Origin of the sequence: Pseudogracilibacillus sp. SE30717A, assembly GCF_037071985.1 — a bacterium.
Classification (GTDB): Bacteria; Bacillota; Bacilli; order Bacillales; family Amphibacillaceae; genus Pseudogracilibacillus.
In genome coordinates, this window is the sequence record NZ_JAXHDF010000007.1 from 115344 (window position 1) to 173014 (window position 57671).

At 35.3% G+C, this 57671-nt stretch carries 52 protein-coding genes and 1 pseudogene (2 of these 53 cut by a window edge); 30 read left to right on the forward strand and 23 right to left on the reverse strand.

Annotated features, from left to right (window positions below):
• Both SPD48_RS12535 and SPD48_RS12540 read right to left on the reverse strand, forming a co-directional pair.
• Window positions 1-1191, reverse strand: the 5' portion of a protein-coding gene (locus tag SPD48_RS12535) for an ABC transporter substrate-binding protein (protein ID WP_336258465.1). It extends 147 nt beyond the left edge of the window; 1191 of the gene's 1338 nt are visible here — the first part of the coding sequence; it begins with the start codon at window positions 1189-1191; the stop codon falls past the left edge of the window.
• 451 nt (window positions 1192-1642) lie between these two features.
• Window positions 1643-3292: an alpha amylase family protein gene (locus tag SPD48_RS12540; RefSeq protein ID WP_336258466.1), complete on the reverse strand. Its 1650-nt coding sequence runs from the start codon at window positions 3290-3292 to the stop codon at window positions 1643-1645.
• A 450-nt stretch (window positions 3293-3742) separates the two neighbouring features.
• On the opposite strand from SPD48_RS12540, the gene SPD48_RS12545 reads away from it, so the two are divergent.
• A complete protein-coding gene (locus SPD48_RS12545; RefSeq protein WP_336258588.1) occupies window positions 3743-5320 on the forward strand; it encodes a ribulokinase in 1578 nt (525 codons plus the stop codon).
• Window positions 5321-5586: 266 nt separating this feature from the next.
• Here the strand turns inward: SPD48_RS12545 and SPD48_RS12550 are convergent, their stop codons facing one another.
• The 6 genes from SPD48_RS12550 to SPD48_RS12575 all read right to left on the reverse strand — a co-directional run bounded on the left by SPD48_RS12550 (window position 5587) and on the right by SPD48_RS12575 (window position 11562).
• The gene (locus tag SPD48_RS12550) at window positions 5587-6465 is read right to left on the reverse strand and encodes an acetamidase/formamidase family protein (RefSeq protein WP_336258467.1); all 879 of its coding nucleotides are present in this window, start codon (window positions 6463-6465) and stop codon (window positions 5587-5589) included.
• Window positions 6452-7738, reverse strand: a complete 1287-nt coding sequence (locus SPD48_RS12555) for a M20 family metallo-hydrolase (protein ID WP_336258468.1) — start codon at window positions 7736-7738, stop codon at window positions 6452-6454. The genes SPD48_RS12550 and SPD48_RS12555 overlap by 14 nt, the downstream gene beginning before the upstream one ends.
• 29 nt (window positions 7739-7767) lie before the next feature.
• A complete protein-coding gene (locus tag SPD48_RS12560; RefSeq protein ID WP_336258469.1) occupies window positions 7768-9063 on the reverse strand; it encodes a TRAP transporter large permease in 1296 nt (431 codons plus the stop codon).
• A gap of 33 nt (window positions 9064-9096) precedes the next feature.
• Entirely contained in the window at window positions 9097-9621 is a 525-nt protein-coding gene (locus tag SPD48_RS12565; RefSeq protein WP_336258470.1) for a TRAP transporter small permease, read from the reverse strand.
• A 74-nt stretch (window positions 9622-9695) separates the two neighbouring features.
• Window positions 9696-10790, reverse strand: a complete 1095-nt coding sequence (locus SPD48_RS12570; RefSeq protein WP_336258471.1) for a TRAP transporter substrate-binding protein — start codon at window positions 10788-10790, stop codon at window positions 9696-9698.
• Window positions 10791-10812: 22 nt separating this feature from the next.
• Window positions 10813-11562: an IclR family transcriptional regulator gene (locus SPD48_RS12575; RefSeq protein ID WP_336258472.1), complete on the reverse strand. Its 750-nt coding sequence runs from the start codon at window positions 11560-11562 to the stop codon at window positions 10813-10815.
• Window positions 11563-12685: 1123 nt separating this feature from the next.
• On the opposite strand from SPD48_RS12575, the gene SPD48_RS12580 reads away from it, so the two are divergent.
• The 8 genes from SPD48_RS12580 to SPD48_RS12615 all read left to right on the forward strand — a co-directional run bounded on the left by SPD48_RS12580 (window position 12686) and on the right by SPD48_RS12615 (window position 23076).
• On the forward strand, window positions 12686-13393 hold the full coding sequence (locus SPD48_RS12580) for a GntR family transcriptional regulator (RefSeq protein ID WP_336258473.1): 708 nt from the start codon (window positions 12686-12688) through the stop codon (window positions 13391-13393).
• A 165-nt stretch (window positions 13394-13558) separates the two neighbouring features.
• Window positions 13559-14569, forward strand: a complete 1011-nt coding sequence (locus SPD48_RS12585) for an ADP-ribosylglycohydrolase family protein (protein WP_336258474.1) — start codon at window positions 13559-13561, stop codon at window positions 14567-14569.
• On the forward strand, window positions 14559-15899 hold the full coding sequence (locus SPD48_RS12590; RefSeq protein WP_336258475.1) for a purine-cytosine permease family protein: 1341 nt from the start codon (window positions 14559-14561) through the stop codon (window positions 15897-15899). The genes SPD48_RS12585 and SPD48_RS12590 overlap by 11 nt, the downstream gene beginning before the upstream one ends.
• Entirely contained in the window at window positions 15896-16825 is a 930-nt protein-coding gene (locus SPD48_RS12595) for a PfkB family carbohydrate kinase (RefSeq protein WP_336258476.1), read from the forward strand. Before SPD48_RS12590 ends, SPD48_RS12595 begins: the two co-directional genes overlap by 4 nt.
• Before the next feature lie 569 nt (window positions 16826-17394).
• Entirely contained in the window at window positions 17395-17940 is a 546-nt protein-coding gene (locus SPD48_RS12600) for a cupin domain-containing protein (protein ID WP_336258477.1), read from the forward strand.
• A gap of 20 nt (window positions 17941-17960) precedes the next feature.
• Window positions 17961-20012: a hydantoinase/oxoprolinase family protein gene (locus SPD48_RS12605; protein WP_336258478.1), complete on the forward strand. Its 2052-nt coding sequence runs from the start codon at window positions 17961-17963 to the stop codon at window positions 20010-20012.
• Window positions 20013-20015: 3 nt separating this feature from the next.
• Window positions 20016-21776 (forward strand): hydantoinase B/oxoprolinase family protein, encoded by a 1761-nt coding sequence (locus SPD48_RS12610; protein WP_336258479.1) that lies wholly within the window; start codon window positions 20016-20018, stop codon window positions 21774-21776.
• The gene (locus SPD48_RS12615; RefSeq protein WP_336258480.1) at window positions 21766-23076 is read left to right on the forward strand and encodes a purine-cytosine permease family protein; all 1311 of its coding nucleotides are present in this window, start codon (window positions 21766-21768) and stop codon (window positions 23074-23076) included. Before SPD48_RS12610 ends, SPD48_RS12615 begins: the two co-directional genes overlap by 11 nt.
• Window positions 23077-23389: 313 nt before the next feature.
• Here the strand turns inward: SPD48_RS12615 and SPD48_RS12620 are convergent, their stop codons facing one another.
• The 11 genes from SPD48_RS12620 to SPD48_RS12670 form a co-directional block, all read right to left on the reverse strand.
• Window positions 23390-24586: an ornithine--oxo-acid transaminase gene (locus SPD48_RS12620; RefSeq protein ID WP_336258481.1), complete on the reverse strand. Its 1197-nt coding sequence runs from the start codon at window positions 24584-24586 to the stop codon at window positions 23390-23392.
• A gap of 33 nt (window positions 24587-24619) precedes the next feature.
• Window positions 24620-25954, reverse strand: a complete 1335-nt coding sequence (locus SPD48_RS12625) for an aspartate aminotransferase family protein (protein WP_336258482.1) — start codon at window positions 25952-25954, stop codon at window positions 24620-24622.
• A 50-nt stretch (window positions 25955-26004) separates the two neighbouring features.
• The gene (locus tag SPD48_RS12630) at window positions 26005-27342 is read right to left on the reverse strand and encodes a glutamine synthetase family protein (protein WP_336258483.1); all 1338 of its coding nucleotides are present in this window, start codon (window positions 27340-27342) and stop codon (window positions 26005-26007) included.
• Entirely contained in the window at window positions 27342-28556 is a 1215-nt protein-coding gene (locus tag SPD48_RS12635) for a M20 metallopeptidase family protein (RefSeq protein ID WP_336258484.1), read from the reverse strand. The genes SPD48_RS12630 and SPD48_RS12635 overlap by 1 nt, the downstream gene beginning before the upstream one ends.
• A 26-nt stretch (window positions 28557-28582) precedes the next feature.
• Window positions 28583-29944: an APC family permease gene (locus tag SPD48_RS12640; RefSeq protein ID WP_336258485.1), complete on the reverse strand. Its 1362-nt coding sequence runs from the start codon at window positions 29942-29944 to the stop codon at window positions 28583-28585.
• Window positions 29945-30260: 316 nt separating this feature from the next.
• Window positions 30261-31730: a sodium:solute symporter family transporter gene (locus SPD48_RS12645; protein WP_336258486.1), complete on the reverse strand. Its 1470-nt coding sequence runs from the start codon at window positions 31728-31730 to the stop codon at window positions 30261-30263.
• Window positions 31731-31800: 70 nt separating this feature from the next.
• Window positions 31801-32142, reverse strand: a complete 342-nt coding sequence (locus tag SPD48_RS12650; protein WP_336258487.1) for a YhdT family protein — start codon at window positions 32140-32142, stop codon at window positions 31801-31803.
• 104 nt (window positions 32143-32246) lie between these two features.
• Entirely contained in the window at window positions 32247-33572 is a 1326-nt protein-coding gene (locus SPD48_RS12655; RefSeq protein WP_336258488.1) for an ArgE/DapE family deacylase, read from the reverse strand.
• A 2-nt stretch (window positions 33573-33574) separates the two neighbouring features.
• Window positions 33575-34318, reverse strand: a complete 744-nt coding sequence (locus SPD48_RS12660) for a type 1 glutamine amidotransferase (RefSeq protein ID WP_336258489.1) — start codon at window positions 34316-34318, stop codon at window positions 33575-33577.
• Window positions 34319-34357: 39 nt separating this feature from the next.
• Window positions 34358-35719: a glutamine synthetase family protein gene (locus SPD48_RS12665; RefSeq protein WP_336258490.1), complete on the reverse strand. Its 1362-nt coding sequence runs from the start codon at window positions 35717-35719 to the stop codon at window positions 34358-34360.
• 24 nt (window positions 35720-35743) lie between these two features.
• The gene (locus tag SPD48_RS12670; RefSeq protein WP_336258491.1) at window positions 35744-36907 is read right to left on the reverse strand and encodes an amidohydrolase family protein; all 1164 of its coding nucleotides are present in this window, start codon (window positions 36905-36907) and stop codon (window positions 35744-35746) included.
• 249 nt (window positions 36908-37156) lie between these two features.
• On the opposite strand from SPD48_RS12670, the gene SPD48_RS12675 reads away from it, so the two are divergent.
• The gene (locus SPD48_RS12675) at window positions 37157-38911 is read left to right on the forward strand and encodes a sigma 54-interacting transcriptional regulator (RefSeq protein ID WP_336258492.1); all 1755 of its coding nucleotides are present in this window, start codon (window positions 37157-37159) and stop codon (window positions 38909-38911) included.
• A 313-nt stretch (window positions 38912-39224) separates the two neighbouring features.
• Window positions 39225-39652 (forward strand): annotated as a pseudogene (locus tag SPD48_RS12680) (transposase); the annotation flags it as partial.
• 76 nt (window positions 39653-39728) lie between these two features.
• Here the strand turns inward: SPD48_RS12680 and SPD48_RS12685 are convergent.
• Window positions 39729-40754 (reverse strand): serine hydrolase domain-containing protein, encoded by a 1026-nt coding sequence (locus SPD48_RS12685; RefSeq protein WP_336258493.1) that lies wholly within the window; start codon window positions 40752-40754, stop codon window positions 39729-39731.
• Between the two features lie 363 nt (window positions 40755-41117).
• On the opposite strand from SPD48_RS12685, the gene SPD48_RS12690 reads away from it, so the two are divergent.
• From SPD48_RS12690 to SPD48_RS12780, 19 genes are all read left to right on the forward strand, one after another.
• The gene (locus SPD48_RS12690; RefSeq protein ID WP_336258494.1) at window positions 41118-41639 is read left to right on the forward strand and encodes a GNAT family N-acetyltransferase; all 522 of its coding nucleotides are present in this window, start codon (window positions 41118-41120) and stop codon (window positions 41637-41639) included.
• 132 nt (window positions 41640-41771) lie between these two features.
• Window positions 41772-42536, forward strand: coding sequence for a hypothetical protein (locus SPD48_RS12695; protein WP_336258495.1), 765 nt, complete (start codon window positions 41772-41774; stop codon window positions 42534-42536).
• A gap of 227 nt (window positions 42537-42763) precedes the next feature.
• On the forward strand, window positions 42764-44062 hold the full coding sequence (locus tag SPD48_RS12700) for a helix-turn-helix domain-containing protein (RefSeq protein ID WP_336258496.1): 1299 nt from the start codon (window positions 42764-42766) through the stop codon (window positions 44060-44062).
• Between the two features lie 193 nt (window positions 44063-44255).
• Window positions 44256-44594, forward strand: coding sequence for a DnaJ family domain-containing protein (locus SPD48_RS12705; protein WP_336258497.1), 339 nt, complete (start codon window positions 44256-44258; stop codon window positions 44592-44594).
• A gap of 1211 nt (window positions 44595-45805) precedes the next feature.
• Window positions 45806-45997, forward strand: coding sequence for a hypothetical protein (locus tag SPD48_RS12710; protein ID WP_336258498.1), 192 nt, complete (start codon window positions 45806-45808; stop codon window positions 45995-45997).
• Window positions 45998-46118: 121 nt separating this feature from the next.
• Window positions 46119-46262, forward strand: a complete 144-nt coding sequence (locus SPD48_RS12715) for a hypothetical protein (protein ID WP_336258499.1) — start codon at window positions 46119-46121, stop codon at window positions 46260-46262.
• Between the two features lie 148 nt (window positions 46263-46410).
• On the forward strand, window positions 46411-46968 hold the full coding sequence (locus tag SPD48_RS12720) for a putative glycolipid-binding domain-containing protein (RefSeq protein ID WP_336258500.1): 558 nt from the start codon (window positions 46411-46413) through the stop codon (window positions 46966-46968).
• A 147-nt stretch (window positions 46969-47115) separates the two neighbouring features.
• Complete coding sequence (gene cutA / locus SPD48_RS12725) at window positions 47116-47436, forward strand: divalent cation tolerance protein CutA (RefSeq protein WP_336258501.1); 321 nt, start codon at window positions 47116-47118, stop codon at window positions 47434-47436.
• Window positions 47437-47579: 143 nt separating this feature from the next.
• Complete coding sequence (locus SPD48_RS12730) at window positions 47580-48188, forward strand: hypothetical protein (protein ID WP_336258502.1); 609 nt, start codon at window positions 47580-47582, stop codon at window positions 48186-48188.
• Between the two features lie 351 nt (window positions 48189-48539).
• The gene (locus tag SPD48_RS12735) at window positions 48540-48836 is read left to right on the forward strand and encodes a hypothetical protein (protein ID WP_336258503.1); all 297 of its coding nucleotides are present in this window, start codon (window positions 48540-48542) and stop codon (window positions 48834-48836) included.
• Between the two features lie 152 nt (window positions 48837-48988).
• Window positions 48989-49666, forward strand: coding sequence for a response regulator transcription factor (locus SPD48_RS12740; protein WP_336258504.1), 678 nt, complete (start codon window positions 48989-48991; stop codon window positions 49664-49666).
• Entirely contained in the window at window positions 49663-50673 is a 1011-nt protein-coding gene (locus SPD48_RS12745; protein WP_336258505.1) for a sensor histidine kinase, read from the forward strand. The genes SPD48_RS12740 and SPD48_RS12745 overlap by 4 nt, the downstream gene beginning before the upstream one ends.
• An 83-nt stretch (window positions 50674-50756) precedes the next feature.
• Entirely contained in the window at window positions 50757-51479 is a 723-nt protein-coding gene (locus SPD48_RS12750) for an ABC transporter ATP-binding protein (protein WP_442962153.1), read from the forward strand.
• Entirely contained in the window at window positions 51476-52219 is a 744-nt protein-coding gene (locus SPD48_RS12755; RefSeq protein WP_336258507.1) for an ABC transporter permease, read from the forward strand. The genes SPD48_RS12750 and SPD48_RS12755 overlap by 4 nt, the downstream gene beginning before the upstream one ends.
• Window positions 52216-52971, forward strand: coding sequence for an ABC transporter permease (locus SPD48_RS12760; RefSeq protein ID WP_336258508.1), 756 nt, complete (start codon window positions 52216-52218; stop codon window positions 52969-52971). The genes SPD48_RS12755 and SPD48_RS12760 overlap by 4 nt, the downstream gene beginning before the upstream one ends.
• Window positions 52972-53225: 254 nt before the next feature.
• On the forward strand, window positions 53226-53606 hold the full coding sequence (locus tag SPD48_RS12765) for an ACT domain-containing protein (protein ID WP_336258509.1): 381 nt from the start codon (window positions 53226-53228) through the stop codon (window positions 53604-53606).
• A gap of 299 nt (window positions 53607-53905) precedes the next feature.
• A complete protein-coding gene (locus SPD48_RS12770) occupies window positions 53906-54355 on the forward strand; it encodes a DinB family protein (RefSeq protein WP_336258510.1) in 450 nt (149 codons plus the stop codon).
• Window positions 54356-54909: 554 nt separating this feature from the next.
• Window positions 54910-55599, forward strand: a complete 690-nt coding sequence (locus tag SPD48_RS12775; protein WP_336258511.1) for a hypothetical protein — start codon at window positions 54910-54912, stop codon at window positions 55597-55599.
• Window positions 55600-55797: 198 nt separating this feature from the next.
• Window positions 55798-55959, forward strand: coding sequence for a hypothetical protein (locus SPD48_RS12780; RefSeq protein ID WP_336258512.1), 162 nt, complete (start codon window positions 55798-55800; stop codon window positions 55957-55959).
• Between the two features lie 300 nt (window positions 55960-56259).
• On the opposite strand, the gene SPD48_RS12785 is transcribed toward SPD48_RS12780, so the two are convergent.
• From SPD48_RS12785 to SPD48_RS12795, 3 genes are all read right to left on the reverse strand, one after another.
• On the reverse strand, window positions 56260-56532 hold the full coding sequence (locus tag SPD48_RS12785) for an oligopeptide/dipeptide ABC transporter ATP-binding protein (protein ID WP_336258513.1): 273 nt from the start codon (window positions 56530-56532) through the stop codon (window positions 56260-56262).
• 64 nt (window positions 56533-56596) lie between these two features.
• Window positions 56597-57454 (reverse strand): D-amino-acid transaminase, encoded by an 858-nt coding sequence (gene dat / locus SPD48_RS12790; protein WP_336258514.1) that lies wholly within the window; start codon window positions 57452-57454, stop codon window positions 56597-56599.
• 104 nt (window positions 57455-57558) lie between these two features.
• Window positions 57559-57671, reverse strand: the 3' portion of a protein-coding gene (locus SPD48_RS12795) for an N-acyl-D-amino-acid deacylase family protein (protein ID WP_336258515.1). The gene runs 1459 nt beyond the window's last position; the window shows 113 of its 1572 coding nt (coding positions 1460-1572); its start codon lies off the right edge, out of view; its stop codon occupies window positions 57559-57561.

Below are 57671 nucleotides of genomic sequence, written 5' to 3' on the forward strand. Positions count from 1 at the left end.
AATTGGTGGAATGAGTGATTCAGCACGCTCTAAGGACTTAGCTGCTTCAAGCATTCCTAATGCTTTCGGAGAGTCTCCTGGATCTGTAAAATACGCATCTTCCAATGAAGCTTTTGTTGATGGTAAAACTGTACCAGCAATCTTAGCAAATTCAAGCTGATTTTCTGCATTTGTGACAAATTCAGCTAACGCTATTGCTGCATTTTGATTGTCTGATTTTGCCGGAATTGAAAAATTCATGACAGCAACATTCATCCTTGCATCCAGGTCATTCAATGGTTGACCAGCTTTAGAAACTTCATAAATGTCGGGTGCTCCAGATTCAATCGGTCCTAAAAACGTTACACCCGATTCCGTTAATGAAAGATTGCCAGCCATAAATAATTCTTGAGCAGTAGAGAAAGTACCTTCTGCATTTTCCTGAGGCATAATTCCTTCTTGATACATTTTTTGCGTTAATGAAAAGAATTCAACTATATCTTCATTATCTTGTAGAACCGTTTTCCCATCTTTAACAATTGGTTCTCCATCTGCAAGGGTTAGCATCTTTTCCATTACAGTATCCCCTTCGTTAATAATCTGGTAAAAAGAAGGTTTTCCTGTTTTTTCTGTTATCGATTTTGCAGTTTCATAGATTTCTTGAGTGTTTGATGGTACTTCTGTAATACCGGCTTGTTCAAAATGATCGTTGTTATACCAGCTAACAGTTGTTGTCAAATACCAAGGTAAAGCATAAAGACCGTCTTCGAAATACCCTGCATCAAAAGGTCCTTCTAAGTATGAATCTTTTGCTTCGTCAGTAACTAAATCCGACAACTCCAATAATCCGCCCTGGGAAGCAATGTTTACCATGTAACGTGGAGCCAAGTTAACTACATCTGGTACATCATCCCCAGTTAAGGAAGTTAATACTTTCTGTTCTATATCGTTTTGCGGAATGTCTTCTATAATGACGTCCACATTTGGATGAAGATTTTCAAACTCTTTCTTAATATCTTCAAAATAACTATCAAACGGTTCTCCCGCTAAAGAAGCTGTCCACATTACGACCTCACCGGAAAGTTCATCGGATGAATCCGCTTCTTGAGTATTATCATTACTCGTTTCTTTTTTACCGCCACAACCTATCAATCCAATCGCTAGGATCCCAATTAGTAAACTAAGTAATGTTATTTTTCCCCTTTTCCCCATCTAATCCTTCCTCCTTGTTTTAAAAAAAATTTCTATTTTTATATTAGAAAGCGTTTTCCTTAATTTATTTTACTTAAAACTTTATTACTTTTCAAGTGTTTTTAAAAATTATTTTTATTTATATTTTAATTTTAAAAATTATTTCCTACAAAAACCAAAAGAAATCCTACCTTCAACTAAGTAACAGAAGGTTTTTATCGATGTGACGTAAGTGAAAGCAATAGTGTTGTGATAATTAAGTTTTTTATATTCTATTTAATGTAAAAACAGCTTAATGATAACAACATTCTCCACAGTCACTAAAATCACTCTTACTTGATTAACAAGGGCTACTGAACAACTAAAATGTGTTTTATCTTACCGTTTATTCCGCGAAATGTGATATGCATTCCGCGGGCACGGCTTCTTACCTTACAATTGTTTAGTATCCCCTAACTAATATCTAGAATGATCAGTTTAATCCTGGAATCGTATGAGGTGCAACTGTTTCTTTGGTGAATACTTCTTCTAATAAAGGCCACCAATCGTACATTTCAATATAAACCAAGTCAAACAGCATGACTCCATGTGTTTTACTTTCGGTCATCCGAATAGCTTCTTTAAATGATTCTGGTCGATCCTGATAATCAAGTAAATATAAACTTCCATAAGTAAATGTTTCATAGTTCGTTACTTCCATGCTGAGATCAGCTGCCCCTTCCACACTATACCAATATGGTAATCCTTTAGCATCTGATTCCTCGATTGTCACATCACCATAATAAAGACCAGTCATCAAAAAGTCCAAATGATCTGCATAACCTGTTTCGTGATAGTCTGGAGTAGCCCACTCATAATCTGGTTGATAATTCTTACTTCCCCAGTTGACACCTTCACTATAATACAAGGGATGCCATGATCCTACATAAGTATTGAACAAAACATCCGAATTCTGTGATTTAACCAATTTACTAGTTTCTTCGAAGTATTTTTCAATATTAGCTGCACGCCACTTAATCCATTCCTTGTAATGTTTTCCGGGAACAGTCACTTTCTTATTATCTTCAAATTTTACTGTAAAAATATCTTCTGGCCAGTTAGTAACCTTTTGACCTATTTCTTTTTCAAATTCCGTACGACTTAAATCACTAAAATCTGTATAAATATTGTTATACCGTGCACGATCCAATGTTATTCCATCTATATCATAATTGGTTACAAGCTCACTGATAATATTCCATGTAAACTGTTGTACCTCTGGATTAATCGGATTCATAAAGGTTTCTGTTGCATTTGTCTCTGAAGTTGGACGTAGATCTGATTGAACTTGTGAAATATCTATTTCTTCATTTATTTGAATATTATCCAGTACCCACTGACGAGCTTTTCCATGAGCAGATATCAAGTATCCATTTTTAGGAACAGTCACTTCTTGCTCTCCAATTGTATTACGGTCAATAATTTCCGTAACAATTCCATTTTCAACTTTTACCTCAATCCCCCAACGATTAGCGGGTGAAATCGTATTATTTTCAGGAGTGTAAATAATTAGTTGATCACTATTTCGTGTAATATCGAAACCAGCTATAGAATATTTATTTTCTTCACTATCGGTAACTACACGCGTAACATCGTAAACTACTGTCTGCCATTCTGGGTTTTCAATAGCTGGACCTTCAGCGTACTGATTACTACCTGCAGCAAATGTATTGATGTTAAGATGAACTTCTAAGTCATATTTCTTTGCTTCGCGCACTACATTTTCAATTAAATCAAAATCAGCTGGATAACCTTGATATTTAGGATTCTTAGATGTACTCAAATGTGGTGAATATTCACTTGGATAAGGCACAAAGCCAGTTGAACTTTTGACATCTAATACAATCGTGTTAAAATTTGCATCTGCAGTTTTAGAGATAATATTAGCAACCTTCTCTGGAGTGTTCAGGTTTTCAAGGTTTGCACTTAAATCATACCAGAGAATACGCGCTTTCATATTTTTGTTTTTAATCAAGTTTCGTTTTGCATTATCGTTAGCTTTTGCTTCTATGGATGAAATGCCACCTAATGAAGTAAACAATATAACTGTTGAAAGAAAAAATATTAATATTCTTTTTAACAATGGTTAACACTCCTAATTTTTATGATTATAGTCTTCCCCTAATTACCGCAGCCTCTCCTTTGCGTACGGCGAATTACTAGATTAATGGATTTTCCAAGGCATTATTTGTTTTTGCTTTTGTACTTTTTTCATAAGAATAATATGAGCTAGTAAATACCTCCCTTTGTAAGTGGGAGGATGCCTAGAAAATCTTTTAAAATCAAGTTAAGTTACTTCCAAACAAGATATCTTTCGAATAGTTTTAATTACTTGAAACATTATCGATATAAGCATGTTTTCAATTTATAATAAAACCTCCCCCATATATTCAAATTTATCTAGGAAAACGCTTTCTTAAAATGATTTTACAAAATTAGTTGTAATATATCAATTAATTTTGAAAATTTTTTTTATTTTTATTAATAGAATAGAAATTATTTTCGTAGATTTTTTTTGAATTGTTTTCAAAAAATGATTCACTACATCTGTAATAGGGGATTCTTTTCTTGTCTATTTTTAAAGTTACCTATTAATGAGGACGTAATTCTTCCGAAAGATTTTGCTTTGCAACATCCAAATAACTATTTAGATGTTTTATATCAAGGTATTCCAAAAGCCCTTGATGAAGCAAATATAACAAGTGAAGATATTACTGGTATTGGAATAACATTTACCTCTTCAACCATGATGGCTGTAGATAACCAATTAAATCCCTTATGTTTATATAAGGAACATGAAAATAATCCTCATGCTTGGGTTAAGTTATGGAAACACCACGGAGCACAAAAAGAAGCAGAAGAAATTTACAGCCTTGCAAATGGTCGTGAAGAGAAATGGCTTCAATCATATGGTAATCATGTGTCTGCTGAATGGTTTTTACCTAAGTGCTTGGAAACATTCTACAAAGCTCCAGAGTTATATGACGAAGTGAATTTATTTATTGAAGCAGGTGATTGGATTGTTTCAATCTTAACTGGCGAGGTTATTCGTAGTAATTGCTCACTTGGCTTTAAAGCATTTTGGAATGAAGTAGATGGATTTCCAGAAGATTTTCTATCAAATCTTGATTATAATTTCAGTAAAACAATCAAATCTAAATTATCTGGGAACATTATGAATGTGGGTAATAAGGCAGGTAATTTAACAGAACAAATGGCGAAGAAAATTGGTCTCTCTGCGGGCATTCCAGTTGCAGTATCAATTATTGATGCTCATTCTTCACTTCTAGGAATTGGTGCTTTCGAGGATAAGCAATTAACTATGGTAATGGGGACATCTACCTGTCATTTAATGTTAAATGAAAAGAAAAAGTATGTTACTGGTATTTCGGGGGTAGTTAAAGATGCAATTATTCCCGGATTGTATGCATATGAAGCGGGACAATCTGCAGTTGGCGATCTATTCTGGTGGTACAGCCAGCAAATTCCTGAAGCCTATACACAAGAAGCAATTGATAAAAACATCACTACTTTTCAGTTGTTAGAAGAAAAAGCAAAAACACTCCAACCTGGTGAAAATAGTTTAATTGCTTTGGATTGGTTTAATGGAAACCGTTCTATTCTCTCAAACTTCGATTTAAGCGGAATGATTTTAGGAATGTCCTTGGATACGACTCCTGAAGAAATTTATCGCTCACTTTTGGAAGCTTCCGCTTTTGGTGCAAAAGTCATTATTGAAACATATGAAAAAGCAGGTTTAGCCGTTGAAGAAGTGTTTGCCTGTGGTGGTTTGCCACAAAAAAATGATCTTTTAATGCAAATTTATGCTGATGTGCTTAATAAAAAAATTAATGTTTCCGCTACAGACCATGCTTCCGGTATTGGAGCAGCCATATTGGGCGCGGTGGCTGGAGGTTCTTTTCTTAGTCTTAATGAAGCAGTACAAAAAATGAAGCAACCTTTTAATAAAATTTATGTACCTATAGAAGACAATGTTAAAAAATATAGTAAATTATTTGAAGTTTACAAGCAGATCCATGATCTATTTGGAGTAAAACATCCCTATATAATGGAAGAAATTAAAAAACATTCCTTAAAGAATCCATCGTAGCACTAACTTTATAAAAATCGTGATTAATTATAGTTCTGTTAAGCCTAACTACTCCTCATTCTCCTTGTTTTATTAGCCAGAACAGCATAATATCATAGTTTTAAGAAGACTATCCCTTAACCAAAAATCTCTCTTTTGAATAAGGGATAGTTATTGATCAATTCATTGGAACATGAAAGTCACCCGTTCAGCTTTGCTAACATATTCGGAACTCCATACTTACTTTGCAAAGAGGAAGTTATCTATGAAAACTAAATAATTTCTTTTTAAAAGTTTAGCACTTTCTTAGGCAGAGAAATTCTGATTGTTACTTTTGGATTGACTAGCTGAGAAACTTTTATATCCCCACTTATGCTAAGCAATCTATATGCATCGTTAAATGATATTTTATGCCTCTCCATTAAAAGCGTAATCACATACTTCATACATTCGCGCACAGCTGTATAAAAATCTTGATCACTATAAATTATTTTAATACGATCTTCCGTTTCGACAATCGGAGTGATCGTATCTACCTCATTTACTTTTCTTACTCTTAATAATACTCTTCCTCCTATTTCTATCCCTGAACCGTTTAATTCCCCATCCCCCATTGCTGCATGCAAGTCTCCTAAGGCGAGCAAGCCTCCATCATGAAAAATTGGTAGATAAAGTGTATTCCCTACTGTAATATCCTTCGTATCTAGGTTTCCTCCATGAAAACCAGGTTCAACGCAACTGATTGAACCTTTTTTAGGGGCTACACCAATCACACCGATCATTTTATTTAAAGGAACATGGATTTTATTTGCCAATATCGCGTGATCTTTTTTGATCGGTAATAGTTTAGTTTCATATCCTGTTATTTCATTTCCTAACAATCCACCATTAGGTCGCGTCACCATTACTCCTTGTTCGTCTAAATCAATCTGCAGAATATCTAATGCAATGGTATCTCCTTTTTTTACATTATTAATATAAATCGGTCCGGTTGATCCATTGGTTTGAAGGTCAGGAAAGTCGGATCTCAAATCTTTCTCTGTTTTCAAATTTCCTCCATAACAATCTAGTGTTTCCACCATAAACACTTCATTTAAATCTACATGAGCAATAGACTCATGGGCACTATCAAAAGCGTAAATATAATTGTCTTTAATAATCTTCAATACCTTTTCTCCTTTCAAGTAACTTCTCAATGTTGTCATCAAAATAAAATACAGAATTGAGCAATGCCCGGATACCAAGAGCAACTTGCTCATAATCTGTCCACTCCTCCGGACAGTGGCTCTTTCCGTCTTTACTCGGCACAAAAATCATTCCTACAGGAGCTATCTTTGATATTTGTACGCCATCATGACCTGCTCCACTGCTTAAACGCAATGTGTTTCCAACTTTACAAGCACTCATTTCCAGTCCTTCAATGATTGCATCATCTATCTTAATAGGTTTAACAGCTGATATATTCTCAAGGCTGATTTCTATACCTCTTTTCTTTTTTACTTCAGCACTTTTTTGATTTATTTTGTGAGAAATTCTATCCAAAGTCTTATCATGAATCGATCTTATTTCGACATCAAAACATACACTTCCTGGGACGATGTTAGGCCCATTCGGTTCGACGTTTAACCTACCAACAGTCCCGACAACGGAAGCATCGTAATCTTGATTACAGATTTCTTCTATTGCAAGTACGATTTCCGATGCAGCAGTTAAAGCATCCTTTCTGTGACTCATTGGAGTTGTACCAGCATGGTTTGGTTGGCCGATCACTTCTATCCTATACCGTCGAATTCCTACAAATCCCGTTACTATACCAAAGTCTTTTTTACTTTTTTCCAACAAGGGACCTTGCTCAATATGTAATTCCAAAAATAAAGAAATATCTCCCTCTTTAAGAGCCTGCTCTTTAATCTTTTCGGGATTGCCACCAATTGACTTCATTCCTTCTTTCAAACTTTTTCCATCAGGACCCTTTCTATTTAATTCGTTCTTTGTTAAATTCCCGACCATTCCTCTACTACCAATTGTAGATATTCCAAATTCACTTGCTTCTTCTGCCGTAAAGTCTACTATTTTTAAGCTATGTAGCAAGCTGAAATTATTTTGTTTAAGATATGAAACTATTTCTAAACCTGCGATAACTCCTATTTGGCCGTCAAACATGCCTCCTCCAACAACTGAATCGGTATGAGATCCAATCATTATTGGTGGTAAATTACTATCTATTCCTTTTAAAGTACCTATAATATTGGAAGAAGCATCAATTTCCACCTCTAAATTAAGGCTCTTCATTTCATTTATTAACCAATCTCTACACTCCATATTCCATTTCGTAAAAGGCCTTCTTGTATAACCAACTTTACTGTCATCAATAAACTCTGATAAGATTTTCAGTTTCCTCTTAACATCTAAGTGATTTATTTTGTATCTGTTCTCCATTGTTATCACCTGTTTTATACTATTTTTATTTATCTAGAAAACATCATACCTGGTAACCATGTAGATAATACAGGAAATAAAATAAGTATAATCAACAATATTAAATCCATGATTACAAATCGAGTGACTCCTTTAAATGTTTCACTGGTACTTACTCCAGCAGCTCCTGATGCTACAAAGACATTCAATCCTACAGGAGGCGTAACCAATCCGATTTCAGAAGTCTTAGTCACTATGATTCCAAACCAAATCGGGTCAAACCCTAAAGACATCATTAAAGGAAAAGTAAGTGGTAATGTTAAAATTAAAATTGCTGCTTGATCCATAAAAACTCCCAAAACTAAATATAAAACAATGATCAGAGCTAAAACTGTCCACTTGGAAACTCCCGATGCATCAACATAATTAATTAAATTTTGAGTTACTTGGGTAGCAGTTAAAAAGTATCCGAAAATCATTGCACAAAAGATGATGGTCATAATCATAGCAGTTGACCTTAATGCACGTTTAAAGGCATTCTGTGTATTTTTAACCTTCAGTCTTCTCATTAACAATGCTACAACTAAAGTGGCAAACGCCCCTAATGCCCCGGCCTCCGTCGCCGTAACGAAACCAGAATAAATACCCCCAATTACAACAATTATTAAAACAAGCATTGGCCATATATTTTGTAAACTATGCATCCTCTCACGTAAAGGGGGTTTTGATGGGGTTTTGGGTGCAACATCCGGTTTTGTTTTCACCCAATGCAAAATAGTAACAATATATCCCAAAGCTGTAATGATACCTGGAATAATTCCTGCTATTAGAAGTGAACCGATTCCTGTATCTGTCAATATTCCAAAAAGAATCAAGGTAATACTTGGAGGAATCATTATTGCCAATGTGCCCGAAATGCTTGTAACTCCCATTGCAAATCTAGTTTTATAACCAAATTTTTTCATTTCAGGAACTGCAGATGATGCTAAAGTAGCAGCTGAAGCTGTACTAGATCCACTCACTGCACCTAAACCAGCTCCGGCAAGAACCGTAGCAATTCCTAAACCACCCGGAAGATGTCCGAACCATTTATTGGAAGCATAAAAAATGTCCTTTGTAATCCGACTTGCCGTCATCAACTCAGCCATTAGAATAAACATTGGGATAGTGGTAAATAAAAATACAGAGACCGAATCATATGGAGTATTTTGTAAAATTCCTAATAATAATTCCGAACCACCAATTAAAAATAATCCAATTGCCCCAGTAATCCCTAAAGCAAAAGCAACTGGCATTCCTGTTATCAAAAATAATAGTAAAATAAAAATGGTGATAATAACAATCATGGAAACACCCCTTTTTTGGTAAATAATTCAATGTCAAGTATTATCAGGCTCACTGATATCAATCACTTCTTGCTTAATTCCCAATGCTGAATTAATCGAATGGATTAATAATCTTAGACAGAATAAGTAGGAACCAATAGGTACCCAAACCCAAGAAAGCCATGTAGGCCACGGAATAAGCCCAGAAGAAGTATATTGATTTATGAATGCCTCATACGTAACACCCATCGATTTATAACCAATTAAAAACATCAATACCGCCGCCAATAAGGAATAGATCACTTCAAAGAATCGCTGAAGCTTTTCTGGCATCTTTTCAGTTAATAAATCTATTTTGATATGACCATTTAACCGCATAACATAACTAATACTAAAAAATACGATAATGACCATTAAATACTTTTCTGAAAAGTGATAAGCACCCGTAAGCGGGCTATTAAAAACATATCTTAGGAAAGCGTCGAGAGCAGTAATGAGCATCATGATAAACATAGCAACTTGAGCTATAAAAAAAATAGCGCTATCAATCTTATCGACTATCATGTTTATTTTTCGCATATGAATGTACCTCCTATCAATCTAAATAACCGAATAAAGTAGGTTACTGATCCCTCAGTAACCTTTGATAACATTCACTCTTTAAATTCATTATTATACTGAATAAATTTATCCAAGATTTCGGAAGCAGGCAATCCACGCTGATCTAAATTCTTAGCCCATTCTTCATTTAAAGGACCTAATGAATCATTCCATTTTTTCAGTTCTTCTTCAGGAATATCATAAAATTCAACTCCCAACTCAGCATATTCCTGCATCAACTCTTTCTCTGCATCCATATAACCTGTTGATAACATCTCAATCGCCTCTTCACTTGCTTGGCTAACTGCTTCTTGTACATCTTCCGGCCAACTGTTCCATACTTCTTCATTCACTACATACATGATTCCAAAGGATGATAAAGCAGCATTCGTAGTTGAATATTTAACTAATTCTTCCAACTGATACCCCGACCAACTTATAATCGATAACAAAGCCCCATCAATCGTACCCCTTTCCCAGGCGGTATATATTTCAGGAGCAGTTGTAGAAACAGGCGATGCCTCCCAATATTGAACAAGGTTTTCTTGCAAGCCCCCAGAAGTACGGATCTTTAATCCTTTAAAATCATCAATCGTTTCAATAGGGTGTGTGGAGTTAATGATTTGATATGGATTAGTTGTAACTGCCCATAATGGCTTAACCCCATTTGGCTTTAACTCCAATTCATATAAGTCCTCTTGTACCAACTTATTGAATGCTTTTGAACCACTTATAGCATCTTGTACAATTCCAGGATTACCAGCAATAGCAGTTAAGGGTAGTTCATCTGTCATATATTGGGCTCCTACATAAGTAATATCAGCAATTTTGTTTTTAGCTGCATCAAGTAAACTAGCTTCTTTGCTTAGTTGTTCTGCAGGATAGTATTCAACTTCAATTTTACCTTCACCTAATTCTTCTATGCGCTCTATCCAAGGTTGTATCCCTAGTACAGATGTTTGATGATTTGTAGGAAACGAATCAGCAATTTTAATAACAACCTTCTCTTCACTAGCATCCTTATTTGCTTCACCGTTTTCTGCGCTTTTTGCCACTTCTTGTTTAGTTCCATTATTGCAAGCAAATAATACCAGAACCGTAGCTACTAACAATCCCATGAACAAAAACTTTTTTCTTTGCTTTAACATAACCTCATCTCCTTACTATCACTTAATTTTTATGCCCTAACTTTTCAGAAATAGATTTACTACAATTTATAATTAGTTGTGATATTTTTTTAATATCTTCACTGGAAAACGTTTGCTTGATACCCGCTATCGCAATTCCTCCAATCACCCCCTCATAGTTGAATAATGGCGCCCCAAGAGCATAAACTCCTTTATCAACTTCCTCATCACTTACTGAATAATTATTAGAACGGATAGTATCGATTTCATTTAAAAATCTATTAATATCATCTTTTTGCTCATCATGACTTTTTTCGATGTACTCCTGTAATATCTTTTTCTCTTCAAATGCAAAACATGCTTTTGCTGCGGCCCCTATATAAAATGGTATTGACTCACCCACTCCTATTTTATTATAAAAGTTAGCGCTTTCATTTCCATTGATACTTTCTATGAAAAAAAGTTTATCTTTTTGCTTAATACCCAATGTAACAGTTTTACCGGTATCCTTTGCTAGGTCTGTTATGTATGGTCGACTGATTTCATAAATATTTAAATCAGAATATACCTTTTGTGAGAGATGTATTAACCCAACCCCCAATCGATATTTCCTAGTATTCGGATTTTGTGTAATTAAATTTCTCTCAAGTAGAGAGGGTAATATTTTATAAACTGTACCTTTATTAATTCCCGTAAATCTACTTAGTTCATTTAATCCTAATTCTTCTTGTGAAGTCTCCCGCAATGCATAAATAATTGTTAAAACATTTTCAACAGATCTTAACTTACCCATTAGTCCTTCACCCCCTTGGTTGCTATACATAACCATCGGTTACCTTTTTTGTTTGTTTTATTAAACTATAAAATTAAATTATTGTCAAGGCAATTTTGAAACTTCTGATTACTTATTGAAAAGTCCTAGAACTTGAACTTTCTAAACAAATGAAAGATTGTGATACGTTACAGTGTGTCACTGTAGTAATTGAATGCTAGACCACTTTTGATAAAAAATAATTTTAAAGACAACTGTTTTCAGCAGTCTGTAATTACTAGTGTTGAAAATAGTGCGGCAGATAAATCCGCATACTCGAAGCTTAGTAAAAACTATATAGCGAATGTCGCACATTTCCCCCATTAAAAAATTTAAGACCAGTCCTCCTATGAGCTGGTCTTTTTATAAGGAAAAATCCTTATTATATTTAATCACTGACTTTCTTTCACGTGTATAAGGGTGAGCTGCTTGTTTATAAGTCTTTTGTAGCTGCTAATTCAACAATTTTTACTTTACAATAATAAACTAGTTAATTTAGCTAAGATGGAAGAATGATTCGATAGAAATGTTATAAACAAAAAAAGAACTATTAAATAAAATTAGCTTTTTAATAGTTCTTCATCTATTTAATTATTAAATAATCAACAGGAAATAGTAGAATATTTGGCATATAAGTAACGACAAGAAGCACAACAATTAATACGCCAATTTGTGGTATTAAATATCTAAACATATGTAGGACTTTAATATTTCCAATAGATGATGTAACAAATAGACATACACGTAAGGCGGGGTAACCATCCCGATTGTTTAATTCACTGCTAGAATAATTCAAAAGTGAATTGGATCGATACCAGCTGCAAGGACTAATGGTAAAAATAAAGGTGTAAAAATGGAAACAGCACTGATTGTATCAATAAACGTACTACAACTGTCCTCAGATAAAATATGCTATAATTATAGACTATAAGTATAACATTCTATATCATTCTTGATTAAATCCAGTTGTACAGATTTCTTAAGCTTTTTTATTTGTTTTTCAAAAACTAGGATCATACTTTTAATGTGATGCTAAAATGACTAATATATTAAAAAGTGATCAATACTTAAATCATTACTTTCAAAGATGTTACAGGAGACCAATATGCTAAATAAAAATGATGTTATTCCACTATATGTTCAATTAAAACGAATACTTCGATCCCAAATCCTAAATGGTGTTTTTAAGGAGATGGATCTTCTTCCATCCGAAACTCAACTCATGAAGGAATATCAAATCACTAGAACAACCATCCGTAAAGCAATAGCTGAACTCAATAAAGAAGGGCTTGTTCAACAGGTTCATGGCAAGGGAACCTATGTTAGACTTCGTGAAACAAAGGATACAGTTTGGAATTTCCAAGGGTTTTCGGATTTAGCTCGAAGGTATAACCAAAAACCAATTACCAAAGTATTGGAAAAGGAAACCTATTCTAAAGATGGAGTATATTTTTTAAAGCTGGTTCGTTTACGCGGATTAAAATCGGAAGAAACAACAACTTGGATGACCATTGATACTTCCCACCTACCTTTGAAAATATTTCCAAATCTAGAATCAATTGACTTTTCCTCCATATCTCTCTACGAATTAATGCGGGAAACCTATAACATCCACCCTCACTACACAAATTTAAACTTAAAACCAATGATGAGCACACCACTCATATGTGAAAGATTAGAGTTACAAAAAGAACAACCTCTATTAAAAGGTTCCGGCATTGTTCTGACGGAGAGTAACATTGAAATAGAACGTCTCGAAATTATTTATAGTCCAAATTTTAAGTTCAAACTTTCTCAATACATCCATTCATAAATATTACTTTTACAATAAGGCTCCTTTGAAGCATGTTAGATTAAAGCCAAAAACTAACTTAAAGAGTTATAAACTTTAATCTAACATGATTGACAATATACTAGGTGCGTTTTATACTTTAAATAACTCATACGTATGAGTGGACAAGTTGGGAGGAAGTATAAAATGAAAGATAAGATTCTAGGAACGTTATATGGATTAGCAATTGGTGATGCGTTTGGCATGCCATCTGAATTATGGAGCAGGAGAAAGGTAAAAGAATTTTTTGGCAGAATCACTACTTTCTTGGATGGTCCTGCAGAGAATGAAGTTGCGTGTAACTTTACAAAAGGACAATTTACCGACGACACAGCTCAAGCATTACTTATACTCGATGCACTCAATAAAAATAATTTTAAGCCGTCTGACAAACTTATTGCAGAAGCTTTAATTAATTGGGCAAATGACACAAACGCTTTTGACAATAACATTCTCGGACCAAGTTCTAAGGCAGCTTTAAACGCTATTAAGGTCGGTGAAGATCCTTCTGTGCACACAAAGAAAGCGTTGACAAATGGAGCTGCCATGAGAATTGCTCCGATTGGCACACTTTTTTCCAGCACACAACAAGCTGAATTAGTAAATTATGTGCGTAAAGTCAGCCAACCAACACATGCAAGTGACGTAGCAATTGCTGGTGCTAGTATGATTGCACATGCGGTTAGCTTGGCAATAGAGGATAAATCCTGGAATGAAATAATGGAATCAACTATTAGTATTTTTGATATAGCTGTTAAAGAAGGAGAAGAAACATTTTCTGCATCTATTCCTGAGCGACTAAAGTTAGGTATGGAATTTGCCGAAACATACAAAGATAATGAGGAAGTTTTTGCTCAGCGGATTTATGATGTAATAGGCTGTGGCACCTTAACAAGTGAATCAGTTCCGGCTGCATTAGCAATCGCTTATTATTGCAAAGATCCCCATAGTTGTGCCCTTTTCTGTGCAAATATTGGAGGAGATACCGATACAATTGGTGCTATGGCCACTGCTATTTGCGGGGCAAAGTCTGGATATAAAACAATCAACAAAGATTGGATTTATATGATAGATCAAAATAACGATGTACAGTTACATGATTACGCTGGGATGTTGGAAAAAGAAAGGCTAAATTGGAGGGATTCACATGGAAAATAAAGAGAAAATATTTCTGACGGATGAAGAGAAAACAGGTAAGCCAAGAGATCTCTTTTTCATTTGGTTTGCTGCTAATATGGGAATACTCGGTATTGTATATGGTGCACTCATTATAGGATATGGCTTAAGTTTCATGCAATCGATCCTCGTTGCAATTCTTGGACCATTGTCTTTTGCACTTGTAGGTTATGCAAGCCTTGCTGGAAGGGATAGTGGAGCTGTCACATTTATGCTTTCCAGAGCTGCATATGGCTTTAAAGGAAATCATATTCCCGCTTTTATTGGCTGGGCTGGACAGGTTGGCTGGTTATCTGTAAACGTTTCAACTGGAACATTAACCCTTTTGGCTCTGTTCAGCGCTTTTGGAATAAGTACTAACACCTTATTAATCGTGATCAGCTTAGCGATTTTTGCTGGCCTGGTTATTACATCCAGTTTTTTTTCACATAAAACGCTTGTATCGATTCAAACATTTTTCACGTATGTGTTCGGCGGACTAACTTTACTTGTTCTTGCTATGCTGATACCTGAAACAGATTGGAGTGCGCTCTTTTCCATGAGCAGCGGTCCTTGGTTAACTGGTTTCTTACCTGCACTTGCGTTTGTTATCGTTGGGACTGGCTTAACTTGGACTAATGCATCTGCAGATTATAGCCGTTTTCAAAAAAGAAACAACAAGTCTTCAGCAATTATCGGTAATGTAACAATAGGTGCATTCATTCCGTTATTTTTTATCATTGGCACAGGAATCTTGCTAGCCACGTCCGCACCAGAGTTATCCAGTGCAGAAAACCCTATCTTACTTATTAGTGAAATACTGCCAGAATGGATGACCGTCATTTATCTTTTCGCTGCACTTGGTGGTCTTACTCCTATGTGTTTTATTGGCTTAAAGTCTTCCAGATTGATTATGGAGACCTTTAATATACAGATGAAGGATTCTACTGCAATTACGATTCATGCAATTATTATTACATTGATCCCACTTTATGTACTTGTAGTATCAAGAGATTTCCTTGGCTATTTTGAAGCATTTTTAGGGCTTCTAGGTATTGGTTTGGCCGCTTGGGTTTCCATCTTCATCATTGACTATATATTTTTACGAAGAAAACAAGGCTATGATTCCAGGCTGCTAGAAGATGCGGAGTATAATAAAGTAAATGTAGGCGGTGTGGTAAGCTGGTTTGCTGGTGTTATTGTTGGATTACTTCTTACCTTCTTCGCTTCTACAAGCTTCGATCTACTTGTTACGTTTTTAATAAGTGGAGGACTTTATTATATCACAAATGTTTTGCGTAAAACCGATCAGTATCAGGAGGAAATTTCATGACTGGACATAAACTAAGCTTTCATCAAATAAACAGTAAGAAGAAGGCATTGATATTGGGCAGTGCTGTTATTGATGTTATCGTAACCATACCAGCACTTCCGAAAACTGGTGATGATGTGTTTGCCGGTAGTCAGGACGTCATTGTAGGCGGCTGTGCATATAATGTCGGCAACATCCTTAAACAGCTAAATGCATCCTATGATTTAATGATCCCAATTGGAAATGGTCCCAATGCTGTGCATATTAAAAAACAGATTGCATTAGATGGTCATGATCAAATGCTAAGTGATTTTAACGGAGACAACGGTTGGTGCTTATGTATAGTAGAAGAAAATGGAGAAAGGACATTTATTACTGTTCCCGGGATAGAGAATGACTGGCAGGAAGACTGGTTCGAACAAGTAAACCTTCTAGAATATGATTATATATATTTATCGGGATACTCTTTTGAAGGAGAATCAGCAAAAGTGTTGCTGAATCAACTGCAAAACAAAAAAGAGGAAACAGATATTATCTTTGATCCATCTCCGCGAGTCAGTAAAATGAATAAGACTCACTTGAACAAACTCTTGGAATTAGGAACCATTCTGCATTGCAACCGAGACGAACTTTTAGCATTAAGCGAGCAGGACGATATCGAAACCGCTGCAAGAGCAATGAATAGAAAAACGAATAAACCAGTAGTAGTTACACTCGGTAGTGAAGGAACATTATATGTAGAAAATGGTACATCAAAACTTTGTCAAGGCAGAAATGTGCCTTTAGTAGATACAATCGGTGCCGGTGATACGCATACGGCTGCTTTTATCGGAGCCTTACTAGATGAACAATCTATAGAAACAGCGTGTATATGGGGAAATGATGCCGCTGCTAAAGTTGTTCAGGTACAGGGAGCGAATGTGGAACTTTTTGAGGACGAGACATAAATACTTACTATTGAGAATGGTTTGTTAAAAATACCTTGTTTAATATGAAGATCGTGTCTATTTAGTGGCACGGTCTATTACTTGTTACCGATAATAACTTTCATCTCTTACAAACAACACTTTCAACAAAAATACAAAAAGTAAGATCCTATCTCTCCAATACATCCAATGCCCTTAAGTGGTGGCAAAAGATTACCCTATTTTGAACTGTTCAAAATCTTAAACAACCACCTGCTCTACCTAGAATACCTGAAACTATTGACGTAGATCCACCCTAGCACCAAACATTGTTACACCGACAGTTTAAGATTTTAAAATTTTCTATCGTCTCTACTTTATTTTGTGCCAAAAGCCGGCACCAACCCAAGTAACAACATATAATATTTTTTTATTCCATTTTTCCTCGGCAACTTTTTCCACCCCATCCACCCTCTCCCCTAAATAATTCCATTACAATAACCAACTAAACCCATCCATCCCTAACTTCTTATTTTTACATTTACACAAAAAAAATGTATAATAATTTTAATATATTCAAAAAATTATAATAAAAGGCAAAAGGAGATAGAATGGAATCTGTATATAAAAAAATTAAAGAGCTAAGAACGAAAAACAAAATTACGCTAGCAGAGTTATCTGAAAAAACAGGCCTCTCTATTAGCTTTTTATCGCGAATTGAAAAAGGGACGACCAATTTAGCAATTACATCATTGAAGAAAATAGCTGACGCTTATGGAATAAGTATGAATTACTTTTTTGCCGAAGAAACACGTAATAGTTACATCAAAAAGAAGGCAGACCAACAAATGGTGAAGATTGATGGGATTGATGAAAAGTTAATTCGTTTAAATGGAGAATTTACTGGAAGAGAAATGGATCCCTATTTTATTACCGTGTTGCCAAATAAAATATCATCGCAGAAGTCATTTACCCATCACGGTGAAGAATTCTATTATGTATTAGCAGGCACGATCACTTTCATCATCGATGGAGAAGACTACGAGGTTCATAAAGGAGAGTCCATCCACTTTCCTTCCCATTTACCACATAATTTTGAAAACAGAACCGATCAAGACGTTGACATGATTAATGTCGTCACACCGAAATTACTGTAATAATAGAAAGGAAGATAGCATTGCGTGTTGCAACAGATATAGGTGGTACATTTACGGACATGGTAAGTTTATCAAAGACAGGTGACATTCAAACCATAAAAACAGATACTACTGTGCCAAATTATGAACAAGGGGTCATCAATGTCATCCAAGCTTCAGGTGTTAATCCGAAAGAAATTGATATGTTTATTCATGGATCAACCGTGGTGATCAATACTTTAACAGAAAGAAAAGGTGCCAAAACAGCCTTAATTACAACAAAAGGATTCAGAGATGTATTAGAAATAGCCCGGGGAAATCGACCTGATTTATTTAATCTCCGATATAAAAAACCAATCCCTTTTGTGGAGCGATATTTACGACAAGAAGTCGAAGAAAGACTAGATTATCAAGGGAATATCATCACACCTCTACACAAAAACAATGTAAAAGAAATTGCAGCATATTTTAAAGAACGAGAAGTAGAAGCAGTCGCCATTGCGTATTTATATGCTTATATAAATCCTCAACATGAGATAGAAACGAAAGAAATCATCCAAGCACTACTTCCAGATGTAAAAGTAACCGCTTCACATGAAGTAGCAAGAGAATGGCGTGAATATGAACGGACAAACACTGCAGTCTTAAATGCTTATGTGAAACCAACTGCCTCTACCTATTTACAAAAGTTAAATAATAAATTAAACGAGATTCATTTAAAAGGGAATAAATATGTCATGCAGTCAAATGGTGGGACGACCAATTTTCAACATGCAGAGGAAACCCCTATTAATATAATAGAATCTGGTCCAGCAGCAGGAGTGTATGGTGCCGCTGTATTAGGCGAAATGATAGGCGAAAAAAACATCATTGCCTTCGATGTTGGAGGAACGACAGCGAAATGTTCCCTCATTGATAACGGAGAGATGAAGGTTGACTCTGATTATTATATTGAAAAAAATGATAAAAATGCTGGATACCCTATTAAAGTACCTGTCGTCGATATTATCGAAATTGGAAATGGTGGAGGATCAATCGCCTCAATTGATAAGACCGGAGCGCTAAAAGTAGGTCCAAAATCAGCAGGCGCCTCTCCAGGACCGATTGCATATGGAAAAGGTGGAAAAAGCCCGACAACAACTGATGCAAATTTGCTTACTGGTAGACTCTCATTAGACAACTTTGAACATAAAACTGAGATCGCCACAATTAAAGCTGCTTTTCAAGAAAAAATCGCTGATAGTTTATCGATGGAGGTAGAAGACGTAGCATTAGGAATTATTCGTTTAGCCAACTCGAATATGCTGCAAGCACTTAAACTTATCTCGGTTAGAAAAGGATATGATCCACGGGATTTCACCCTTGTAGCTTATGGCGGTGGCGGACCATTACATGCAACAGCATTGGCAAAAGAGTTAGGCATTAAAAAAGTAATCATTCCAATCGCATCTTCTGTCTTTTCTGCCTGGGGCATGCTGATGACAGATGTACGAAATGATTATATTCATACATTTAATATCGCGTTATCTAACATCAAAAGTGACAGCTTTGATGCTAAATGGAGAGATCTGGAATTAGTAGCAACCTCCTCATTAATAGAAGATGGATTTTCAGAAGAAACTATCGTGTTTTCGAAATCCGTTGATATGCGCTATAAAGGGCAAGAACATACGGTAAAAGTCCCTTATCCGGCCGAGGTATGGAATAAACAAGTAAAACGACAGATTTCTGACACATTCCATCAATTACACGAAAATAAATACGACTATAAATTAATCGATAATGAGATGGAAATTGTCAATATCCATTTGACAGCTTTCGGTAAATTGAAAAAAGATCCTCTACAAAAACGGACGTTTCACCAGTCTGATAAGACACCAATTATCGAAAAAAGAAATGTTCTATTTGAGGAAGAGGGTTGGTTATCTGTTAATGTATACGACCGAAATCTATTAGCTCTTGGACACACAGTTCAAGGTCCAGCTATTGTAGAAGAAGTAACATCCTCCACAATTTTATATCCGAATCAATCACTCATTGTTGATGACTTTGGCAATTTAATCATTACATTACATCATGGGGAGGGAAAATAAATCATGCCAAAACAAACAGATGTCTTCACATTAGAAATCGTCAAAGATTCGCTTTTAGCTATTGGAGATGAAATGTTTGAAACGCTTGCTAGAACATCAATGAGTCCGATTATTTATGAAGTACTTGATTATGCAAGTGGTATTACAGACCGACATGGTAATTTACTTACACAAGGAAATGGTGTTGCAGGTTTTATCGGTATGCTGTCGCATATGGTCGAATACACCCTTGAGAAATTCCCACGTGAAGATTTACATCCCGGTGATGTCATTATTATTAATGACCCATATGTCGGTGGAGGCTCGCATTTATCAGATGTCGGCTTAATCATGCCTGTTTTTGTAGATGGGGACATTGTTGCATTTGTCGCTAATAAAGCTCATTGGACAGAGGTTGGCGGAAAAGATCCTGGTTCCTTTAGTAATGATGCAACAGAAGTATTTCAAGAAGGGTTACAATTTCCGTGTATCAAACTAATTAATAAAGGAGTCGTTAATGACGCCTTGATTGAAATGATTAAGGCAAATGTCCGAATGCCAGATTTATCAATTGGTGACTTATGGGCACAAGTTGCGACATTAAAAACCGGGCATAAACGAATAACCGAACTTTGCGAACGTTATGATACAGAAGTTGTTTTACAATCAATTGATCGATTGCTAGATCAAGGAGAAAGATTAGCACGGGAAGCAATGAAAATACTTCCAAAAGGAACCTTTGAAGCAAGTGATTATATCGATGATGATGGCTTTGGCAATGGACCATTTCAAGTAAAAGTGAAAGTAACGATTACTGATGATCAATTTATTTGTGATTTTCGCGGTAGTCATCCACAAGTTCCTGGTCCAATTAACTGTTCTTATTCCGCATTAGTCACTGCCGTAAGAGTCGTATTTTTAAGTATTACTAATTCCGGTGATGTCGTAAATGATGGTGTATTTCGTCCCTTAGAAGTAATTGTTGATCAGGGTTCCGTGGTATCGGCAGAACGTCCTGCACCAACTTCGATTTATTGGGAAAGTGATGCACTTGGCGGAGATCTTGTTTGGAAAGCGTTAGCTCCTCATCTTCCTGAGCAACTTGGTGCTGGCCACTTTTTATCTGTATGTGCCGTTACATTATCAGGTATTAAACCGGAAACTGATGAACCTTTTCTCATTGTGGAACCTTCTGTCGGAGGTTGGGGAGCAGCTACAAATCAGGATGGAGCAAGAGGTCAGTTTTGTATCGGTGACGGAGAAACATATAATGTTCCAGTTGAAATAGCCGAAACAAATTATGGTGTGATGGTAGAAGAATATGCCCTCCGCAATGATGGTGCCGGTGCTGGCACAAATATCGGTGGTTCAGGCGTCATCCGTTCTTATAAAGCTATGTCTGACGGGCAACAAGTATCTGTTACATTCGGAAGAAATAAATTTCTCCCTTGGGGTGTAAATGGTGGTAAAGATGGCTCTGCTAATGAATTTTATGTAGAAAAAGCAGATGGGACAGTGAAAGGTCCTTTTAGTATTTATGCAAGATATCCACTAAATAAAGGTGATATTGTTAAATTATATACTGGAACGGGTGGCGGATACGGCAGTCCACTTCATCGTCCGATAGAACAAATACAAGCTGATGTAAAAAATGGCTATATTGCCTTAAAAGATGCTAAAGAGATATTTGGTGTCATATTAGACCCGGGTAATTTTTCTTTAATAGAAATATCAGATGAAAGAAAACAATTACAAAAACAAAGTGGAGGTGGAAATGATCGATAATCAACATGAAATAATTAGAGATAATACAGTAACGAGAGACGAAGCTATTGATCCAGTACCACTCGAACAACGAGGTCATTGGATTGGTCCATTTTCTGTCAATGCTGGATTAGAATTTACAATTCCCGTTTTAACGACAGGTGCCTTACTAATTGGAAGTTTCAGTTTATGGATGACGACGTTAATCCTAGTGATCGCCTTAGTCATCACATGGATTGGAAATGCATTAAACGGTTATATGGGGGCAAAAACAGGCAGACCATCTACTGTCATAGCAAAATCTTCTTTCGGCAACATTCAGGCCCGATTTGTTGTAGGGATAAATATTATAATCGTTTGTTTATTTTGGTGGGGTCTCCAAACCCATGTCGCAGGTGATGCGATTGCTGCCATCGTTGGGGTGTCAAAAGAGCAAGACCCGTTTTTATGGGGAATTATCGTCTTAATCGTAGGGATCACATTTGCGATTCCGTCTATTCTTGGATATGAATCGATGAAATGGACCGATTATATCGCGGTTCCCGCAGGCCTTCTATTAGTGATCGTTGGGGTGTACCTTGCCATTAAAAACATTGGTTGGAGTGGTATTTCTTCTTGGAGCCCTACTCCAACGTTGACTGTAATTGGTGCGATTTCGCTCGTCATTAGTGTGAACATTTCACAATGGATTAGTTCCGCAGATTATACTCGTTATGCTAGACCAGTCGTAAAAGATAACTTAATTATTCCCTTAGGTATTGTTGGTGTAGGCTTCCCCCTATTTTTAGTTGGGGCGATCATGTCAATTGGCATTGGTGAAGCAGACATTGTTACCGTCATGTTAGCATTAAATTTTCCAGTATGGGGTTTTCTTATTTTATATTTAGCTACGTGGACAAGTCAATTAGTGAATAATTACAGTATGGGACTAGCTTTAGCAAATATGTTTAATATCAACTCTGGAAAGGGACGAGCCATATTAACATTGTTAGGAACTGTTGTAGGCTTAGGACTTGCTATGACCAACGTTGTATCCCAATTGGAGAACTTCCTATATATTATCGGCTTAACAAGTCCACCTGTAGCGGCAATTATGTTTGCAGATTACTTTATTATCCAAAAACAACAATACAGGGAAAGTGAGAATTGGAACTGGGTTGCAACATGGACAATGCTAATCGGGTTTGCCTTCGGTTATTTGACACAATATGTCATCCCATTCGGCATGCCATTACTACAATCCTTTTTCATGACAGGAATTTTGTATTATATCGGGATGAAAATGAAACATCGGAAGAATGAAATGGAGAATATCACGTAATAAAAAAGTGTTGCCAGACCACCTCTCAGTCTGCAACACTTTTTTATTTTCCTATATCATCTGTTCCTAATAATTTCACTTCAAAGTATAGTAAGTTGCTCGTCATTTTCATTTTTTGTTTTAACTTCTAGCACTTATATTTCCTTAGTTTCCCCGAGCGAGATCGTAGTCTATCACTTCCAATTATTGAAACTAAAAAACCAAACCCTAAAGGAAGAATAACGATCACTCTCAACTAGACATCAAACTAATCCCCTTTAGAAATTTTTCTTTCCAAAGGGGAAATAAAACTGAATGAAATATATACCATCTTTTAACTCTTCATAACGTCATTAATCTGCTTCAAAGCCCAATCCAGGTCTTCTTTTTTAATAATTAAAGGTGGCGCAAATCGAATGACATTATCATGTGTTTCTTTACATAATAAGCCTTTATCCTTTAATTTTTCACAATACGGACGTGCAGATTCGGTCAATTCCATTCCAATAAATAAACCTTTTCCGCGTACTTCTTTAATGATCGGGTTATCGATTAGTTGTAATTCGGATTTAAAGTACTCGCCGAGTTCCTGAGAACGTTCCGCTAAATTTTCATCTACTAAAACGTCAAGCGCGGCAATGGAAACTGCACAAGCGAGTGGATTTCCACCAAAGGTAGATCCATGGGAACCCGGCTCAAAGACACCAAGAATATCTTTGTTAGCAACTACACAGGAAATAGGGAAGACGCCACCCCCAAGAGCTTTACCTAAAATAATAATATCCGGATCTACGTTTTCCCAATCGCTCGCTAGAAATTTACCACTTCGTCCAAGTCCTGCTTGTATTTCATCGGCAATAAACAAGACATTATTTTCTTGACAAATATCATACGCCTCTCTTAAAAATCCTTCAGGCAGGATATTCACTCCAGCTTCCCCTTGAATTGGTTCCAATAAAAATCCTGCTGTATTTTCAGTAATCGCTTCTTTTAACGCTTCCACATCTCCAAATGGGATCACTTTAAAACCAGGGAGCATGGGACCGAATCCACGTTTGTTATCCGGATCTGACGATAACGAGACGGCTGCCATCGTGCGTCCGTGGAAATTATCGACGCAAGCTATAATCTCTGCTTGATCTTCCGCAACACCTTTTACATCATATGCCCAACGTCTAGCAGTTTTAATTGCTGTTTCAACCGCTTCTGCTCCCGTGTTCATTGGTAAAGCCATTTCTTTTCTAGTAAGGGTACAAATTTTTTCATACCAAGGTCCAAGTTGGTCATTATGAAAGGCTCGTGAGGTTAATGTCACCTTATCCGCTTGTTCTTTTAACGCAGCAATAATTTTAGGGTGACGATGACCTTGGTTTACGGCAGAATAAGCACTTAATAAATCCATATACCGATTTCCCTCAGGATCTTCTACCCAGATGCCTTCTGCTTTATATACAACGATGGGAAGAGGCAAATAATTATTCGCCCCATACTTTTCTGTTTGATCTATTATTGATTGGTTAGTTTGTATCATAAAAATCCCTCCAACTCTTAAGTCATTAAATCATTACCATCCTGCATATTTACTAACTTCATCCATATTAATTTTCCCTTCTTTTAAATCAATGAATGCTTGATCCAAAATAGCAATGGCATGGTCAATTTCTTCTTTCGTTATAATTAATGGCGGGGTTATTTCGATTACATTCCCGTGTATTCCAACATAAAAGACTAATAACCCTAGCTCATATGCCCGATAACAAATAGCTGCTGTTTGTTTGACGGCCGGTTCCTTTGTAACTTGGTCTACTACTAATTCAACGCCAAGAACGAGCCCTTTACCACGCACATCTCCAATAATCGTGTGTTTTTCCTTTAACTCCTCAAGCTGCTTCTTAAAATATTCACCTTTATTGGTTACGTCTTCCATACTAATATCATTTTCAATAATTTCTATATTTGTTAAAGCGGCACGAGAACTTATCGGATTTCCGCTTGCTGTAAATAGATGTAATGCGTGGCCACAATCTAAAATTTCTTTTCTAGCAACGACTGCACTAATAGGAACTCCTCCACCAAGTGGCTTTGCAATGGATACTGCATCTGCCACAATGTTGGCATGTTCGTATGCAAACCATTTTCCAGTTCTCCCCATGCCTACTTTTACCTCATCAAGAATTAAATAAATACCGTAACGATCACATAACTTTCTAAGTTCAGGTAGAAAGTCTTCTGGCGGTATAATGACTCCTCCATCACTTTGAATGGCTTCGACAATAATGCCAGCAGTGTCATCTGATGGACAAATTGTTGTAAAAACTTCATGTTCAATATAATCAATAATTTGCTCGGTTAAATTTTCACCTGTTCCAAAAAGTGGTCGATAAGGATTTGGAAAAGGCACCTTTACTACGTTTGCCCCGCTAATAAAACGTGCTTGGGCAGTGTGTCCTGAAAGAGATAAGGAACCCATCGTTTGTCCGTGGTATGCTCCCATAAAAGAGAGCATTCTTGGACGTTCTGTACTATATGGTACTAACTTTGCAATACAATCATTTGCATCAGAACCCGACATGCCGTACCAAACTTTTTTCTCAAACGAACCAGGGACAATTTCGGTTAGCTTTTCAGATAAAGTTATCATTTGTTCATCTGGAATTGAAATATTGGTTGAAAATGAGAGTTTTTCATACTGTTCTTTCAAGGCGTTAGCCATTTTTTCATTTCCATAGCCAATATTCGCTACGGCCCAGCCGGCTGAAATATCGAGATATTCCCGACCATCATAATCAACTACTTTTGATCCTTTCCCTTCCCTAATTGCGACTGGGTAAAATCTAATTTTCAACGAATCAGCTACATATTGGTTATCTTTTCGTAACCAACTGCTATTGTTTTGCATCGTTATCCTCCTCATTATGATTAGATTCTGATGACTAAACGACACTTCTTCTAGAAACGCGTGCCAAGCATTCTTCTTTCCCATTCGGTGACAATTCGAGAATATTTTTTAACTTCTGATCGTTTTACGTGAATGAATTCCCTCCAAATAGGTCCTAATACCTCGGCCATTAAATCATTATTCTCTAAAATATCCATCGCTTCTTCTAATGAACTTGGAACTAGCTCAATATTTTTTTCTTTCATTTGCTCAACAGTAATAGATCCAACATCAAAATCTACAGGTTCTCCCGGTTCAATTTTATTTTTTACCCCGTCAAGTCCAGCTGCTATTAATGCGGTAGCTAGCAAATATGGATTACATGTTCCATCAGCACCACGAAATTCGAAGCGGCTTCCCCTTCTTTTTTCTGTCACACGAATCAATACAGACCGATTCCCAATTCCGTAGCTCACATGGGACGGTGCGTAAGATCCCGGGTATAACCGTTTATACGAATTAATACTTGGAGCACCGATTGCAACTAATGATCTTGCATGTTTCATCATTCCCCCAACAAAGTAATAAGCTTGTTCAGTCAATCCAAGTGGATCATGTAAATGTTCAAAGACATTATTCCCTTGTTCGTCTGTCATGCTAATATGGACGTGTAATCCACTTCCTGATAAATGATCGAAAGGCTTTGGTATTAACGTTCCGATAAGGTCATGCTTTAATGCAATTTGCTTGAATAATTGCATAAATACTAGTTGCTCATCCGCCGCCCTAAGTGCTGGTTTATGCATTAAATTGATTTCATATTGACCAGGTCCATATTCGCTAGATATTTTTTCAATAGCGACACCACTCATCTCCATGGCCTCAACAAATTCATGTAGGAAGTTCTCCTGCATTTGTAAACCTTCTATGGAAAAGCAGTGTGTATCATCTGCTGTTACAAGTTCTCCATCTACTTCTCTCATTAAATAAGCTTCCTGCTCAAATGCCATATGCATTTTCCCGCCCAAAATATCCTCTGCTTCTTTTAAAACCTTTTTTAAGATTTGTCTTGGGCATCCGTCCCAAGGATTTCCATGTTCATCAATTAAATCGCAATACATTCTAGCTGTATTTTTACGGTGAGGTAAAATAGCAAACGTAGATGGATCAGGAATCGCAAAGAAATCACCTGCTTCAATACCATACGTAGGATTTTCAATTTTTTCATCAAATCCATTAAAACTCATCATGCCTCCATAAAAGTTCAAACCGCTTTCAAATAAACTCTCTAACTGATTAGCACGCACAGTTCTAACTCTTGATAATGACGCATAATCCATATAACCCACATCAATATATTCAATATTATGTTTCTCTACAAGTTCAAAAATTTTCTCTTTTGTCAGCATTAATACCCCTCCGATGATTGTTTTATTGCTTTTACTGCAGTATAGGCAAATGTCGCAGCACCGATTGATAATAATGTATCGTCAAAGGTAAACTTCGGATGATGCAAACCATACATCGAACCATTTGATTTGTTAATACCTAAACGAAAATACGTGCTCGGAACAACTAATGAAAATTCGCCGAAATCGTCTGCACCTAATGAGGGATCGGAAAGCTCTACAACTTTATCCTCTCCCCATAGATCTCGGGATGCATTACCAACAAGAGATGTTACTTCCGTATCATTTAATACAGGTGCATTCCCGTCCATGTAGGTAATCTCAACTTCCGCATGATATGTTCTAGCTACATCATTTGAAATACGTTTTATTTCTTTCTTTATTTTTTGTCTATTTTCTATTGTTAGAGCACGCGCTGTTCCTTCAAAAACAACTTTTTCAGCAATAATGTTCCGCGCCGAACCACCTGTTATTTTACCGATATGAACAACAACCGGATCAAGTGGATTATTCATTTTCAAAACTAAATGTTCGATTGCTTGCATGATACGCATCGAGATACTAATCGCATCGACACCCTCATGAGGTCTAGCACTATGACCAGATTTCCCCTTAACTGTAATTGTAAAATCATCACAGGAAGCGGTCATACTACCGCTTCTAATACCTACTGTCCCAAAAGGAAGATATGGCCATAAATGTAGCGCGACCATCATATCTACCTTTGGATTCTCTAACACACCAAGACGGATCATTTCTGTAGCTGCTCCATCCGCTTCTTCACCTGGTTGAAAAATACAGACCACATTCCCACTAAAATGATTTCTGTTTTGGTATAAAAGGTGTGCTGCTCCAAGAAGGATTGTAGTGTGACCATCATGGCCACATGCATGCATCACACCTTCATTCACTGATGAGAAAGAAAGCTCTGTTTCCTCTTTAATTGGTAAAGCATCTATATCTGCCCGGAGTGCTACCGTAAAACTAGATGCCCCCTCTTTTTCTCCTTTTATACATGCTTTAATACCGGTCTCTCCAACCCTTTCATTAGGAATACCAAATTCATTTAATTTTTTTTCAATAAAATGGCTCGTTTCATATTCTTGGAAAGAGAGTTCCGGATACTTGTGTAAATGTCTCCTAATTGTAATTAATTCCTCTTCCATTTCTTTAGATGTTTTTACAAAAACTTGACCTAACTCTCCTAGATGCATACGTTCACTCCCTTTTTCCAGCATTGTTAATTCGCTTTCTTAATCTCTTTTTCTTCAACAATTCGTTTTTCACTATAGAGTTTATAAAAAATAAATAATGCGATTATCCAAACAAGGCCTCTTACCAAAGTCATTGGAGTATTTAAAAATGTCCCGTAAAAGACAATTACCATACCTATTAATCCTAATACAGGGAACAAAGGATAGAACCACTGCTTCCAAGGCAAAGCCATTACTTCTTCTTTTGCATTTTTTCTATATAAGATCGCTGCAAATACAGCCAACGTCCAAGAAACAACCCATGCCAACGTTAATTGTAATGAGAATTCAACATAGATTAAATCAGGACTGAATGCTCCAATAATGATGAAAAGTACAGAGGCTGCCCAAATAAACAAGATTCCATACACCGGCGTACGAGTTTTTGGATGTAAGTAACCAAAAAATTTAGGCAAATACCCTCTTCTTGCTTGGGCGTAAAAAATACGAGATGCTGTATAAAATGTACCCATTAAGATACAAGTAGCAGCCGCAATCCAAGCAACAAAGTTAATAATAAAAGCTCCAGCATAGCCAAAAACAACATTTGCAGCTTCTGTAAACGGAGAACTATCCATCGTTACTTCATTCCAAGGTATAATTCCTTGTAAAACTAATTGAGCTGCTGAATAAATTAAAATAAATGTAACACTAGACCAAATTAATGCTTTTGGTAAATCTTTTCTATTTATCGTTTCTGCACCAGCCGTAACGATTGAAATTGCTCCTAAATATGCATATGTACCCATTGGAATTGCACTGAAGAACCCAGAAGCACCATGCGGAAACCATTCACTAAAGTTAGCAGGATTAACATCTTTAACACCTATAATTGCAAACAATGACATACCTACTGTTAAAATTAGTACTAAATAAAGCTGTGTTTTTGCAGCGATTGCAGTTCCTAAAATATTTAGTAATGCGAAAATGGTAACAAAAGTTATAGCAAAGATAGTGACCCATACACCGCTATTCAGCTGCGGGAAGTACCAGGAGGTGATCGTTCCTAACGCCATACTAATTCCCCCACCACCTATTACCCAACCAGCTGCGAAAGCAAACCCCGATAGGAAGCCCCACCATTTTCCCATAAAACGTTCTACCCATACAGCCATACCACCAGCACTAGGCATACCAATTGCAAGTTCAGCAAGAGCCATCATTAAGAAAAACTGAAACAACCCAGCAATTATATAAGCTAGTATCGCACTTGGACCTGCCACAGCAATCCCTTCGCCAATTAAAAGAAATATTCCATCTCCAATTACTGCTCCTACACCCAAAGCCCATAAATGACGAAATTTAAGATTTCGTATTGGTTCAATTTCAAGTAATTGAGTTTTAGACATTATTTAACTCCCCTTTTTATTTTTTTATGAATCTATTTATTCATAATTTTACTTTTCCAAGTAATCTAATGTTGTTAATAAAATGTCTTTGTTTCTTGGATATTCGGTATAGCTCTACGAGATTTACTGAAAACTAGTTTTCTCATCATCTTTATTTTAGTAGACTTGTACATCCCCCCCTTTTAAAAAATAAAGTATAGGCCACGTTAAAAATTACCAATTTTCTTAATTATTTGAAATTTGATTTTACTCGCCTTCACTAAAGTACCCTTTATCTTCTAATCGAACATTCAAATTCATCAAACCTATATAATCTTTAAGAAGCTTCTCCGAAAAATGTTTGAACAGTCTCTTTTGAAGGTTTAGTAGTTAACAAGCTTACAAAAATTGTTAATAAAAAGGACAAAGGTACCGCAAATAATATTGTAGCTTGTTGCAAAAGATCTATTCCTAAATGAACTTGATTAAAGAAAAGATAGATTAATAATCCTCCCACAATCCCTGCAAGCGCACCATATTTATTAGCTCTAGGCCAAAACAATCCCAATACTAAAGGGGCAATCAAAGATGATGCAGCACCACTTATGGAGAATGTCAGTATTACTTGTAAAGACTCAGGAGGGTTTAATGCAAGTAATACAGTTAAAAAGCCCACTAGAACAGTGACTGTTATAGAAAGGGTCTTTATCCGGTGATTTGAAGCTTTAGGATTAAAAAATGCTTTATATACATTCACTACAATACTTCCACTTGCTAAAATAAATAAAGCAGCAATAGTTGATTGTCCAGCAGCAGCAATTCCTGCTAACACAAGACCTGCTAAAGACTCCGGCAATATTCCTTGTGCCAACGTAGGTATAGCGGCATCAGCTACTTCTAAATCAGGTGAAAATATTCTGGCTGCTGCACCTCCAAATGTACTTACAAATATAGTCCATATACCGATAAATACTACGCCAAGAACCATTGCTCGTTTCATTGTTTTTGTAGAGTTATAGCCAAGAGCTGATTGAACTCCCCATGGTAATCCGATAAGAAGAATACTATAGGTAAACCAGTAAGTTGCCATTTCTATTAGTGGAAACGTGCCCCCATAGTTGGGTGTTAGCATGTTAGGATCTATCTCTTTTAACCCTTGAAAAATTGGAGAGATACCCTTGTTATAACTAATATAACCAACGATAAGTATCAACGAAGCAACAGTCATTACAAATCCTTGTAAAACTCCTACAATACCTACTCCTTTTAATCCACCGAGAGCAGTATAAAGTGTAATAATTACTCCAAAAGCAATTAAGGAGTATTCAAATGGGATTCCAGTCATTGACTGTATTACCCTAGAGCCACCAATGAATTCAGCAACTGCACTTGAAATTAAAGCAAGTAAAATAGCCGCTACAAGAATAATTATTAATGGTTTCCAGTTTTCATATCGATGTCTAAAAATATCTATATATGTTTCGGACTTAGTTCTACGTCCTACTATATTTATTTTCTTACCAAATATCCCCAACACAAATACGGTTAGTGGTATTTGTCCCATAGCAAAAAGTACAATATAGCCAGGTCCATATTGTGAACTTAGTCCAGGGGTTCCTACAAAGGTTCCTGTACTCATTACGCCTGCTGCCACAAGGATTGCCAAAGCTATAGGACCAAGATTACGTCCACCTACAAAAAACTCTTCTGAAAAATTATCTGTCGTTTGACTAGATAATTTTCTACTACTGTAAAAAGTTAGTAAGATTATAGCAATAAAGTAAATTGCAAAAACAGCTATTGTCATTATTTACACCTCTCGTTGCTTGGTTTATTAAGATTATTTTTTGCTATCTATTGTCCATCAACGTTAAATCCTATAAATGTTCCGTTCCCGTTTTAGTATTCTGAACATTTACTTTCCTATCACTTTTTGATAATTCTATATCATCCGTTAGACTACAATCTTTTATGTTAATTGATAGTATAATAGCAACCACTGGAAATATAACTCCTGCTCCAGCAAAAGCCCAAAAGAACCACGTTGGAAAGCCAAAAATGTAGGAATAATCACTTGGATTAGTCTTAGTTCCGATATAGCCAAAGGTAAAGACCCAAATAAATTCAAAAATTACTAGATACATAATTCTTAAGCTTTCTTTTCTAGCCTGTTTAAATCTTGCATCTTCCTTAATACCATATTCTTTTAATAGACTCATATCTATCACTCCTTTTTGAGAAATGTTCATCTTTTAGCTAATTTTTAAGTGTCGAGCCTCCACAAACTTTCTGATGTTTTTGTAGAAGCTCAACACTCCACTCATTAAATGGATTTTTGATTATTATTTGGAGTGAAAATTCCATACCATTGTAAGACAGATAAAATCAGCACTTTTGTTACTTCAAAAACGGATTCGACATCCACATTTTCATCGGGACCGTGCAACCTTTCACCAATAGGTCCGTAAATGACCGCCGGTATATTATTTCCAGCATAAAATGCAGCATCGCATACAGCTACAAAACCACCATATTCTGTTTGAACATCTAACTGTTTTTGACTCGTTTCTATAGATTTAACAAGTGGATGATCTAGGTTCGTATCTACTGCTGGAAAATGTAATCCATAAAGTTCCCATTCTATTTTTGGAGGGTTCTCACGTAACCAATCATCACTTTGACAAACATTATATATATGTTCTTCAAATTCTTTTCGAACATCTTCCTTATTCTCAGAAGGTAAATACTTTAAATCAAAGTCTATAATACAATGGTCAGGTACCATTGCCGGGTTCGTAGTAGTGGCTGGAAGGCCATCTTTTTCCCCTGCTCCTGCCATCATCACTCCAGGACTAATTGTTGTAATCCCAGGTGGCAATAGTTCATTAAATTTATTTCTACCCCATTCTTTTTCTAAATTGGATACTCCATTTAAAATTACTTGAGCCTTTTCTATTGCATTTATAGCACTTGTACCATAACCGGGATAAATATGACTATATCTATATCCAGCGTGACCGGCAGAGCCTTTCACTGTTACTCTTACCCACTCTAGCCCACCTTCAACTGGATCGATAATACCGTCTGTAGGTTCGGTAACTATAACTCCTTCACCTGTGTAACCCCTTTCAATTGCTGCCTTCGTACCTCCACCCCCTGCTTCTTCATCCGTCACAATATGAAGTTGTAAATCGGAATCCAATTCAATACCTAAATCTTTTAAAAATTTTGCTACCATTACATTGCTAGCTACCCCTGCTTTCATATCACATGTACCTCTACCGTACATTTTTCCAGAATCTATCTCGGCTTCCCACGGGTCATAAGACCAACTTGATGTATCTCCCAATGGAACGACATCAATATGACCATTCAATATTAGAGTGTTCTTTTTATCACTATTACCCTTTAAAACTCCAACAAGATTTGGTTGATTTTCATAAACATCCCACTTATCAGTCACAAGTCCGAGATCATTTAAATATTTCTCCAAGTATTCTTGAAGTTTATCAACTTCACTTTCTGACGGATCTTTTAGAAAGTTATGATTGATACTTTTGAAACTCACTAACTTCTTCAATAAATTCAGTAGCGTTTCTTCGTTTTCAGTCATCCATTCTTCGACTTTTCTTTCCCAGTTTTCAGTCATTTTTATTTCCTCCTAGTTAATAGTTCAAAGTTGTCCAATAATGTAAATAAAAATGCTTTCGCTTCTTGAACATATTCAAGTTGACGTAAAAACGTTTCTGGCAACTGAGTATACGGACCAGGTTTAATGTCATCCCCGTGAATTTGGACTATTTCATGTAATTTTTCCTCGCTAAATTCTGGATGAAATTGAAGTCCGACAACTCTATCACTATATATAAATGCTTGATTTCTAGTTGCTTCACTTTCTGCTAACCTAGTAGCGCCTTCTGGTAAATCAAATGTATCCCCATGAAACTGAAACAACGACAGCTCTTTTGGCAATCCATTAAATAGCGAAAAATTTTCTACTTCATTAAAAAAACGGACAGGCCACCAACCAATTTCTTTATGGATATGCGGATACACTTTTCCTCCAAGTACTTCAGCAATTAATTGAGATCCTAAACAAATACCTAAAAGAGCTTTTTTACACTCTATCGCTTTTAAAATAAATTGTTTTTCATGGAGTAACCACGGATTTTGTTCCTCTTCATAGGCTCCCATAACACCTCCTAAAATGATTAATAAATCAAATTCATTCATATTAGGGAAGTTCTGGTTTTCATAGACAGACGTCGTTGTAACAGTGTGCCCTTTACTGTCGATCCATTCATTTATCATTCCTAAATCCGCAATAGAATAATTAATTAACGCATGTACTCTCAAATGATCACCACCGTTGATTATTATTTTGTCAAATTTCATCCCTTACATATCTCACCTCCAAATGGTTTAAACATCCTTTTAATACATATCTGAATAAATTCGTAACTCTTTATCTGTCACATTTTGACAAAATTTATTCCATTCATTTCTTTTCACTTTGATAAATTCAGACCATATATTGCGACCAATCGTATCAGCTAAAATTGTATCTTCTGATAAACTATCCAAGGCATCATTTAACGTACGAGGAACCCACTCTATGCCTTTTTCTTTCAGTTCAAACTCATCCATTAAGCTTACATCTTCTTCGATAGGATCTCCGGGATCAATTTTATTTTGGATTCCATCCAATCCTGCAGCTATTAGACACGTACTCAACAAATATGGATTACATGTTCCGTCTGCCCCTCGAAATTCAAATCTTCTATCTCGTCTTTTTTCTGGAATCCTTACTAATACGGACCTATTTCTAGCTCCATAACAAATATGTGCCGGAGCCCAAGACCCTGGTTGCATTCTTTTATATGAGTTATAGCTCGGTGCTCCGATAGCAACTAACGATTTTCCATGTTTTAATAAACCGCCAATAAAGTAATAAGCATCTTCAGACATATCCAAACCTCTTTGATCGGTAACATCTTTAAATAAATTTTCACCATTCTCATTAAATAAACTAATATGTGTATGTAACCCACTACCTGCTAAATGACCAAATGGTTTGGGCATTAATGTGCCAATCATGTCATGATCACTGGCAATTTGCTTAAATAGATGGGCAAAAGTGACTTGATCGTCCGTTGCTTTTAATGCATTAGCATATCTTAAATTAACTTCCAGTTGTCCTGGACCATATTCACTTGATATTTGTTCTGTAACTACCCCCATTTTTTCTAAAGCAAAAACAAAATCTTGAACAAAATCTTCTTGTACATCGACTCCTACAGTAGAAAAACAATGACTTTGATCAGCAGAAATTCTCGTTCCTTCTTTTTCTTTAAGTAGATATGCTTCTTGTTCATAAGCCATATGCAGCTTGCCTCCAAGAACTTGTTCAACTTTGTTTAACAATCTTTTTAATGTACTTCGAGGACAACCATTCCAAGGATTCCCGTTTTCATCTACTAGATCACAAAGCATCCGAGCTGTATTTTTACGATGAGGTAAAATTGCAAAAGTGTTGGGATCTGGTAATGCAAAAAAATCGCCATCTTCCGCACCATACATTGGATTTGGAACATATGTATCAAAGACATCGAAACTCATAATCGCCGTACTAAAATTAACACCTTTTTCCATGGCATCTCTTAGATTATTTTTTCGAATCGTCCTTCCTCTCGTGACATTAGAATAATCGAGGAACTCTATTCGAATAAATTCAATATTTTTTTCTTCTACTTTCTCCAATACTGCTTCTATAGTGGAAGTTTCTGTTTTTAACACAAATCATCACCTCTTATTCTTTCATTAAATATGTTCAATATCTTTTTTATAAACCTCCTCAAAGTTTCTGAACAAGACCAACTCGCCAATCGTTTGCGCTTTTTCTTCACTCATGTAATCTTTTTCCACCCATGATTGTAAAACCTCGGTAAAACATTCCTTGAATAATTTTACTCCTAGCCAGTTTGTTTCAGGGATGGTAAACGCGTCAGATCCATACATGACTTTGTTAAATGGAGCAAATTCAAATACTTGCGAAATGATTCGTTTCACACCATGGCCAGCAAATGGATTTTGCAAAGAGATATCCATGTAAACATTTGGTAATACACTGCATATAAATGCGGCTTCTTCCATCCAAGGATACCCGCCATGGACTAAGTGAACTTTTGTATTCATATACTTGTCTTCTCGAAGCATGTTTACTAAAAGACTAGGGCTTGCTTTATGTAATAATACTTCTCCATCTCCTACCCCTGTATGAATGTGCATTGCTTTGTCTGCTCTTGTACACTCTTCCATTGCAATATGTAGACAATAATCTCTTAATGTTTTAACTGTCGCTCTCTTATTTTCTCTAAACGATTCATACTGTATAGATGCTTCCTTTTCATTCATTGGTCCGATTTCTAATCCACTTCGGTACGCAATAATCGATTTAAGCCCTAAAACACCTTTTTTTTCTAATGCAGTTCTAAGATCGTTACGATAAGCTTCAACAAATTCGGTGAAGCGGTTACATTCATCTCGAAGGTGATCCATTACTGGCTCTATTCGATAAACTTCCCAAGAAGGAAAACCAGTGATTTCTTCAAACACTTTATTTGAAATAGCTGGGGTCGGATACCCAAAATCGACTAATAGGCCTTCTAATTTTACATTGTTAAACAATTCCTTCGTATAGCTGGAAAAATCCCCAGCATACTCATTTCTCTTTCTTACCACTGCCTCAATCGTAGGCTCACATGAAAAATATTTTGCAAGTCGCTGAATAGTAATCTGCATATACATATTTAATCCTGAATACATCATTCCTGTTTTGCTTTTAATTTTTTGATCAAACATTCCTGGCCTCACGGATAAAGATAATTCTTCTAAAAACTCAATCTCCGAGTAAGGCCTTTCATTTGGTAAAAACGGGTGACAGTGAACATCAATCGTTCTAACTCTTGTTAAATCTATACTCATCGATAGCCCTCCCTGATGTAAACTCGAATAAACCTAGTTTTTTTCTTACTAATACATTATGCAAAAAGCATGCCAAGTTTTTTTAAAAGCAATCTAGAAGATTTGGTAGATAATTTGCGAACTTTCCCTCTTTACAGAAGAAAATATTTTTTCAGTGAAAAATATTTTTCAGAAAAATTTATTTCTTTAAACTATTTATGCTATACTTATCAAAAATAAATGGTGATATTTTTTAAGGGGGAGTAATAAATGACAAATGTGTTGTTGCATCAAGTCTGGGATAATTTTTTCGAAAGCATGATCGTAACGAATCAAGAAGGAGAAATCATCCAAGTAAATAATGCCGCAAAACGATTGTTTTCATTAAATACCTCAAAATATAACAATACGTCTATATTCGAATTATTTCCTTATGATTTAAAAGACTATTTCTCTCTTGAAGACAAGTCCACAGGGATATCTCTTTCTTTTGGTACAAACGATCTATTGCTAACTATTACACCTCTTCAGACTCATTTTTTATTAGTGTTTAAAAACATGACAAAAAAACAAAAAATTAAATATGACCTAGAAAATATGAAGGAACAAATGAAAGTTTATGATGCTATTTTAGATAAATTAGATGAAGGTATTTGTGTCATCAATGAAGATAAAAAAATTCTCTTTTACAATAAAAAAATTGGCGAAATTAATTCTCGTGAGCCCGACTTCATTAAAAACAAATTTATATTTGAAGCATTTCCTAACTTAGAAGAAGAAAATAGCAAACTTCTCAAAACATTGCGCCTAGAAAAACCGTTAAATCATAGAGAAACACATTTCACAGATTCGGGAAAGGAAATGACAATTTTATCCGAAACATATCCACTTTCGACCGGAAACCGAAAAATAGGCGCCGTTGAAATATTAAAAGATATTACGAAACAAAAACAACTTGAAGAAACAATCCGTCTGCTAAATAACGATAACGATACGTCCTTTCAACATAAACAGTCTTCTAACAATACTCGTTATTCGTTTAAAGATATAATTTTTACAAGCAGAGAGATGGGTAGAATAGTAGAACAAGCAAAAAAAATCTCTCGCTTTTCATCCAATGTTCTTGTTGTCGGAGAAACAGGGACAGGAAAAGAATTATTTGCTCAAAGTATACATAATGAAAGTCCAAGAAAAAACGAAACGTTTATTGCACAAAATTGTGCAGCAATTCCAGAAAATCTTTTAGAAGGACTGCTTTTTGGAACGACTACAGGCAGCTTTACTGGTGCAGTGAATAGAGCAGGTATATTTGAACAAGCTCATAAAGGAACATTATTATTGGATGAGATTAATTCGATTAGCTTGGACCTTCAGGCGAAATTATTAAGAGTTTTACAGGAAAAAAGGGTGAGAAGATTAGGCTCTGATAAGGAAGTTGATTTTGATGTGCGCGTTATTTCCACTATGAATGAAGATCCCCTAGAGGCAATCAAAAATGGTAGATTACGAGAAGATTTATATTATCGCATTAGTGTCGTAAATTTAAATATTAAACCGCTACGAAAAAGAAAGATTGATATTACTGCACTTGTCGAACATTTTATACATAAACACTCCAAAGCACTAGGCATTGATGTAAATGGTGTAGAAGATAATGTGATGGAATTTTTTCTTAACTTTTCTTGGCCAGGAAACTCACGACAACTTGAGCATACTATCGAAGGGGCTCTAAACTTAATGTATGACGAAAAAAGAATTACATTTGATCACTTATCAGATTCATTTCAACAACAAATTATCGACGATTACAATCAAAATGAATCTACCCTTGCTCCGACTTCTATCTTTGAATCTCATTTACCTTTAAATGAACGATTGGAACTTATAGAAACCAAGTTTATAAAAGAGGCCTTGGAAGAAGCTGATGGTAATATTACAGAAGCTAGTAACATATTAGGCATATCAAGACAGAATTTAAATTATAAATTAAAGAAATATAATATTGTTCGGAAAAAACCTTCATAAAATAGAAGGATAGCCTTCCAAGATTAAAGAGTGACAACCATCCACCCTTTAGCTACGCTTTCACTCTATCATATCTTGATTTATTTACACCTCTTTTACTATAAACTAAACGATTTTTTAAAACTATTTGTATATGGTAACTTAAAAGTGAGCCACCATAACAATTGAAAACTGAGCCATTTTTTATAGAAAATAACCTTAATGCGATATTAGGGGGAGTATCAGGAGTGATCACGTTGAAAGAGAAACAGACTATCATAAAATTATATTTAGAACTGGCATCCATTCTAACATCATTAAGTATCTCCTTCACCGTAAAGAAAAGGCGGAAGAACGAGAAAAATGGCTAGCAGAACAAGCTGAAAAAGAGGCTAACAAACCTTTATACGAAAAACCTATCAAAGCCCAACTTGATGTAACTTTATCTAAGCTGCGTGCTGAAGTTCCTCAAGACGCAAAATGGGGCGTGAAGAAAAACAGCGAAGGTAAAAATGAATTTTGGTTCGGTTACAAAGGTCATCTAGCAGTAGGAACCTCGAGCCAATATATTTTACAATCCCTTTTTTCGTTAGGAAATTTAAATGACGGTAAAGCTGCAATTCCGCTTTTGAAGGTAATCGATAATTTACCATTTTCTCATATCCCCTATCAAACAATGGATGCTGGTTATGATTATGAAGCAATTTATATGCAAGTGTATCAATGAACCAACAATCCGTAATTGCCTATAATAAAAGGAACTGATTTAAGCTCTTTTTTGGCAAAACATTTTAAAGAAAAATAAGGGCTAATAGCAGAATTAGCCCTTATTCACACTTTACTTATTTACTATTAAACTTTCTATTTCCTTAAGCATCTCATAAGCACCTTCTGATTTATTTGAGCAGACAACGATGGTAAGATCTTTATTTGGATAATGTACAGAACGATAATTCACTCCTGGATCATATCCCATCTGAATATATTTCACGACACCCTGTTCATTTAACTCCATATACCCACCATAACTGTAAAAGATATCTTCTTCAACATTTTCTTGTGAGGTCAATAAGATGCTAGTCATTTCTTCTGACAATAGTCTATGATTCATTAACGCTTCCCAAAATACCCCAATATCAGTTGCAGTAACATAGGCACCACCATCAGGTCCACCTTTTGCAGGCAGAGAAAAAACATTTGATTTCCACGTACCATCTGGTTTTTCCATATATCCAAATGAAACTCTTTCAGGTAGTTCATCCATTGAAAAATACCCTGAGTCAGTCATGCCAGCGGTTTGAAATATATTTTTTTCGATATAGTCAACGAAATTCATGCCACTGATATGCTCAATAACAAGGCCTAAAATAATATAACCAGTATTATTGTATTTAAAAGTACTACCAACTTTGGCTTGCATTTTTTCATACTGAAACATTGGCAAAAAGTCTTTTGCAGAACGAACCCGATACATTGGCTGGGCTTCCCAAAGCACTTCAAAATCATCTATTTCATCTTCGTCGAAATAGTCTGGAACACCAGATGTATGCGTTAGTAAATGATGAATGGTGATTTCTTCATCAAAATATGGAAAATCAATATCTAAGCAGTTGATGATTTTCGTGTCAAATGTGATTTTTCCTTCTTCCACCAACTTACAAATTGCAACAGATGTAAAAATCTTGCTACCAGATGCAATTGAGAAGCGAGTGTGTGGTTGATTTTCAATTTTTTCCGAATGGATCGCATAGCCAAAGCTCTCAGAAAATATTGTTTGACCACTTTTACGCACAAGGATACTTCCAGAAAATTTAAGTTCCTGTTGTTTATTGGCTAGATTATTCCAACTCATTTGTTTATCCATTTTTAATTCCCCCTGAATGTGTTTTTTTGAAAAAATTTTATGCATTTTTTTAAACACATTCAATTAACCTCTTCACATTTGATAACGAATCATTTTGCTCTCCTCCTTTGCTTTTTTTGAATATAGCATTTAAAATGAATTTTTTCAATAGTTTAACAATAGTTCTTAGCAGGATTGAAAAGTCCTTCTTAAACTAACGGCTACGTTAATGAAAGAAGGTGATCAGAGTAGGGTCGCCTTTTTCTTTTGAACAAACTTCCAATATTATTTTTGGAATATTATGTTAGTATTATGGTAGAAGTTATTAAGCTATCAAGACTGGTTAGTTGAAAAGGATGGTAGGATTACAGGGGGAAAGTTCGATTGAAATATTATGAGAATAATAGCCTTATTATTCGTTCAATGATAAGAAGTGATATAGAAAAAATTATGAAAGGATTTGCAGAACAGAATTGGCATAAACCAAATGAATTGTTTGAAGGTTACTATACTTGTCAGCAAAAAGAAGAACATATAGTAATAGTTGCTGAAGTAAACCATCAAGTTGCGGGATATGTAACACTTTCACCAAGTTCTTCAACCGGACCATTTGCATCTAAAAATATACCTGAGATTGTTGATTTAAACGTGTTCATTAAATTTCAGAAGAACGGTATTGGAAACAAGATGATGGATGTCGCAGAAAAAATTGCAAAAGTGAATAGTGACTATGTATCACTGGCAGTTGGTTTACATTATGGCTATGGTTCCGCTCAAAGAATGTACGTTAAAAGAGGATATATCCCAGATGGTTCAGGGGTGTGGTATAAAGGACAACTATTAGAGCAATACGCTCAATGTGCCAATGATGATGATTTAACTCTTTACTTTTTAAAACACATTTAAACAAAATCCAATTCAACAAACGGGTGTTTTTATGAAAGAACGATAATCACATATTTTGTAAAAATTATAAAATAAGGGTTATTTGGAAAATAAAATTGAACTTAACTACTTACCGATAGGAGTAAAATACATTTGGAAACTAAAAAGCAAAGCCTTCTCTTAAGAAAGTTAGTTGTAACCTTTGTTACTACAGTATTTCTTTCGATACTGTTCGCCCTTGTATTTTTATATGGTGGATTTGAATTTGAATACAATCGTGGGAACCAATTTATCGGTTGGTTCATCGTCTATTTCATGTATATTGGCTTAATTATCTTAATTTATGGCAATGTAGTGTCTATAGCAATAGAGTATTTGCAAAGGAAATCGTTTAAGGAGCATGACTGGCTGTATGTTTTAATTCTTGGCATTTTCGGCCTGGGTAATGGTGTATTGTTTCAAAGTGGAACAGCTGCCATCTACGGAATGATAGCCGCAATAATATATGGAATGTTTGATAAGTGGATATATAAAAGAAATAAAATGGGAAAGAAGATAAAACTGTTTTTGATTATACCAATAGCTTCACTTGTATTATGTTGGGGCTATTTAGAATTAACCTCTCCAAATATGCCTCCATTTACAAAAGAAGATGCTGTTTCTTTTGCAACTTCTGGTGAAGGATCTGTCACAGACGAATTTCCTAAAACTGTTGGGCAATGGGAAGGAGAAATAGGAGACTTTAAAGTTATAAGAGAAACGAGCGTAGAAGAAATTGAGAAAGAAATTTATCTAGTTACCTTTACAGAACATTGGGAGAAAGGTATGGAAACTGGGACTTGGAAATTGTCATATGAAGTTGATCGATATAGTGTAAGCCTATCAAATACTGAAGGTGATACGCCGGAATATGACTAGATGCAATAAAGTATTTATAACTGGTAAATTTCAAGGGTAATCCTGATAGGTGTATTTTTTGTGAACCTTATTACCGAAAATTAGAGGCCATTGTTGTTTAAGCTAACGATGGCTTTTTCTTGTTGTGTAAGTCAGGTGAAAATCGGAAGATAATCCATAATGATTCTTTCCATATACACAATAAATGATAAAGAAAATTTGTTAAAATGAATGGAGAGGTGACAACAATGACAGATAATGAAGAAAAGAACTGGGGGCGGCTGATAAAATATCATCGTCAGCAACAAGGTTTAAGACAGGATGATGTAGCTTTGGGAATTTGTACACCTTCTTATTTGAGTCGTATTGAAAATGGTGTCGTGGTTGCCGAACAAACTGTATATGAAATGCTTTTAGAACGTCTAGGAATTGACTTGGAGAATGAGGTAGCCAATTTAGAGCTGAAACATTCTACTCTTGAAACAATGTACGTAAAACTATTATCGAATGAAACTCTTACACAAAACGAATTAGCAAGGTTAGAGTCTTATCAAACGAAGGTTTTTCAACAAGAAGTCGATTTGCTAGCTGGCTTGGTCTATAGTCGGTATTTGTCGTCCATTGATGCCCTAACTGAAGCTAGAGAACTACTGATGAAAATTGAACCTTTCATCACTTGGCATCAAGATAGGGTAACGCAAATATATATTGCGACTACGACGAATCTTCATTTATCTTTTTTGGAGTTCGAGGAGATAATCTTAAGAGAAGAACAACAGCATGTCAGCAATTATATGAATACTGCCAATCGTTTTGAACAAGCGAATTATCTTTATCATTTAGCTTTTGCCCACCATCGCTATTATTCATTCCAGCAAGCTCTATATTACATCAATCGTGCGGCTGAAGCGTTCTCGCATCATTACAAACCTTTATTTCAGTTGAAGCTTTATTCGATGAAGGGGGTCATTTTGAATGATTTACATAGGTTTCAAGAAGCATTATTGGAATTTGAAGCAGGTCTAGATTTATTGAGAAATGTTTCAGCTATACAAACTCCAAGGCAATGGAGCTCTCTCTACAACAACCTTGCCTATTGCTATGAGTGCCAGGGTTTATTCAAGGAAGCGATGTCATATTACGAGCGAGCAAATAGCTTTGAGGAAGATTTGCATATTGTAATAAATTGGATGAGAGCTACTTATCAACAAGGTGATGAAGAAACATTGAATAAGCTATTTACCCACTATCCAAGGGAACGATTTAATGTGCTTCATCATCAATATCAAAGAGATTTGCTAAAATATGCAAGTGATCGAGACAACACGCTAAATAAGTTAAAAGACATAGAAGAGCTGGTTTTCCCTTATTTCTCAGAGCAAGAGTATTATTCATTAACCTTGTACTATGCACCGTTATGGGCGGCGTTTTATGAAGAACTCCATGCTTATAAGCGAGCAAGTATTTGCTTCAAACATGCATTTATCGCAAGTGAAAAAGTGCGTCAGCGTATGAGTAGCCAAAAAAGGAGACAGGGGGAATCTTAATAGAAAAGAGGAAGTTAACAAAGGACATTTGGAGAGATTTATCGAGAAGATGATAACGATAAAGGAGAATTACATTTAGAAGTTAAATAAATGATGTAATTAAGGATACTTAAGGTAAAAAACATTTTGATTCAACTATAAGGCAGTGGTGTTTCTGGTGGTTTTTTGAGAAGAAAAATTTGGAGGAGATCTTATGGATAGAGAATATAATGATTTAATAGGAGATATTTTAGAAGCATCAGGAGAAAAAGATAACTATAACAATAAGGGAAAGGGCAAACCGTTATCTAAAGAGTATTTAAAAATGGACACATTTCAGCACTTTCAAAAGATAGCAAGAGATGCAGGATATTTACCACCCTGGTTGCAGTTACAAAAAGAAATATCTCAGTTAGTGCATACTTGCGAAACTGAACAGGACGTAAAAATTATTAATGAGAAAATTAGCAAATACAACAAAATGTGTCCGAGCCAAATGCAAAAAAACCTAATAAGCCTGAGTGAATTACAAGAAGCAAAAAGAATTTGGTAATCCTCTCATTAATTTATTTATCTGTTTTGAATAACTCGATATTTCATTAACTGGGCTTAAATGATAGAAGGTGATCACAGTAGGGACGCCTTTTTCTTTTGGACAAACTGCTAATATTATTTTTGGAATATTATGTTAGTATTGTGGTAGAAGTCATTAAACTAACGGAGAAGGTTAGTTGAAGAGCGATGTTTAACTCGTCTTAAACAATCCATTGTAAAAATAAAAATAATCGAGGTTAATATGAGTGTATTTTTAAAATCTGATAAAATACGTACTAATATTAGAGTAGGCAAAAAGCAAATAGCATATTCTGTTTTATTTTCATTCATTTTTGGATTTACATTGGGAATCGTTGCTAAAGTATTTGATTCACCTATAATTCCTAATGAAGTTTCAATTTTAGGCTACATCGGAAGTAACTGGGGAATGTAGATATTTATTTCCACTTTAATAGCTGTATATTCTTACACGCCTAAATTAGCAGCAACACGTGTTTTTACATTCCTTGTTTCATTACTACTCTCGTACTACACATATACAATATTATTTCTTGAACTTTTTCCATTAAAATATATTATTTTTTGGTGCATCCTTGCATTACTATCAACGATTCCAGCCTATATAATGTGGTTTTCCCATGGTAATCACTTCATTTCCAGTATTATTACGACGTTACCAATTTCTTTAATTGCATTTGAGGGATATAAAATCTATCTTTCTACGGTAAACTATTATGAAGAATTCATGCAATACGAAAATGTTCTTATAAGTAAGGGAAACTATTTTTATATGATTGGCACTGAAATATTATATGCTTTAATGATAATTATTATCTTACTTCTTGTTCCTAAAAGAAAAAAGCAATGTATCTATATTATTCCGTTTTCTGTAATTGTATTTTTTGCTTTAGTGACAATAATACCTTAATTGTTCTTACTCTACTAACAGGTACTTTAATAAAAGAAGGTGATCACAGTAAGGGCCGCCTTTTTCGTTTTGACAACCGCTAATATTATTTTTGGAATATTATGTTAGTATTGTGGTAGAAGTTATTGAACTAACGGGACAGGTTTCTTGAAGAAGGATATTGTACAAAGAGAAACATTTTAAAAAAGTCTTTAACTTTATATAAGTTAATTTTATAAAAAAGGATACAAGGAGTGAAAGTTATGTTTTATTTTAAACTTGATGATGATTGAGAATTACGCTTGTTAGAACCAAGGCATGCTGAAAATTTATTTTTGTTAACTGATAAATCAAGGAATTATCTTAGGGAATGGTTGCCGTGGGTTGATTTCACAAAAGAGGTTAGTAATTCAAAAGAGTTTATTGAAGGAACATTAAAACAATTTGGAAATAATAATGGCTTTCAAGCTGGCATTTGGTACAAAGTTATATGATAGATACGTTGACCATTATGTATTCAGCTTAATAAAAGAAGATCTTATCTAACTTATTTAACTATGGTGGTGCTTTACAATAATAAAGATTTACCGATATTCGATGATGAGGTGAAATATAATGATGAAATTGATGTTTATTCTTGCAGCCGTAGCTACTCCTATATTTGCTTATTTTGGTAAAGGAGCTACTGGAATCTTAATTTCTTTATTATTTCTACTCTTAGCAGCTTTTTTTAGTAAACCAAGATTTGCAAAAAAATAATTATAAGAAAAAGGGTTGTGCGAGATTGCACCTAAATTAAAGGGTGCTATTCTTTTAGAAGACTGCCCTTTCTTACTGAAGTAAAACGGCAGCTTCAATAACCGAGTTGTGATAGTAAAATTACACAGATATAATCGGGGGAGAGTATATGGCCGTAAAAGTAGTATGGCAAAACGAAGAACTATATGGTTGCGAGTACCTTAAAATTGAGGAAAATACCGAAAGTCTCGTTGTTCAAAGTACAGTAATTTATGTAGATGAAAAAAAGACTAATGCTCATAATTTAACTTATTATGTGGAATTAGATGAACATTGGCTAATTAAGAGGGTTAGTATCAATGTTGATAAAATTAATAATTTAGAATTACATACTGATGGAGATGGAAACTGGTTTAATACTGGTGGAGAATCAATTAACAGTCTTAATGGTGCGATTGACATAGATATTTCTGCTACTCCTTTTTCCAACTCTTTACCTATTAATAGAATTAATTGGAGTATTAATCAGATAGAACACTTTCATATGGTCTATATATCAGTTCCTACATTAGAAATAAAAAAAGTACCCCAATCTTATAAATACATCCGTAAGAAAGGTGATTTAAAATATTTCCAATACCGTTGTTTTGAGTATGAAACAATCATTTGTGTAGATTCAAATGGTTTAGTTGTCGATTATCCAAATACTTTTAGTAGGATACTATAATGTTTAGTTTGTGATTAAATTCACTTAAAGTAAAGGGTGCAATAGTTGAAGATCCAACTGCAAAAAAACGGCTTTTTCTTTTGGTACTAAAGAAGCATGTTTGTTTTGGAAAAAAACTATAAAATATAAAAGGCGTTGAAAAATTAAATGGATTTTGAATTCGTAAAAGTTGAAGTGCTGTTACCAGAGGAATATATTGAAAAGTTAAGAGATGAGCTCAATGTCGTAGGTATTTTAACTGTAGGAAATTACGATAATGTTGTTTCCTACTCTATCTCAAACGGATATTGGAGACCATTGAGTGAGTCAACACCCTTTAATGGTACTAAAGGGAAGATTTCTTTTGGAACTGAATGTAAAATGGAATTTAGATGTAAATATAAACGTATTGAAGAGGTAAAAAGCATAATTAGAAGTATTCATCCTTATGAAGAACCTATTATAAATGTGTTACCCTTATTAAGCTAAATCAACTAATTCTTTGTGAAGTTGAAATGAGCAACGCTGTTATAATAAGCGTTGCTCTTGCATTTATTGATAGGTGCAACAGCATCTTTAATCAGAATAATTAATCAAATAGTTGTTTGGTTACATTGAAGGAGACATAATCAATGGGAAATCCATTTAAAATAATGTTGTGGTGTTATTTGATGCTGCTATTTGCCGCAGTGGTGGCAGTTTTTGCTCCAGCATATGATTCTACGTTCACCATGTGGACTATTGCGGTCTTTGTCATAATGCTGCTTATGCCGATTGTATTGGTCTTCCGCTTTTCAAGAAATAGAGCGAAAGCTTATGTATTGACACTCACTTATCAATGGTATGGCTCATTTCTCTTATTCACTTTTCCATTACTGAAAGTGTTGAAGGAAGAAGTCTTGTATCAATTGTTGTTAGTCGGTTTATTCATAGCCATATACTTTTTAGCAAGAATAGATCAGCGAACGGAAGTACCAATTGTCTTCCCGGATAAGGATAGAGAACTTGATAAAGTTAAAACATGGATTGCGTATATGTACTATGTAATCCCAGCTATAATTTCATTTCTCGGTGTCAGTGGAGACTACGTAAAAACACGGATACTATTCGAAATATATGGAGATGAAGTCATGATGCCTTATTTTTCAACCCTAATTTATATATTTTCATGCTGGCTTCTTTTCCTGTTCAGTTCCCTGGCATATAAATCCCATGTCAAAGAGGGGTATTTAGATAGATAGATTACAAGTGTCGGTATTAGAATATAGGCAAAGCGTTGGATGCAGGGGCAAGGCGATCATCAAAATTGGTCGTCTTATTTTATTGAAGTTCGTTTTGAATATATTATGTTAATATTAAATTTAAGAGGTTATTGAGCTACGAGGCAGTTTAATTCAATAGGCAGTATAAATGGGAGTTCTGTATCAGTAGGTTAGTTGAACTAAAAGTTATAATAATAAATTTAAAATGTACAACAAAAAGGGCAATACCTAAATAAAGGTATTCTTCCAAAAAACACTACTATATTAAAAAATCTGCCAAAATATAAAGAACTGTTTTGGAATATGTTAGAATTTCCTTGGAGGTGTTCTGTGACAATGGAATTAATTTTTACTATCGTTTTAATTCTAGTAATTGCTTTCCTAATAGATAAGATATACGCAAGGGTTAATTTAGATTATTATTCTCCGATTTGGGAATATTTTAGTAAAGCCCTACTATATGGATTTATCACAGTAGTTACATTATTTTATGGTAAGGAATCGCTAAATGATGTTTCTCCACTTGAATGGGCTATTATTGCAGTTTCTGCAATCGAAGGAACAGGGAACTATATTAATTATGTAAAAGAATCAAAGAAGAGAAAAGAAGTAAGAAACAAATCCTGAAACAAGCAACATTATCAACAAGTTTAGGGCTTAAGAGTTAGTATCAAATATATTTACATTGTTTATGGATGAGTAAGCTCATTACTCTGCTTGGAAATTAGATTACTATGTTTAATACAAGATAATTCTTGAAATTTAGAGAGGGATGTTCCTTGAAAAGAAACGTATTATATATTGAAGATAATGAGAAAATAGGCAGTTGGGTAAAAGAAGAATTGGAACAGCGAGGATTTTCAGTTCAGTGGTTGCTTTCTGGTGAAGGAGCCGAAAAAGAAGTAAATCAGCATGAAATAGTTATCTTGGATATCATGTTACCCGGTTTAGACGGATTTACTGTGGGAAAACGATTAAAAAGGGCAGCTCCTGCCGTTCCAATATTGCTGTTATCTGCTAGAACATCAATAGATGATAAGGTAGATGGTTTACAATTTGCTGATGACTATTTAACGAAACCATTCCATACGGATGAATTAGTTGCAAGATTAGAAGTATTAATCCGCCGAAGTGGTGGTATACATTCCAAACGAATTGCATTAGGAAATCATATTGAAGTAGATCCAGAAATCCAAATGGTATATGACAAGCACACAGGAGTAGAAATTATATTAACAGGGAAACAACATCAAATTTTAATGTATTTCTTACGCCACCCTAATCAAGTGTTACCAAAAGAACAAATTTATGAAGCGATTTGGAACGAAACTTACATAACTGGTGATAAAACATTAATGGTGCATATCCATCGACTGCGTCAAAAATTGGAACGGTATCCAAATTCCCCAGAGATTATTGAAACGTTGAAGGGAATAGGCTATCGGGTGAAACTATGAAACAGACTAGATCATTATTTCGTCGTTTTCTAATGGGACATTTTCTATTTATCTTTTTTCCGCCTATTGTGCTTATTTTCTTCTTTGCGTCTATTGATTTTTCCGGCATGAATGAAGAAAATCTGAATACGTTAAATCTATTTTACGTTATACTACTTTTGTTTGGTTTTCTTATTGTCGCATTTGTTGTCATATCTTGGTTTTTCTTCTTGAGACTTCGTAAACGTCTCACTCGCTTACAAGAAGTCATGTCATTCTCCGCTAATAATAGCTCATTTCCTGAACCAGTATCAGTTCAAATGAATCGTTTAGATGAAATAGACCAATTAGGGATTACTTTTAACTGGATGATTCAGCAGCTTGAAGATAGTCGTAAGCGAGAATATGAAGAGGAATTATTACGACATCGACTCATTGCGAATATATCTCACGACTTACGAACGCCACTTACTATTTTGAGAGCACATGTCACCAGATTAAATAAAGAATCCATAAGTTTAGAAGGACATGACTCCTTAGCAGAGATGAACCATACCATTACAAGAGTCGGAGATTTAATGGATGATTTACTTTCCTATACACTGCTTACATCAGGGAAACATCCCTTTCAACCCACATCAACAGATATTGGACGTTTAGTAAGAGCATCTGTTGCTGCGTGGTATCCTGTATTTGAAGAAAAAGAAATTCAGTTCGATGTTAAATTACCAACAGAGGAGACTTTTTATTGGGAAATAGATTCTAAATGGATGACGCGGGTTCTGGATAATTTATTTCAGAATATTCTTCGCCATGCAGCAGAGGGAAAATATGCAAACATTGTGGTTGATGTAGAAAAAGAACGGATCATTATTGCAGACAGAGGTCCAGGTATGGATCACTCCTCCTATGAGGGTGGGGTGGGAATTGGTTTATCGATTTCAAATTATATGTTGAAAAAAATGAAGCTGAAAGCTGACTTTATATCAACTAAAAATGGCACAAGAGTAGTTATTGGCAGAGCTTAACCTAAAGTTAACCCAGAATTAAACGACATGATCACCGAGATGTAACTTTGCTTCTTTATAATGAGAACCATAACAGAAAGGATGTGTTATGGTTGCTTTCTATTCATAACTTAGTCAAACATCGCGGAAATCAAGAAATCTTATCAGGTGTCAGTTTTAAGGCTCGACCAGGTAGAGTAACTGGGTTTTTAGGTCCAAATGGGGCAGGTAAAAGTTCTACACTTCGCATCCTACTTGGATTAGATCGCGCTACCTCAGGAAGTGCACTCATTGATGGCGTGCCATTCGCAGAATTACAGAATCCTTTAGCAACAGTAGGTGCTGCACTCGATGGATTCGGAGCGCATCGTATGCGAACAGGACGGGCGCATTTGCGTTGGATTGCGCGTGCCGCAGGATTGTCTCGCTCACGTGTCGAGGAAGTTCTCGAATTAGTTGGGCTTACGAATGCAGCTGGGAAACGTGTCGGAACTTATTCCCTTGGTATGGGGAGAAGACTTGGAATGGCAGCTGCCCTACTTGGTGATCCAAAAATATTGGTTTTGGATGAACCCGTAAATGGGCTCGACCCAGAAGGAATCCGTTGGATTCGGACATTTTTACGTGAACGTGCTGCGTCTGGAAAAACGGTGTTACTATCCAGTCATCTAATGGGAGAACTCACAGAGACTGTTGATGATGTGGTGATTATTAATCGTGGAAAAATCGTTGCAGATGGAACATTGGAAGAAGTAATCGATAACCATTCCACGCTAGAGGAAGCATTTTTTGCCCTGACATCTAAAAATGCAGGTGCTGCTGTATGAGAGCATTCAACGCGGAATTATCTAAATTGTTCTCCCTGCCGGGAATTTGGCTTGCCTTTCTTATTGGTACATTTGCCCCACCGGCTATCGCTGCCTTGGACAGCATGGCAGAAAAAAAGGATATTATTGCGGGAGTTAGCACGCGGCTATCGGAAGTTGGCTTTATAGGATTAGCGCTTGGTGTGCAAGGTATCATTATTCTTGGCGTACTGGCTGTCAGCAGTGAGTATTTGACAGAGAGCAGTGAATCTGGTGGAGGGAATCAGATTACAACGAGTTTAACCGCTGTTTCCTCTCGTCTCCATTTTTTATTGGCAAAAGCAGGTGCTGTGACAGTGATCAGCATACTACTTTCCATTGTTGCTATTCTAACAACTGTGTCCGTAACAAATCTTATTCTTGGCGAATACGCCCCTGTATTTGAAACATCGAAACTTATCGGCGTAGTTTGTTACTGGACATTTACTGCTCTTTTGGCATTTGGGATTACGATTCTAACAAAGAATGGCATTATCCCGCTTGCTGTGCTCATTATAAATTCATCTGTTGTAACAGTCTCTTACCTGCTGACGAAGGTTACAAAGTTAGCGTTTTACTTACCAGATCTAGCTGGCTCGGATATGTTTATAAGCGACGGATTCCATACTCCATTTACAGGCAGTCTAATTATGTTTGCTTGGGTAGCTGTCCTTTTAATTGTTGCAGGTATTGTATTCCATAGGAGGGACGTTGCATCATGATTGTCTCGTCTAGTAGAAAGATAACATCAATCTTTGGCGCGGAACTGGATAAATTGGTTACATTACCATTGATATGGCGTACGCTTATTGCTACATTCGTTCTTAACTTAATTTTAGTCGCTGCTTTTACTCATTCTGCTCTTCAAGAGACAGCAGGAACGGAAAGTGTACTGAATACAGGACTTGCTTCTATGGGATATCTGCAAGCGGGGTTCATTATTCTTGGTATCTTAGCTACTTGTTCAGAATATACGGGTGGACAGATCCGGACTACTTTAACTACGATACCTTGGCGTGGTTTTCAATTATCCACAAAACATTTATCGTTAGCAATAATGACCATTCCCGTCGCTTTTATTATTGTGGCATCAGGTGTACTTTATGCTTTTATGATGAGAGACACAGCAGAAGCGATTAAAATAGGCACAATGATAAAAACACTGGTAGGTGCAACAGGCTATCTAACATTAACCACACTTCTCAGTGCAGCTATAGGTGCACTACTCAGAAGAACTACTCCTGCTTTAGTCGTATTGCTTGGTTATTATTTCATTGTCAGTCCATTGTCGAGAGATTATCTGCCACGTATTAAAAATTTTTTTCCGGATACGGCAGGATCTTATATGTATATGCCTGCTTCCTCTGCTGAAATAAATGTCCTTACATCAATGCAAGGGACAGGTATTTCAATGTTATGGACACTTATCTTTATTACAGTAGCTATTGTATTTTACCGTAAACGAGATGCCTAAGTTTAGGTTTCATCATTTAGACAAAATAAGGAAATGTATTTGTAGAGATGGAGAAACAATTATTCCTTCATTTCATTAGATTTCTTAATGCCATTTACCAACGACTCCATCATTAAAGAAGGTGATCACAGTAGGGTCGCCTTTTTCTTTTGGACAAACTTCTAATACCATTTTTGGAATATTATGTTAGTATTGTGGGAGAAGAGTTTGACAGAAAAATAGTATAGGAACATCTAAAAAGGAGTGCTGAAAATATGAAATTGAAAATCTTAGATTCAACTTTTTCCGTTGTGAAATTTCTACCAACTGAAACAATACCATTGTGGGCGTTAAACTCTAATATATTTTCTATTACACGAACAGATGAGGAGCTGTCTATCGTATGCCCTTCCGAGTGTTTACCGATGAATAATGTATTTAAGGATGTTGAAAATGATTGGAACTGTATAAAAGTAGAGGGAGTTTTAGACTTTAACTTAACTGGAATATTATCTTCATTAGCGAATCCATTAGCTGAAAGTAAAATAAGTATCTTTGCTATTTCAACCTTTAATACGGACTACCTGCTTATTAAAAGCCATTCAATTGAAAAGGCAAAAGTCGTGTTAGAAAGTGAAGGTCACACTTTTACATAAAAAAATTTTATTGACATACCTCTTTGCAGCATCCGACAATAACATAACTGCTCACTCCCAAAAGTATTATTATTAACATCTTTACCACTAAGTTGTAAAATGAGTTTTTTAAATATTCAGAATCTAATGGGGTTTATGTTAGAATTAGGAGAGGTTATTAAACCACTCAGGTTAGCTGAATAACAGCATGAAAATAAATAAATAAATAAATATAAGAGAATGAGCGTTCGCCCTTTTCGTTTATTAGTGTATAATTTTAAATACATAATATACTTATTTTTTGGGGTAGAGGAAGCAATATGAAGAAAATACTAATGGAATTTGAAGAAACAATTGATGCCATTAAGAAATTAAAAGATGTACAAGAATCTAAGTTAAATGAACCAATTAGTAAAGGAAAATGGTCAATTCGAGAAATTGTAGGACATTTATATTATTGGGATAAGTATAATCTTGAAAAAATGGTTCCAATAATGGCTAACGGAGTAAACTTGCCACAGTTTTCAAACCATGATCAGCATAATAAGGAAGCAATTTTATATTTAAGAGACAAAACAGTAGAATCTATTATAGATGCTTTCATAGAAACACGAAAGGAACTTATTGATAGTATTTCAGAAATAGAAGAAGATGTTAGATTTACAATTGGAAAAGGAAAACGACAGTTCTCAGGTGAAAGTTTTATAAAAATCTTTTTAAAACATGATATTCACCATTTGCAACAAATAAATGGTAAATTAAATAATTAGATTACTATTTGTTTTAATTATATAGTGTGCTTATCAAAGAAGGATATTTTCATCAAACAAAAGTACATACGCAACATCTACTCTTTTCAAACATTACGCCCCCTTTATCAGAAGTTTTCCTCTTCGACGATCTCTACCTATTTAACAAATTCAACAAGAAAGAGTGTAAAAAACAGGGAACAAAACTCATCTTACTAAAGACTTCCTGGTGGTGCAGTAGAATATGGAGAAATAGCTAGAGGGAGATAAGCATCTCTTTTCCCGAAGAAATTGATGGAATTACTTGGATGGAAGCTGATTTGACAGAAAAATTCATATAGATACCAAGAAAATTAAATGGGTTAATAAAGAAAAGATCTACAATGCCATATATTTTTTGGGGAAATTTTGTTTATATTTCAAAATAATATTTCTTGAATTAATGGGTGCATTTCTTCAAGAAGGAGATTGTACCCTTCTTATTGAAGTATAGGGGCAGGTTTATGTAATAAGAATGAAGTTATTTATAAGAGTTTGGTACTATAAGAGAAAGCTGAGAGGAGAGGGATTAGTTTATGGGAAGAGAACTGAAAACTAGTGATTATATAAAGTTTTTGCGAAGAGCTATAGGACAAGTTAGAAACGAATATTACGGAAATGAAAAATGGATTCAATCAATGATCAATGGAGCTGACCTTAATCCTACAAAGAATCAATTAGAAGAAACAATCATTCCACATCTAAGTAAACATTATGAACGAGTCTTCTGTTATGAGCTATACCATCAGTTACGAAGAGTTCTTCAAAAAGAGCAAGGGGATTTAGAAAAGAAAGTGATTTTACAAGCAGAGCTTCAAAAGAAACAAATAAGTGATGAAGTTGAAGATTTAATGGGGATATCTAAACTGGAAGGAAGGTATATTCCTGACTTTCTCATTCACGAACCGCACACAGTATCTAATCAAAACTTAATTATAGAAGTTAAAGCTAACCCCAATCTAAATGATAATGAAATGTTAGATGACATCAAGAAAATAGATCAGTTCATTAGTAGATATAGATTTGAAAAAGGAGTCTTTTTATCTATAAACATCTCTAAAGAGAAACTTAAAAAGCTCTTATCTAGTAAAAAACTGCTATCATGTTTGGAAAGTGAGATAGAAAATCACGAGAAGATTTTGGTTATGTTCAAAGAGTCACATGAATCCGAATTAATACATAGGAACTTAGGAAAATTAATAGAGAATATGGATATAAGGTTATAAAAAAGTAAAATTATTTATGAAGGAAGTTTCTGAAATTCGTACTTATATTTAGACCTCGAGAGTTAGAAAAATATCAGTTGGGCAGGAATTAGAAAAAATAACTTAATTGAAATTATTTCACGACCATGTGATCTTCGAATATTAGATAATTAAGGGTGTCTTTTATCATAAAAATAATAAATAAAGAGGAGGGTTTCAATGGAGAAGATTATACAAAAAAACGAAGAAATATATTTTCTTCAATATGTGGTAGTTTCTCTAATCTCTTTGTTAACTTTTAAAAAAATAAAAAAGATTGAGATACTTAGAAAGAAATTAAAAGAACAGCAAGTACAACAAAATGACCATAACAAACTTTAAGATCTTTTTATTCAACTAACGGGTGCGTTAATCAAAGAAGGATTAGCCACCTTTTTTGTAGAACTATTGTATTCACGTTGAAGCATAATGATAACTCTGTTACTTAGTATTTCTAGCCGTTGAAATCGTTCTAGGGAACTCTTAGATGCGAAAAATATTATTCTCAATAGTTTAAAACATTTGAAAAACTATCAAAAGTGATAAAAGCTCTTTAAGCACAAATATAAAAGCTCCCTTCAAGAAAACGCGCTTACTTAAAGGGAACTTCCAATAAATTAGTAATTTAAGTAATTAAATCCCTCACCCATAATGATATGCGACCCAGTGCCCCAGATCCTTTTCTTCAAAGACTGATTCCTCTACTTTACATTGATTTGTTACCAGTGGACAACGGGTGTGGAAACGACAGCCACTCGGAAGGTGAACTGGGCTTGGCACGTCACCTTTTAACACTATTCTTTGACGCTTCTTTTGTACTTCTGGATCAGGTATGGGAATGGCTGAAAGTAGTGCATGTTTATAAGGATGAGCTGCTCGTTCATAAATCTTTTCTGTCGCTACTAAACATAACAAATGTCACTTTTATGTCTGTCCTAATCCAATAGTAAAAAATCTGATAACGAAAATCATATGCTTACTATACTACTAATTTTGTATCTTTATTAGCCTTTTCTCTAAATAACGACTGGAGGTTTCGTGTAACTGAACCTGGTGCACCTGTCCCTATCACTGTGTTATCAATTTTTATAACAGGCATGACATCTGCTGTAGTGCTTGTAATAAATACTTCATCTGCTGTCATTAAATCAAGGACCGAATACTTTTTTTTAGTGAATCGAATGCTGTTTTCTTCACATAAATTCAACACAACTTGCCTTGTAATTCCGTTTAAAATTTGGCTAGTAACAGGGTGGGTTATCACTACTCCGTTCTTTACGATAAATACATTGGAAGAACTCGCCTCGGTTACGATTTCATCACGATGAAAAATAGCCTCATAACAATTCTTTTCTGCCGCTTCCTGTTTTGCTAATACATTAGGTAATAAATTTAAACTCTTAATTTCACATCTAAGCCAACGTACATCCTCTGTTGTAATAACTTCTACTCCTTTTTCAAGTTCCTTTTCAGGTACCTCTACATTTGCTGTAAACGCAGTAAAAACAGGTTCAGTTTTGCTAGTAGGAAATTCATGAGTTCGTATTGCGCTTCCCCTAGTTATTTGGAAATATACTATTCCTGTTTCTACATCATTGAGCTCTACTAAAGTGTTTACTAGATTGATAATTTTATCTTTACTATACGGAATATCTATATTCACCTTTTTTGCGCTCTTAAAGAGGCGCTCAAGATGCTCTTCTGCCGCGAACAATACACCATTAAAAACTCTTATTACTTCATATATTCCATCTCCAAAGTGATAGCCACGATCATTCATGTCGACCTTTGCATCAATTCGATTCACTATTTGATCATTAATGATTACTTTTTCCACTATTGCGAAACCCCTTTCTTCAGCAATGCTTTTTAAAAACTTTTCTTCTTCCTTTTTGTCTTTTATTATAATTAAAGAGTGAAAATGCAAATTGAAAGCCGGTCTTAATATCTGAGTACCTGACCACCAAATCCACCTGTTAATTCACCATCTTGGACCGTCACTTTTCCATTAACAATAACATGATGGATTCCTTCTGGTTCTCGTAAAGGATCTT

Excerpts from the sequence above, each read along its gene's own strand:
- SPD48_RS12765 (WP_336258509.1), top strand. The coding sequence starts at position 53,226 with ATGAAATTGAAAATCTTAGATTCAACTTTTTCCGTTGTGAAATTTCTA.
- SPD48_RS12625 (WP_336258482.1), bottom strand. The coding sequence starts at position 25,954 with ATGCAAAACAATAGCAGTTGGTTACGAAAAGATAACCAATATGTAGCT.
- SPD48_RS12770 (WP_336258510.1), top strand. The coding sequence starts at position 53,906 with ATGAAGAAAATACTAATGGAATTTGAAGAAACAATTGATGCCATTAAG.
- SPD48_RS12675 (WP_336258492.1), top strand. The coding sequence starts at position 37,157 with ATGACAAATGTGTTGTTGCATCAAGTCTGGGATAATTTTTTCGAAAGC.
- SPD48_RS12685 (WP_336258493.1), bottom strand. The coding sequence starts at position 40,754 with ATGGATAAACAAATGAGTTGGAATAATCTAGCCAATAAACAACAGGAA.
- SPD48_RS12775 (WP_336258511.1), top strand. The coding sequence starts at position 54,910 with ATGGGAAGAGAACTGAAAACTAGTGATTATATAAAGTTTTTGCGAAGA.
- SPD48_RS12560 (WP_336258469.1), bottom strand. The coding sequence starts at position 9,063 with ATGATTGTTATTATCACCATTTTTATTTTACTATTATTTTTGATAACA.
- SPD48_RS12600 (WP_336258477.1), top strand. The coding sequence starts at position 17,395 with ATGGAATCTGTATATAAAAAAATTAAAGAGCTAAGAACGAAAAACAAA.
- SPD48_RS12730 (WP_336258502.1), top strand. The coding sequence starts at position 47,580 with ATGGGAAATCCATTTAAAATAATGTTGTGGTGTTATTTGATGCTGCTA.
- SPD48_RS12780 (WP_336258512.1), top strand. The coding sequence starts at position 55,798 with ATGGAGAAGATTATACAAAAAAACGAAGAAATATATTTTCTTCAATAT.
- SPD48_RS12570 (WP_336258471.1), bottom strand. The coding sequence starts at position 10,790 with ATGTTAAAGCAAAGAAAAAAGTTTTTGTTCATGGGATTGTTAGTAGCT.
- SPD48_RS12590 (WP_336258475.1), top strand. The coding sequence starts at position 14,559 with ATGGAAAATAAAGAGAAAATATTTCTGACGGATGAAGAGAAAACAGGT.
- cutA (WP_336258501.1), top strand. The coding sequence starts at position 47,116 with ATGGATTTTGAATTCGTAAAAGTTGAAGTGCTGTTACCAGAGGAATAT.
- SPD48_RS12745 (WP_336258505.1), top strand. The coding sequence starts at position 49,663 with ATGAAACAGACTAGATCATTATTTCGTCGTTTTCTAATGGGACATTTT.
- SPD48_RS12650 (WP_336258487.1), bottom strand. The coding sequence starts at position 32,142 with ATGAGTCTATTAAAAGAATATGGTATTAAGGAAGATGCAAGATTTAAA.
- SPD48_RS12620 (WP_336258481.1), bottom strand. The coding sequence starts at position 24,586 with ATGATACAAACTAACCAATCAATAATAGATCAAACAGAAAAGTATGGG.
- SPD48_RS12595 (WP_336258476.1), top strand. The coding sequence starts at position 15,896 with ATGACTGGACATAAACTAAGCTTTCATCAAATAAACAGTAAGAAGAAG.
- SPD48_RS12705 (WP_336258497.1), top strand. The coding sequence starts at position 44,256 with ATGGATAGAGAATATAATGATTTAATAGGAGATATTTTAGAAGCATCA.
- SPD48_RS12715 (WP_336258499.1), top strand. The coding sequence starts at position 46,119 with ATGATGAAATTGATGTTTATTCTTGCAGCCGTAGCTACTCCTATATTT.
- SPD48_RS12615 (WP_336258480.1), top strand. The coding sequence starts at position 21,766 with ATGATCGATAATCAACATGAAATAATTAGAGATAATACAGTAACGAGA.
- SPD48_RS12645 (WP_336258486.1), bottom strand. The coding sequence starts at position 31,730 with ATGACAATAGCTGTTTTTGCAATTTACTTTATTGCTATAATCTTACTA.
- SPD48_RS12610 (WP_336258479.1), top strand. The coding sequence starts at position 20,016 with ATGCCAAAACAAACAGATGTCTTCACATTAGAAATCGTCAAAGATTCG.
- SPD48_RS12565 (WP_336258470.1), bottom strand. The coding sequence starts at position 9,621 with ATGCGAAAAATAAACATGATAGTCGATAAGATTGATAGCGCTATTTTT.
- SPD48_RS12575 (WP_336258472.1), bottom strand. The coding sequence starts at position 11,562 with ATGGGTAAGTTAAGATCTGTTGAAAATGTTTTAACAATTATTTATGCA.
- SPD48_RS12545 (WP_336258588.1), top strand. The coding sequence starts at position 3,743 with ATGATTCACTACATCTGTAATAGGGGATTCTTTTCTTGTCTATTTTTA.
- SPD48_RS12700 (WP_336258496.1), top strand. The coding sequence starts at position 42,764 with ATGACAGATAATGAAGAAAAGAACTGGGGGCGGCTGATAAAATATCAT.
- SPD48_RS12755 (WP_336258507.1), top strand. The coding sequence starts at position 51,476 with ATGAGAGCATTCAACGCGGAATTATCTAAATTGTTCTCCCTGCCGGGA.
- SPD48_RS12635 (WP_336258484.1), bottom strand. The coding sequence starts at position 28,556 with ATGCATCTAGGAGAGTTAGGTCAAGTTTTTGTAAAAACATCTAAAGAA.
- SPD48_RS12580 (WP_336258473.1), top strand. The coding sequence starts at position 12,686 with ATGCTAAATAAAAATGATGTTATTCCACTATATGTTCAATTAAAACGA.
- SPD48_RS12555 (WP_336258468.1), bottom strand. The coding sequence starts at position 7,738 with ATGGAGAACAGATACAAAATAAATCACTTAGATGTTAAGAGGAAACTG.
- SPD48_RS12640 (WP_336258485.1), bottom strand. The coding sequence starts at position 29,944 with ATGTCTAAAACTCAATTACTTGAAATTGAACCAATACGAAATCTTAAA.
- SPD48_RS12670 (WP_336258491.1), bottom strand. The coding sequence starts at position 36,907 with ATGAGTATAGATTTAACAAGAGTTAGAACGATTGATGTTCACTGTCAC.
- SPD48_RS12660 (WP_336258489.1), bottom strand. The coding sequence starts at position 34,318 with ATGAAATTTGACAAAATAATAATCAACGGTGGTGATCATTTGAGAGTA.
- SPD48_RS12760 (WP_336258508.1), top strand. The coding sequence starts at position 52,216 with ATGATTGTCTCGTCTAGTAGAAAGATAACATCAATCTTTGGCGCGGAA.
- SPD48_RS12630 (WP_336258483.1), bottom strand. The coding sequence starts at position 27,342 with ATGCTGACAAAAGAGAAAATTTTTGAACTTGTAGAGAAACATAATATT.
- SPD48_RS12720 (WP_336258500.1), top strand. The coding sequence starts at position 46,411 with ATGGCCGTAAAAGTAGTATGGCAAAACGAAGAACTATATGGTTGCGAG.
- SPD48_RS12585 (WP_336258474.1), top strand. The coding sequence starts at position 13,559 with ATGAAAGATAAGATTCTAGGAACGTTATATGGATTAGCAATTGGTGAT.
- SPD48_RS12655 (WP_336258488.1), bottom strand. The coding sequence starts at position 33,572 with ATGACTGAAAACTGGGAAAGAAAAGTCGAAGAATGGATGACTGAAAAC.